The sequence below is a fragment of the Microbacterium barkeri genome, from assembly GCF_027921765.1.
GTDB lineage: Bacteria > Actinomycetota > Actinomycetes > Actinomycetales > Microbacteriaceae > Microbacterium > Microbacterium barkeri.
Genome location: NZ_BSEJ01000018.1, coordinates 1 through 56,291, shown reverse-complemented (window position 1 = coordinate 56,291; position 56,291 = coordinate 1). Strand labels below are relative to the sequence as shown.

Annotated in this window: 49 protein-coding genes, 1 tRNA gene and 1 other RNA gene (1 of these 51 running past the window's edge); 35 read left to right on the top strand and 16 right to left on the bottom strand. The window is 73.3% G+C overall.

Annotation, left to right across the window (positions count from 1 at the left end):
- Both dhaL and dhaK read right to left on the bottom strand, forming a co-directional pair.
- Positions 1-130, bottom strand: the start of a protein-coding gene (dhaL, locus tag PKE79_RS15090; RefSeq protein ID WP_271174529.1) for a dihydroxyacetone kinase subunit DhaL. The gene continues 503 nt to the left of window position 1, outside the view; the window shows 130 of its 633 coding nt (coding positions 1-130); it begins with the start codon at positions 128-130; its stop codon lies off the left edge, out of view.
- A gap of 4 nt (positions 131-134) precedes the next feature.
- Positions 135-1,121, bottom strand: a complete 987-nt coding sequence (dhaK, locus tag PKE79_RS15085; protein WP_271174528.1) for a dihydroxyacetone kinase subunit DhaK — start codon at positions 1,119-1,121, stop codon at positions 135-137.
- Positions 1,122-1,291: 170 nt separating this feature from the next.
- Between dhaK and PKE79_RS15080 the strand changes: the two genes are divergently transcribed.
- The 9 genes from PKE79_RS15080 to PKE79_RS15040 all read left to right on the top strand — a co-directional run bounded on the left by PKE79_RS15080 (position 1,292) and on the right by PKE79_RS15040 (position 12,210).
- Positions 1,292-1,744 (top strand): nitroreductase family deazaflavin-dependent oxidoreductase, encoded by a 453-nt coding sequence (locus PKE79_RS15080; protein ID WP_271174527.1) that lies wholly within the window; start codon positions 1,292-1,294, stop codon positions 1,742-1,744.
- 58 nt (positions 1,745-1,802) lie between these two features.
- Positions 1,803-3,107, top strand: a complete 1,305-nt coding sequence (locus PKE79_RS15075) for a cell division protein PerM (protein ID WP_271174526.1) — start codon at positions 1,803-1,805, stop codon at positions 3,105-3,107.
- 9 nt (positions 3,108-3,116) lie between these two features.
- Positions 3,117-3,707, top strand: a complete 591-nt coding sequence (gene purN / locus PKE79_RS15070) for a phosphoribosylglycinamide formyltransferase (protein WP_271174525.1) — start codon at positions 3,117-3,119, stop codon at positions 3,705-3,707.
- A gap of 31 nt (positions 3,708-3,738) precedes the next feature.
- Entirely contained in the window at positions 3,739-5,346 is a 1,608-nt protein-coding gene (gene purH, locus PKE79_RS15065) for a bifunctional phosphoribosylaminoimidazolecarboxamide formyltransferase/IMP cyclohydrolase (RefSeq protein ID WP_271174524.1), read from the top strand.
- 130 nt (positions 5,347-5,476) lie between these two features.
- Entirely contained in the window at positions 5,477-6,952 is a 1,476-nt protein-coding gene (locus tag PKE79_RS15060) for an AlkA N-terminal domain-containing protein (RefSeq protein ID WP_271174523.1), read from the top strand.
- The gene (locus PKE79_RS15055) at positions 6,949-7,491 is read left to right on the top strand and encodes a methylated-DNA--[protein]-cysteine S-methyltransferase (RefSeq protein WP_271174522.1); all 543 of its coding nucleotides are present in this window, start codon (positions 6,949-6,951) and stop codon (positions 7,489-7,491) included. Before PKE79_RS15060 ends, PKE79_RS15055 begins: the two co-directional genes overlap by 4 nt.
- Positions 7,492-7,524: 33 nt before the next feature.
- Positions 7,525-8,394: a sulfurtransferase gene (locus tag PKE79_RS15050; protein WP_271174521.1), complete on the top strand. Its 870-nt coding sequence runs from the start codon at positions 7,525-7,527 to the stop codon at positions 8,392-8,394.
- A 94-nt stretch (positions 8,395-8,488) separates the two neighbouring features.
- The gene (locus PKE79_RS15045) at positions 8,489-10,399 is read left to right on the top strand and encodes an ABC transporter ATP-binding protein (protein ID WP_271174520.1); all 1,911 of its coding nucleotides are present in this window, start codon (positions 8,489-8,491) and stop codon (positions 10,397-10,399) included.
- Positions 10,396-12,210 (top strand): ABC transporter ATP-binding protein, encoded by a 1,815-nt coding sequence (locus tag PKE79_RS15040; protein WP_271174519.1) that lies wholly within the window; start codon positions 10,396-10,398, stop codon positions 12,208-12,210. The genes PKE79_RS15045 and PKE79_RS15040 overlap by 4 nt, the downstream gene beginning before the upstream one ends.
- A gap of 183 nt (positions 12,211-12,393) precedes the next feature.
- On the opposite strand, the gene PKE79_RS15035 is transcribed toward PKE79_RS15040, so the two are convergent.
- The 3 genes from PKE79_RS15035 to PKE79_RS15025 form a co-directional block, all read right to left on the bottom strand.
- Positions 12,394-12,846 (bottom strand): GNAT family N-acetyltransferase, encoded by a 453-nt coding sequence (locus PKE79_RS15035; RefSeq protein ID WP_271174518.1) that lies wholly within the window; start codon positions 12,844-12,846, stop codon positions 12,394-12,396.
- A 20-nt stretch (positions 12,847-12,866) separates the two neighbouring features.
- Positions 12,867-14,345, bottom strand: a complete 1,479-nt coding sequence (locus tag PKE79_RS15030) for a L,D-transpeptidase family protein (protein WP_271174517.1) — start codon at positions 14,343-14,345, stop codon at positions 12,867-12,869.
- Between the two features lie 89 nt (positions 14,346-14,434).
- Entirely contained in the window at positions 14,435-15,862 is a 1,428-nt protein-coding gene (locus PKE79_RS15025) for a family 20 glycosylhydrolase (RefSeq protein WP_271174516.1), read from the bottom strand.
- Positions 15,863-15,983: 121 nt separating this feature from the next.
- Between PKE79_RS15025 and PKE79_RS15020 the strand changes: the two genes are divergently transcribed.
- Genes PKE79_RS15020 through PKE79_RS14990 form a run of 7 tightly spaced genes read left to right on the top strand, consistent with a single transcriptional unit; the run spans position 15,984 to position 22,663 of the window.
- On the top strand, positions 15,984-17,117 hold the full coding sequence (locus PKE79_RS15020; protein ID WP_271174515.1) for an ROK family transcriptional regulator: 1,134 nt from the start codon (positions 15,984-15,986) through the stop codon (positions 17,115-17,117).
- A 35-nt stretch (positions 17,118-17,152) separates the two neighbouring features.
- Positions 17,153-18,424 carry an extracellular solute-binding protein gene (locus PKE79_RS15015; protein WP_271174514.1) on the top strand — a complete coding sequence of 424 codons (1,272 nt, stop codon included), beginning with the start codon at positions 17,153-17,155 and terminating at the stop codon, positions 18,422-18,424.
- Between the two features lie 7 nt (positions 18,425-18,431).
- A complete protein-coding gene (locus tag PKE79_RS15010) occupies positions 18,432-19,397 on the top strand; it encodes a carbohydrate ABC transporter permease (protein WP_271174513.1) in 966 nt (321 codons plus the stop codon).
- Positions 19,394-20,248 (top strand): carbohydrate ABC transporter permease, encoded by an 855-nt coding sequence (locus PKE79_RS15005; protein ID WP_271174512.1) that lies wholly within the window; start codon positions 19,394-19,396, stop codon positions 20,246-20,248. The genes PKE79_RS15010 and PKE79_RS15005 overlap by 4 nt, the downstream gene beginning before the upstream one ends.
- On the top strand, positions 20,245-21,147 hold the full coding sequence (locus PKE79_RS15000) for an ROK family protein (RefSeq protein ID WP_309299978.1): 903 nt from the start codon (positions 20,245-20,247) through the stop codon (positions 21,145-21,147). Before PKE79_RS15005 ends, PKE79_RS15000 begins: the two co-directional genes overlap by 4 nt.
- Before the next feature lie 14 nt (positions 21,148-21,161).
- Complete coding sequence (locus PKE79_RS14995; protein ID WP_271174511.1) at positions 21,162-21,941, top strand: glucosamine-6-phosphate deaminase; 780 nt, start codon at positions 21,162-21,164, stop codon at positions 21,939-21,941.
- A gap of 2 nt (positions 21,942-21,943) precedes the next feature.
- The gene (locus PKE79_RS14990; RefSeq protein ID WP_271174510.1) at positions 21,944-22,663 is read left to right on the top strand and encodes a copper homeostasis protein CutC; all 720 of its coding nucleotides are present in this window, start codon (positions 21,944-21,946) and stop codon (positions 22,661-22,663) included.
- A gap of 14 nt (positions 22,664-22,677) precedes the next feature.
- On the opposite strand, the gene PKE79_RS14985 is transcribed toward PKE79_RS14990, so the two are convergent.
- Genes PKE79_RS14985 through PKE79_RS14970 form a run of 4 tightly spaced genes read right to left on the bottom strand, consistent with a single transcriptional unit; the run spans position 22,678 to position 25,137 of the window.
- A complete protein-coding gene (locus tag PKE79_RS14985; protein ID WP_271174509.1) occupies positions 22,678-24,039 on the bottom strand; it encodes an FAD-binding oxidoreductase in 1,362 nt (453 codons plus the stop codon).
- Positions 24,039-24,410 (bottom strand): YrdB family protein, encoded by a 372-nt coding sequence (locus PKE79_RS14980; protein WP_271174508.1) that lies wholly within the window; start codon positions 24,408-24,410, stop codon positions 24,039-24,041. The genes PKE79_RS14985 and PKE79_RS14980 overlap by 1 nt, the downstream gene beginning before the upstream one ends.
- A gap of 35 nt (positions 24,411-24,445) precedes the next feature.
- Positions 24,446-24,877 carry a hypothetical protein gene (locus PKE79_RS14975; protein ID WP_271174507.1) on the bottom strand — a complete coding sequence of 144 codons (432 nt, stop codon included), beginning with the start codon at positions 24,875-24,877 and terminating at the stop codon, positions 24,446-24,448.
- Positions 24,874-25,137: a hypothetical protein gene (locus PKE79_RS14970; RefSeq protein WP_271174506.1), complete on the bottom strand. Its 264-nt coding sequence runs from the start codon at positions 25,135-25,137 to the stop codon at positions 24,874-24,876. Before PKE79_RS14970 ends, PKE79_RS14975 begins: the two co-directional genes overlap by 4 nt.
- Positions 25,138-25,304: 167 nt before the next feature.
- On the opposite strand from PKE79_RS14970, the gene PKE79_RS14965 reads away from it, so the two are divergent.
- Positions 25,305-26,819, top strand: coding sequence for an FAD-dependent oxidoreductase (locus PKE79_RS14965; RefSeq protein WP_271174505.1), 1,515 nt, complete (start codon positions 25,305-25,307; stop codon positions 26,817-26,819).
- 72 nt (positions 26,820-26,891) lie between these two features.
- Entirely contained in the window at positions 26,892-28,367 is a 1,476-nt protein-coding gene (locus tag PKE79_RS14960) for an SPFH domain-containing protein (RefSeq protein WP_271174504.1), read from the top strand.
- A gap of 65 nt (positions 28,368-28,432) precedes the next feature.
- Here the strand turns inward: PKE79_RS14960 and PKE79_RS14955 are convergent, their stop codons facing one another.
- The gene (locus PKE79_RS14955) at positions 28,433-29,461 is read right to left on the bottom strand and encodes a fatty acid desaturase family protein (protein ID WP_374727742.1); all 1,029 of its coding nucleotides are present in this window, start codon (positions 29,459-29,461) and stop codon (positions 28,433-28,435) included.
- Positions 29,462-29,774: 313 nt separating this feature from the next.
- Between PKE79_RS14955 and PKE79_RS14950 the strand changes: the two genes are divergently transcribed.
- The 6 genes from PKE79_RS14950 to PKE79_RS14925 all read left to right on the top strand — a co-directional run bounded on the left by PKE79_RS14950 (position 29,775) and on the right by PKE79_RS14925 (position 35,215).
- Positions 29,775-31,457 (top strand): Na+/H+ antiporter, encoded by a 1,683-nt coding sequence (locus PKE79_RS14950; RefSeq protein WP_271174502.1) that lies wholly within the window; start codon positions 29,775-29,777, stop codon positions 31,455-31,457.
- Between the two features lie 89 nt (positions 31,458-31,546).
- Complete coding sequence (locus tag PKE79_RS14945; RefSeq protein ID WP_271174501.1) at positions 31,547-32,140, top strand: carboxymuconolactone decarboxylase family protein; 594 nt, start codon at positions 31,547-31,549, stop codon at positions 32,138-32,140.
- Positions 32,137-32,658, top strand: a complete 522-nt coding sequence (locus tag PKE79_RS14940) for an O-acetyl-ADP-ribose deacetylase (RefSeq protein ID WP_271174500.1) — start codon at positions 32,137-32,139, stop codon at positions 32,656-32,658. Before PKE79_RS14945 ends, PKE79_RS14940 begins: the two co-directional genes overlap by 4 nt.
- Before the next feature lie 156 nt (positions 32,659-32,814).
- A complete protein-coding gene (locus PKE79_RS14935; protein ID WP_271174499.1) occupies positions 32,815-33,792 on the top strand; it encodes a phosphodiesterase in 978 nt (325 codons plus the stop codon).
- 67 nt (positions 33,793-33,859) lie between these two features.
- Entirely contained in the window at positions 33,860-34,339 is a 480-nt protein-coding gene (locus PKE79_RS14930; protein WP_271174498.1) for a hypothetical protein, read from the top strand.
- Between the two features lie 102 nt (positions 34,340-34,441).
- Complete coding sequence (locus PKE79_RS14925; protein ID WP_271174497.1) at positions 34,442-35,215, top strand: alpha/beta fold hydrolase; 774 nt, start codon at positions 34,442-34,444, stop codon at positions 35,213-35,215.
- A 45-nt stretch (positions 35,216-35,260) separates the two neighbouring features.
- On the opposite strand, the gene PKE79_RS14920 is transcribed toward PKE79_RS14925, so the two are convergent.
- The gene (locus PKE79_RS14920) at positions 35,261-35,950 is read right to left on the bottom strand and encodes an AAA family ATPase (protein WP_374727741.1); all 690 of its coding nucleotides are present in this window, start codon (positions 35,948-35,950) and stop codon (positions 35,261-35,263) included.
- 201 nt (positions 35,951-36,151) lie between these two features.
- Between PKE79_RS14920 and PKE79_RS14915 the strand changes: the two genes are divergently transcribed.
- Positions 36,152-36,240 (top strand) — tRNA-Ser (locus tag PKE79_RS14915).
- Positions 36,241-36,294: 54 nt separating this feature from the next.
- On the opposite strand, the gene glgA is transcribed toward PKE79_RS14915, so the two are convergent.
- Entirely contained in the window at positions 36,295-37,482 is a 1,188-nt protein-coding gene (glgA, locus tag PKE79_RS14910; protein WP_271174496.1) for a glycogen synthase, read from the bottom strand.
- A gap of 111 nt (positions 37,483-37,593) precedes the next feature.
- Here glgA and glgC point away from each other — a divergent pair, with 111 nt between their 5' ends.
- Positions 37,594-38,832, top strand: coding sequence for a glucose-1-phosphate adenylyltransferase (glgC, locus tag PKE79_RS14905; RefSeq protein ID WP_271174495.1), 1,239 nt, complete (start codon positions 37,594-37,596; stop codon positions 38,830-38,832).
- Positions 38,833-38,844: 12 nt separating this feature from the next.
- Here glgC and PKE79_RS14900 read toward each other — a convergent pair whose 3' ends face one another.
- Genes PKE79_RS14900 through PKE79_RS14890 form a run of 3 tightly spaced genes read right to left on the bottom strand, consistent with a single transcriptional unit; the run spans position 38,845 to position 43,260 of the window.
- The gene (locus PKE79_RS14900; RefSeq protein ID WP_271174494.1) at positions 38,845-41,067 is read right to left on the bottom strand and encodes a transglutaminase TgpA family protein; all 2,223 of its coding nucleotides are present in this window, start codon (positions 41,065-41,067) and stop codon (positions 38,845-38,847) included.
- Positions 41,054-42,292, bottom strand: a complete 1,239-nt coding sequence (locus PKE79_RS14895; protein WP_271174493.1) for a DUF58 domain-containing protein — start codon at positions 42,290-42,292, stop codon at positions 41,054-41,056. Before PKE79_RS14895 ends, PKE79_RS14900 begins: the two co-directional genes overlap by 14 nt.
- Before the next feature lie 5 nt (positions 42,293-42,297).
- Positions 42,298-43,260 carry an AAA family ATPase gene (locus tag PKE79_RS14890; RefSeq protein ID WP_271174492.1) on the bottom strand — a complete coding sequence of 321 codons (963 nt, stop codon included), beginning with the start codon at positions 43,258-43,260 and terminating at the stop codon, positions 42,298-42,300.
- Between the two features lie 42 nt (positions 43,261-43,302).
- On the opposite strand from PKE79_RS14890, the gene ffs reads away from it, so the two are divergent.
- From ffs to PKE79_RS14860, 6 genes are all read left to right on the top strand, one after another.
- Positions 43,303-43,399, top strand: an RNA gene (gene ffs, locus PKE79_RS14885) — signal recognition particle sRNA small type.
- Between the two features lie 64 nt (positions 43,400-43,463).
- Positions 43,464-45,575: a phosphate acetyltransferase gene (gene pta / locus PKE79_RS14880; protein WP_271174491.1), complete on the top strand. Its 2,112-nt coding sequence runs from the start codon at positions 43,464-43,466 to the stop codon at positions 45,573-45,575.
- Complete coding sequence (locus PKE79_RS14875) at positions 45,572-46,807, top strand: acetate/propionate family kinase (RefSeq protein WP_271174490.1); 1,236 nt, start codon at positions 45,572-45,574, stop codon at positions 46,805-46,807. Before pta ends, PKE79_RS14875 begins: the two co-directional genes overlap by 4 nt.
- A gap of 57 nt (positions 46,808-46,864) precedes the next feature.
- Entirely contained in the window at positions 46,865-47,608 is a 744-nt protein-coding gene (locus PKE79_RS14870) for an HAD family hydrolase (RefSeq protein ID WP_271174543.1), read from the top strand.
- Positions 47,609-47,654: 46 nt separating this feature from the next.
- Positions 47,655-50,174 carry a glycoside hydrolase family 65 protein gene (locus PKE79_RS14865; RefSeq protein ID WP_271174489.1) on the top strand — a complete coding sequence of 840 codons (2,520 nt, stop codon included), beginning with the start codon at positions 47,655-47,657 and terminating at the stop codon, positions 50,172-50,174.
- A gap of 64 nt (positions 50,175-50,238) precedes the next feature.
- Entirely contained in the window at positions 50,239-50,943 is a 705-nt protein-coding gene (locus tag PKE79_RS14860) for a FadR/GntR family transcriptional regulator (RefSeq protein ID WP_271174488.1), read from the top strand.
- On the opposite strand, the gene PKE79_RS14855 is transcribed toward PKE79_RS14860, so the two are convergent.
- The gene (locus PKE79_RS14855; RefSeq protein ID WP_271174487.1) at positions 50,909-52,306 is read right to left on the bottom strand and encodes an aspartate ammonia-lyase; all 1,398 of its coding nucleotides are present in this window, start codon (positions 52,304-52,306) and stop codon (positions 50,909-50,911) included. The genes PKE79_RS14860 and PKE79_RS14855 overlap by 35 nt on opposite strands.
- Positions 52,307-52,399: 93 nt before the next feature.
- Between PKE79_RS14855 and PKE79_RS14850 the strand changes: the two genes are divergently transcribed.
- The 3 genes from PKE79_RS14850 to PKE79_RS14840 all read left to right on the top strand — a co-directional run.
- On the top strand, positions 52,400-53,962 hold the full coding sequence (locus PKE79_RS14850) for an amino acid permease (protein ID WP_374727740.1): 1,563 nt from the start codon (positions 52,400-52,402) through the stop codon (positions 53,960-53,962).
- Positions 53,959-54,948, top strand: coding sequence for an asparaginase domain-containing protein (locus PKE79_RS14845; protein WP_271174485.1), 990 nt, complete (start codon positions 53,959-53,961; stop codon positions 54,946-54,948). Before PKE79_RS14850 ends, PKE79_RS14845 begins: the two co-directional genes overlap by 4 nt.
- Positions 54,949-55,001: 53 nt before the next feature.
- The coding region (locus tag PKE79_RS14840; RefSeq protein ID WP_271174484.1) for a DNA polymerase III subunit gamma and tau at positions 55,002-56,291 on the top strand (1,290 nt) is incomplete at its 3' end.

The window sequence follows — 56,291 nt, the reverse complement described above, 5'->3', positions numbered from 1 at the left end:
GCGCCATGTTCGCACCGTGGTCGGCGTCGCCGATCGCGGAGTCGAGCGCCGTCAGCCGCTCCTGCTCGTCGGAGACGCGATCGCGGAAGAGCGCGACCCAGCGTCCGAGCGCTGCGATGTCGAACGCCATCCGATCACCGCCCCCAGCGCAGGCCGGGCGTCTCGACGGGCGCGTCCCACAGACGCAGCATCTCGTCGTCGGCGCGCAGGAGCGTGAGCGAGCACCCCGCCATGTCGAGCGACGTGATGTAGTCGCCCACGAGGGTGCGTGCGACGCGCACGCCGGCCTTCTCGAGCAGCTTCGCGACCTCGCCGTACATGAGGTAGAGCTCGAGAAGCGGGGAGCCGCCCATGCCGTTCAGCATCGCGATCACCGGCCCGCCCGCCGCGTCGAAGTCGTGGAGGATCGGGTCGACGAGCATCTCGGCGATCTCCGGTGCGGGCGCGACCTTCACGCGGCGTCGCCCGGGCTCGCCGTGGATGCCGATGCCGATCTCCATCTCGTCGTCGGGCAGGTCGAACGTGGGCTTGCCCGCCGCGGGCACCGTGCAGCTCGTGAGCGCCATGCCCATCGAGCGTCCCTGCGCCGACACCGCCTCCGCGATCCGCACGACCTCGTCGAGGGGCGCGCCCTCCTCGGCGGCAGCGCCCACGATCTTCTCGAGGAGCACCGTGAGGCCCACCCCGCGGCGCCCGGCCGTGTAGAGCGAGTCCTCCACCGCGACGTCGTCGTGCACGAGGACGGACGCGACCTCCGCCTCCGCGAGCTCGGCCGCCATCTCGAAGTTCATGACGTCGCCCGTGTAGTTCTTCACGATGTGCAGCACGCCCGCGCCGCGATCGACCGCGCTCGTGGCCGCCAGCACCTGGTCGGGGGTGGGGGAGGTGAACACCTCGCCCGCGCACGCCGCGTCGAGCATCCCGTAGCCGACGTAGCCGCCGTGCAGCGGCTCATGTCCCGATCCGCCGCCCGACACGAGCGCCACCTTGCCGGCGTCCTTGGGTGTCGCGCGGAGGACGACCCGGTTCTCGTGGTCCACGCGGAGCTGCGGCAGGGCCGCCTCCATGCCGACCAGGGCATCTGTGACGACCGCCGCGGTGTCGCCGATCAGCTTCTTCATCGCCTGCTCCTCCGAGCCCATCCGGACATCCCTGCTCCCTCGCGTCGATGCCAGCGCCAGCCGTGTACGCCTCACTATCGGCAGGACGATCGCGGGGTGTCAAGGGGAGGGGACGGATGTGCATGCGGATGGCCGGAGCCGATGGCCCGACGGGATCGTAGGCTCGGAGCATGCCGCTTCAGGGAGAGTACGCACCGAGCACATCCGAATGGGCACGTCAGCAGGCCGAGGCCTACGAGGCGTCGAACGGCGCCGAGGCCTCCGTCCTGCCGGGCACGTCCTGGCCGATCGTCGTCGTGACGAACGTCGGCGCCCGCAGCGAGAAGCTGCACAAGACGGCCCTCATGCGCGTCGAGCACGAGGGCGTCTACGCGCTCGTCGCCTCGAAGGGCGGGGCGCCGAAGCCGCCCGCGTGGTACTTCAACATCGCCGCGCACCCGCACGTCGAGCTGCAGGACGGCGCCGTGAAGCGCGACTACCTCGCGCGCGAGCTCGACGTCGACAGCGACGAGTACGCCCAGTGGTGGGAGCGCGCCGTCGCGGCGTACCCGCCGTACGCCGAGTACCAGGAGCGCACGGAGCGCCGGATCGCGGTCTTCGTCCTCGAGCCGATCGCGGCGTAGGGCGGCCCCGGCGCGGGTCCGGGGATCTCCCGGGGCCCGCGGGTAGGGTCGTGACGCCATGCATCGGATCCTCATCGCCCTGCTCGCCGCGTTCGACGCGCTCGTGGCGGCGCTGGTCGGCCTCGCCGTCGTCCTCGCGCCGCTGACGCTCCTGTGGACGTTCACGTTCGGCCTGACGGCCGACTGGGCGGGCCTGTGGCCGACGACGGCGCGGATCTGGCAGCTCGGCAACCTCGTCCCGCTGTCGCTCGCGTTCGACGAGGACGCCGTCGTGGCGCTCGGCCTGCCCGACGAGGCGGCCACCTTCACGCTCACCCTCGCTCCGCTCGCGTTCGCGGTCTTCGCGGCGTTCTTCGCGGCCCGCTCCGGCCGGCGCGCGGTCCGCTCGGGCGCCGGAGCGGTGGGCGTCCTCGCGGGCATCGCGATGACCGCGATCATCGCGGCGGTCGTCCTCGCGACCTCGGGGAGCGAGCTCGCACGCGTCGAGGCCTGGCAGGCTGTGCTCCTGCCGACCGCCGTCTACGCGGTCGGGGCGGTCGCCGGCGCGTGGGCCGAGGGTTGGAGCGAGGGCGACGGCGGCCTCGCGGACCTCGTGCACGAGCGGGTCGACGGGTGGTCGTCGAAGTGGCGCGAGGTCCCCACGCTCGCGGTGCGCGGCGGCGCCGTCGCCCTCGCTGCCGTCGTCGGCGCGGCCGCGCTCGCGGTCGTCGTCGCCGTGCTCGTCCGCGCGGACGCCGTCGTCGCCCTCTTCGAGCAGGCGCAGGTCGACGCGCTCGGCGCGACCGCCCTCGCGCTCGCGCAGGTCGCGTACCTGCCGACGCTCATCGGCTGGGGCGTGTCCTGGATCGCGGGGCCGGGCTTCGCGGTCGGCGCGGCGACCACGGTCTCCCCGGCCGGCACGCAGCTCGGCGTCGTGCCCGGCATCCCGATGCTCGGCCTCCTCCCGGAGCAGGGCTCGGGATGGCTGCTGCTCGTCGCGCTCCTGCCCGTCGCGGCGGGCGCGCTGGCCGGGTGGCACGTGCGCTCGGCGCTCGCGGCGGAGTGGGAGATCGAACGCCCCGAGGACGACGACCATCCCTCGCCGCACGAGCCCGTGTCGCCTCGGGTCGTGCTCGCGATCGCCATCGCCGCCATCGCGGGAGCCGGGGCGGCCGGCATCGCGGCACTCTCGTCGGGATCCATCGGCCCGGGGCGGCTCGCGACCGTCGGCCCCGATCCCGGTCCCGTCGCCCTCGCGGTGGGCCTCGAGGTGCTCGTCGGTGCGGCCATCCTGCTCCTCTCGCCCCGCCCGCACGGGCATGCCGCCGCGACAGCGGACGGGGCGGCCGCGCTCGCCGACGGGGACGAACTCGCGCGCCGGTAGACTGGCCGCGTGCTCTCGGTCGCCGTCCTCATCTCTGGCACCGGTTCGAACCTCCGCGCCCTCCTCGAAGCCGCGAGCGAACCCGGATTCCCCGCTCGGATCGTCGCCGTCGGCGCCGACCGCGACGCGGCGGGCCTCGCCCACGCCGAGGAGTTCGGCATCCCGACCTTCACGGTCCCGTATCGCGACCATCCGTCGCGCGAGGCCTGGGGCGCCGCGCTGGCCGAGGAGCTGCGCCGCATCGGCGCGGATCTCATCGTGCTGAGCGGCCTCATGCGTCTGCTGCCCTCCGCGCTCGTCGACGAGTTCGCCCCGCGCATGATCAACACGCACCCCGCTTTCCTCCCCGAGTTCCCGGGCGCGCACGGCGTGCGCGACGCGCTCGCCGCGGGCGTCGAGGAGACCGGGGCGAGCGTCATCATCGTCGACAACGGCGTGGACAGCGGGCCGATCCTCGCGCAGGAGCGCGTACCCGTGCTCCCGGGCGACGACGAGGCCGCGCTGCACGAGCGCATCAAGCCCGTCGAGCGCCGCCTGCTCATCGACGTCGTCCGCGGGATCGCCGCGGGCGAGATCGATCTCGAGAACCCCTCGCGCTGACCCGAACCCCGAACCCCGACAAGGAGTCCTCATGGCCGGCCCCCGCCACGACCACTCGCTCTACCGCGACCGCGATGTCGTCCCGATCCGGCGCGCGCTCGTGTCGGTCAGCGACAAGACCGACCTCCTGAAGCTCGCCGAGGCGCTCGCGGCCGCGGGCGTCGAGATCGTCTCGACGGGCTCGACCGCGTCGACCATCCGCGACGCGGGCTTCGACGTGACCGACGTCGCGAGCGTGACCGGCTTCCCCGAGTCGCTCGATGGACGCGTGAAGACGCTGCACCCGGGCGTGCACGCGGGCCTCCTCGCCGACCTCCGCCTCGAGCACCACGAGCAGCAGCTCGGCGATCTCGGCATCTCGCCGTTCGAGCTCGTCGTGGTGAACCTCTACCCGTTCGTGGAGACCGTCCGCTCGGGCGCCGCGGGCGACGACGTCGTCGAGCAGATCGACATCGGAGGGCCCGCGATGGTCCGCGCGTCGGCGAAGAACTTCGCGAACGTCGCGATCGTCGTCTCGCCGGAGTCGTACCCGGCGATCATCGACGCGGTCGCCGCGGGCGGCACGACGCTCGGCCAGCGCCGGGAGCTCGCGGCGCGCGCCTTCGCGCACACCGCCGGCTACGACGCCGCCGTGGCGGCATGGTTCGCCGAGGGCACGCTCGGCGAGGGCGCCGACCTGCCGGAGCACCTCACGATCAAGGCCGAGAAGCTCGGCGACCTGCGCTACGGCGAGAACTCCCACCAGCGCGCCGCCATCTACTCGCGCGTGGACGGCCACGGGATCGCGCAGGCGACGCAGCTCCAGGGCAAGGAGATGTCGTACAACAACTACGTCGACGCCGATGCCGCCCTCCGCGCCGCGTACGACTACGTGAACCCCGCGGTCGCAATCATCAAGCACGCGAACCCGTGCGGCATCGCGCTGTCGGCGCCGAACGCGCTCGACCCGATCGCGAGCGCCCACCTGCGCGCGCACGAGTGCGACCCGCTCTCGGCGTTCGGCGGCGTCATCGCCGCGAACCGACCGGTCACGCTCAAGATGGCCGAGAACCTCCGCGACATCTTCACGGAGGTCATCGTCGCGCCCGACTTCGAGCCCGCCGCGCTCGAGGTGTTCAAGACGAAGAAGAACCTGCGCCTCCTCAAGCTGCCCGCCGACTGGCGGCAGGAGACGATGGACGTGCGCCTCGTCTCGGGCGGCCTGCTCCTGCAGGACTCCGACCGGTTCCCCGACGACATCCAGTCCGTCGCGCAGAGCTGGCAGCTCGTGTCGGGCGAGCGCCCGTCCGACGAGGAGATGAGCGACTTCATCTTCGCGTGGAAGACGTGCCGCGCCGTGAAGTCGAACGCGATCGTGCTCGCCAAGGACGCCGCGACTGTCGGCGTGGGCATGGGCCAGGTCAACCGGGTGGACTCGTGCAAGCTCGCCGTCGAGCGCGCGGGCGGGCGCGCGGCGGGATCGATCGCCGCGTCGGACGCGTTCTTCCCGTTCTCGGACGGACCCGAGGTGCTCATCAACGCGGGTGTGCGCGCGATCATCCAGCCCGGAGGCTCGGTGCGCGACGACGAGACGATCGAGCTCGCCCGCGCCAACGGCGTGACGATGTTCTTCACCGGCGAGCGTCACTTCTTCCACTGACACGCGGCTTCCGGCCCTAGCGAGCCGACCTCGGCACCATCCCGAGGTCGGCTCGCGCCGTTCTCGCCGTCCCCACCGCCGTGTCCGAAAACCGCCAGCCCGCGCCCTCGGAGCGTGACAGGCTGGAGCCATGACGACGAGCATGACCTTCGACGAGCGGTACCGCGCGATCTCGTCGCGCGACACCCGCTTCGACGGCCAGTTCGTCACCGCCGTCCGCTCGACCGGGATCTACTGCCGGCCGAGCTGCCCCGCGCGGACGCCGAAGCCGGCGAACGTCACCTTCTTCGCGACGAGCGCCGCCGCGCACGAGGCCGGCTACCGCGCGTGCAAGCGCTGCCTCCCGGAGGCGGCGCCCGGATCGCCGGACTGGAATCTGCGGGGCGACGTCGTCGCCCGAGCGATGCGCCTCATCGCCGACGGGGTCGTCGAGCGCGAGGGCGTCACGGGCCTCGCGGGGCGGCTCGGGTACTCGTCGCGCCACCTGTCGCGGCTGCTCGCCGACGAGCTGGGCGCCGGCCCGCTCGCGCTCGCACGCGCCCAGCGCGCCCACACCGCGCGGCTGCTGCTCGTCGGCACCGATCTGCCGGCCGCCGACGTCGCCTTCTCCGCGGGGTTCGCGAGCGTGCGCCAGTTCAACGAGACCGTGCGCGAGGTGTTCGGGCTGACGCCGACCGAGCTGCGCGCGACGCGGCGCGGTCGCACGGCCTCGGCCGGCATCTCGCTCGCCCTGCCGGTCCGCGAGCCCTTCGACCACGCCGGGCTGTTCGCCTGGATGTCCGTGCGCGCGCTCCCCGGCGTCGAGGCCGGCGACGGGGCGTCGTTCGCGCGCACCGTGCGCCTGCCCGCCGGGGCCGGATGGTTCCGGCTGCGCCTCGACGGTCGTCTGCGGCTCGACGCGCAGCTGCAGAGCCTCGCGGACCTCGCGACGCTCGTCGCGCGCGTGCGGCGTCTGTTCGACCTCGACGCGGACCCGCTCGCGATCGACGCGGCGCTCGGCGCGCACCCCGAGCTCACGGGGCTCGTGGCGGCGACCCCGGGCATCCGCCTGCCCGGCGCCGCCGACCCGCACGAGATGCTCATCCGCGCGATGATCGGCCAGCAGATCTCCGTGTCGGCCGCGCGCACCCATCTCACGCGTCTCGTCGAGGCGCTCGGCGAGGACGTCGAGATCGCGGGGGAGCGGCGGCGTCTCTTCCCGCGGATGGCGACGATCGCGGAGCGCGGAGCCGACGTGCTCCGCGGCCCCGCGGCCCGCATCCGCGCGATCACCGAGGCGGCTGCCGCGCTCGCGTCGGGCGGCCTCGCCCTCAGCGCGGGCGATGACGCCCACGCCCAGCGGGAGCGCCTCCTCGCGCTGCGGGGCGTGGGGGAGTGGACGGCCGACTACGTGCGGATGCGCGTGCTCGGCGACTCCGACATCATCCTGCCCGGCGACGTCGCGCTCCGCGCGGGTGCGGCCGCCGCGGGACTGCCCGCCGCACCGCGCGAGCTCGTCGCGTGGGCGGCGCGCGTCGCGCCCTGGCGCTCCTACCTCTCGATGCACCTGTGGCGCGCGGCCCTCGCCGCGCAGCCCGCCCGATCCCGCAAGGAGACCCCGTCATGACCGCTCGCCTCCAGACCGTCGCGACGCCCGACGGCCCGTTCACCCTGATCGCCGACGCCGACGGCGCCGTGCTCGCCTCGGGCTGGACGCCGGACGCCTCGCTCGTGCTCGCGCGCATCCACCCGCGCCTGCGTCCCGCCGAGCTGCGCGAGGAGCCCACCGCGGCAGGCGACGCCGTCGCCGCGTACTACGAGGGCGACCTCGCGGCCATCCGCGCGGTGGCCGTGCGGCAGCAGGGCACCGTGCTCCAGCAGGCGGGCTGGGCGGCGCTGCGCGACATCGCGCCCGGGGAGCCGCTCACGTACACGGGCTTCGCCGCGGCGCTCGGCTCGCCGCGCGCCGTGCGGGCCGCCGCGTCGATCTGCGCGCGCAACGCCCCCGCGCTGTTCGTCCCGTGTCACCGGGTGCTCCGCGGCGACGGCTCCCTGGGCGGCTTCGCGTGGGGTGTTGACGTCAAGCGGTCACTCCTCGCGCGCGAGCGCGCGGGCGCGGCTGCGGGCGCACCCGCAGCCGATGTCGAAGCGTTACCCGTGCCGTGACGGGCGTCGGGGGCGCCGCGTAGCGTGGCGGTCATGGGCTCCGAGATCCTCATCACCCCCGACGAGCTGGCCGAGCTGACCGCGCGCGACGAGCGCGTCCGCATCCTCGATGTGCGCTGGCGCCTCGACCGGCCGGACGGTCGCCCCGAGTACCTCGAGGGGCACATCCCCGGCGCCGTCTACGTCGATCTCGAGAGCGAGCTGTCGGGGCACGGGGCGGCGTCGGACGGACGCCACCCTCTGCCCGACACCCCCGCGCTCGAGCGGGCCGCCCGACGCTGGGGGCTGGACGACGGCGACACGGTCGTCGTGTACGACGATCTCAAGTCGCTGTCCGCAGCGCGTGCGTGGTGGCTGCTGACCGACGCGGGCGTGCAGGACGTGCGGATCCTCGACGGCGCCCTGCGCGGGTGGGTCGCGTCGAGTCACGCGCTCGAGCGCGGCGACGTCGTGCCCGCTCCCGGCTCGATCACGCTCACGGCGGGGCGGCTGCCGCAGCTCTCGATCGATGCGGCCGCCGTGCTCGCGCGCGACGGCGTGCTCATCGACGTGCGCGCGCCCGAGCGCTACCGGGGCGAGGTCGAGCCGGTCGACCCGCGGGCCGGGCACGTGCCGGGCGCACGGAACCTGTTCGCGGGCGACGCGGTCGACGAGAGCGGGCGCCTCCTGCCTCCCGACGCGCTGCGCGCGCGGTTCGAGGCCGTCGGCGCGCGGCCCGATCAGCCCGTCGGCGTGTACTGCGGCTCGGGGGTCACGGCCTCGCACGCGTTCGTCGCGCTCACGGTCGCGGGCTTCGCACCGCGCCTCTTCGCGGGGTCCTGGAGCGCATGGAGCAACACTGCGCGCCCCGTCGCGATCGGTTCCGATCGATTTGGCGGGGAAGACGCGAAATCCCTTTCCTGAACGCCGAGGTGTGGATAGGCTGAAAGGCTGACCCCCGCTCGGGTGGTCGGAAAGCCATCTCCCGGCCCGCTCTCCCGCGGGCCCCTCGAGGATCATGTCTCGCCCCACCACATCTCCCCAGAATCCGTCGACCCTCCGCTCCCTCCTCCGTCTCCTCCCGTTCGCGAAGCCGGTTCTCCCGCGCCTCGTGCTCGGCGGGCTCAGCGCGCTCACCGCGGCGGTGCTGGCCCTGCTCATCCCGATCGTGCTCGAGTGGGTCGTCGGCGGCCCGATCGCCTCCGGCGTCGTCTCCGCGATCGCCTGGGGCGCCGCCGCCGTGCTCGCGCTCGGCCTCGCCGAGGCCGCGATGGTGTGGCTGCGCCGGTGGTTCATCCTCGGCCCGGCCACGAGCGTCGAGTACGACATCCGCACGCGCTTCTACAACCGCCTCCAGCGTCTCCCCGTCGAGTTCCACGACCGCTGGCAGGGCGGCCAGCTCCTGAGCCGCATGATGCAGGACATCGGCCTCATCCGACGCTGGATGGCGTTCGGCCTCGTCATGCTCGTCGTGAACGTCCTCACCATCCTCATCGGCGCCGTGCTGCTGTTCCAGTGGCACTGGGCGCTCGCGGTCGTGTTCATCGCGTCGGGTGTGCCGGTGTGGTACCAGGGGTTCCGGTTCGAGCAGACCTACGGCGTGCTCAGCCGGCAGAGCCAGGACCAGCAGGGCGACCTCGCCACGAGCGTCGAGGAGAGCGTGCACGGCATCCGCGTGCTCAAGGCCTTCGGCCGCGGGCCGCACGCCCTGCGCCGCTTCACGCGCCAGGCGGAGAACCTCCGCGAGACCGAGATGCGCAAGGCCGGGGCGATCGCGCGCATCGACTTCTGGCTCGTCGCGGCGCCCGAGCTCGCCTTCGCGATCTCGCTCGTGCTCGGCATCTGGCTGGCCTCGACGGATCAGATCTCGGTCTCGCAGCTGTTCGCGTACTTCGCGATGGCGACCGTGCTGCGCTGGCCGCTCGAGTCGATCGGCTTCCTCTTCTCGTTCCTCCTCGACGCGCGCACCGCGGCGGATCGCGTGTTCGAGGTGTTCGACGCGGTCGACACGATCGCCGATCCCGATGCGCCGACGACTCTCGCCGACCCCCAGGGCGCCCTCGTGTTCGAGGACGCGCACTTCCGCTACCAGGACGCGGGGGCCGACGAGCCCGACCTGCTGAACGGCATCGACCTCGCGCTGCGGCCGGGCGAGACCATGGCGCTCGTCGGGCTCACCGGCTCGGGGAAGACGACGCTCACAACGCTGCCGACGCGGCTCTACGACGTCACCGGCGGCCGGGTCACGCTCGACGGCGTCGATGTGCGCGACCTCTCGCTCGTCGAGCTGCGCACGCACATCGCGACCGCGTTCGAAGACGCGACGCTCTTCTCGGCATCGGTGCGCGAGAACGTCCTCCTCGGGCGCGACGACCTCGACATCCACTCGCCCGAGGCCGACCGCGTCCTCCAGGAGGCGCTCGACGTCGCGCAGGCGGAGTTCGTGGCGCACCTGCCAGAGGGGGCAGAGACGATGATCGGCGAGGAGGGCATGAGCCTGTCGGGCGGCCAGCGGCAGCGCCTCGCCCTTGCGCGCGCCGTCGCCGCGCGCCCGACCGTCATCGTCATGGACGACCCGCTGTCGGCGCTCGACGTCGACACGGAGGAGCGCGTCCAGGTGGGCCTGCGCCGTGTGCTCCAGGGCACGACGGCGCTCATCGTCGCGCACCGTCCGTCGACGGTCGCGCTCGCCGACCGCGTCGCCCTGCTCGAGGGCGGGCGCATCACGGCGGTCGGCGCCCACACCGAGCTCATGGCGACGTCCGCGCACTACCGCAGCGTCATCTCGAGCTTCGAGAAGGAGGACTCGGAGGACAGCGCGCGGCGCATGGATCCCGAGCACGGATTCGACGTCGTCACCGGCGCCATCCCGATCGTCGGGGGCGCCGCGGGCGAGCACGACCAGAACGACGAGGGGGCGCTCCGATGAGCAGCACGGTCCACGGCACAGCGGGAGAGGACCGCTCCGAGTTCACGCGCGAGGAGAACCGCGCGATCCGTCGGCGCTCGTGGCGGCTCCTCCTGTCGCTGCTCGCGCCGCTGAAGTGGCAGGTCGTGCTCGTCGCGTCCGTCGTCGTCGCGCAGACGGGAGTGCGCGTGCTCGGCCCGGCGCTCATCGGCCTCGGCATCGACAGCGCGCTGCCCGCCGTGCTGGACCGCGCCGACTGGGGCCCGGCGTGGTTCGTCGGCACGGCCTACATCGTCACGGCGCTCGGCGGGGCGGCGCTGCTCGCCTGGTACGACATGCTCGCCGCCCGGGTGACCCAGAACGTGCTGCTCGACCTGCGCACGCGGGTCTTCCGGCACACCCAGCGCCTGAGCCTCGAGTTCCACGAGACCTACACGTCGGGCCGCATCATCTCCCGGCAGACGAGCGACCTCGACACGATCCGCGAGCTGCTGAACGGCGGGCTCAACCAGCTCGTGCACGGCGTCCTCTACGGGGCGTTCACGTTCATCGCCCTCGCGCTCGTCGACTGGCGGTCGTCGCTCGTGCTCGTCGCGGCGTTCGTCCCGCTCGCGCTGCTCATGCGCTGGTTCTACGTGAACTCGCAGCGCGCGTACCGCGTCTCGCGGGTCGTCAGCGCGAAGCTCATCGTCAAGTTCGTCGAGACGATGACCGGCATCCGGGCCGGCAAGGCCTTCCGCACCGAGCCGCGCAACGAGGTGGAGTTCGGCGGCCTCGCGAAGGAGTACCGCGAGGTCAACATGCGCTCGATCCGCCTGTTCGGCACGTTCGAGCCCGGGCTCATGGCGATCTCGGCGTGCGCCATCGGCGCGGTCGTCCTGTGGGGCGGGGTGCGCGTGACGACCGGCGAGTTCACGGCGGGCCTGCTGCTGAGCGCGGTGCTCTACGTGCGCAACTTCTTCAGCCCGCTGCAGGAGGTCGCGATGTTCCTGAACTCGTTCCAGGCGGCATCCGCGGCGCTCGAGAAGGTCTCGGGCGTGCTGGAGGAGGAGCTGACGGTGCCCGACCCGGTGCGTCCGGTCCGACTCGAGGAGGCGCGGGGCCACCTCCGCTTCGACCGCGTGACGTTCGGCTACGCGAGCGGGCGGACCATCCTGCCCTCGTTCGACCTCGACATCCCCGCCGGCCAGACCGTCGCCCTCGTCGGGACGACCGGCGCCGGCAAGTCGACCCTCGCGAAGCTGCTGTCGCGCTTCTACGACCCGACCGCGGGCAGCGTGACGCTCGACGGGATCGACCTGCGCGAGCTCGACGGGCGCGACCTTCGCCGCGCGATCGTCATGGTGACGCAGGAGGCGTACCTCTTCAGCGGCACGGTCGCCGACAACATCGCGCTCGGGCGGCCCGACGCGACGCTCGACGAGATCAAGGAGGCGGCGCGGGCCGTGGGCGCCGACGCGTTCATCGAGACGCTCCCCGACGGCTACGACACCGACGTCAACAAGCGCGGCGGGCGCGTGTCGGCCGGGCAGCGCCAGCTCATCTCGTTCGCGCGCGCCTTCCTCGCCGACCCGGCCGTGCTCATCCTCGACGAGGCGACGGCGTCTCTCGACATCCCGTCGGAGCGGATGATCCAGGACGCGCTGCAGACGCTGCTCGCCGACCGGACGGCGATCATCATCGCGCACCGGCTGTCGACCGTCGCGATCGCCGATCGCGTGCTCGTCATGGAGCAGGGCCGCATCGTCGAGGACGACACCCCCGACGCCCTCATCGCCGGCACGGGCCGCTTCGCGCAGCTCCATGCCGCGTGGAAGGGCTCGCTCGTCTGACGCGGGTCTGCGCGAAAGGGAATCGCCCCGGACGGATGTCCGGGGCGATTCTCATGAGGAGGGCGACGGGGTCTCGATGGGGGAGGGGTATTCGAGGCCCCGCCGCCGGCCAGGTGTCGGCGCCGCGGCGGGTGACGCGGTGCTGAGGTTCTCGGGTTCGTCCGCGGCAGGGCCGCGGGGCGCCTAGAGGCGGATCTCTGCGATCACTTCACCGTACTCGGTCTCGCCCACGGGCGTGAAGCCGACACGGTGGAAGAACGCCTCGGGGCCGCCTTCGCCCGCCTCGTAGATCACGTTGAGGCGGTCGAACTCGCGCTTGCGGGCCTCGTCGAGGAGACCCTCGACCGCGAACCGCCCCACGCCGCGGCCCTGGTCGTCGGCGTCGACGTTGATGCGCCACAGCACCGACTGGAAGTACTCGGGCTTGGCGTCGCGGTCGAAGTTGGCGCTGACGAAGCCGACCACGTCGGAGTCGTCGAGCACCACGCGCTGCCAGGTCGTCTTCGGGTTGAGGACGGAGGCGGCGATGCCGTAGGAGACGGGCGCGAGGAACTGCTCCTGTCCCGGCTTGAGCGACAGGTTGTTCACCTGGACGATGGTGTCGGCCGAGAGCTCGACGAGGCGCAGTTCGGTCATATCGACAGGCTAGCGCGCAATCAGGCGTGCACCCACACCTCGGTGCCCGTCTGCGCGAAGTAGTACACGCGCTCGGCGGCGGCGATCGTCATGTTCACGCAGCCGTGGCTCATGTACGCGCCGGCGCCGAAGTTGCTGTGCCAGTAGGTGCCGTGGAAGCCCTGGTCGCCGTTGAAGTACGTGACCCAGGGGACGTCGGCCGTGCAGTAGTCGAAGCTCCCGCCGGGCACGTAGTTGCCCTCCGCGTCGCACGAGCCCATGTCCTGGATGGTGAGCTGCCCGTAGACCGTGAACCGGCCCTCCTGGGTGTCGTGCCCGGGCTTGCCCAGCGCGATCGCGTAGGTGTCGACGACCTTGTCGTTCTCGTAGAGGATGGTCGTCCCGGCGCTCTTGTCGACCTCGATCCAGCGGTGGAGGAGCGTCGTCTCGAACGGGATCTCCTTGACCGGCAGCTGGTACACGCCGTTGCCGCCGGCGAGCTGCTCGGCGAACTTCTCCGCGATGCCGTCGGTCGACTCGAGGCCCCAGCCGTTCTGGCCCTCCTGGATCGTGCGGAGGTGGTCTCCCGCGGAGTTCGTGACGATCTCCTCGTTCACGACCTCGCGGTTCACCTTCTCGGGCAGAGAGGCGACCGTCTCGGCGACGGCGGCCGCGACCGCCTGCTGGTCCACGGAGAGAGAGATCTCCTCGCCCTCGCTGCTCACCTGCACCCACGAGGCCGCCTGCGCGGGGTCGATGCCGACGACCTTCTCGTCCTCGACGTAGAAGCCCGCATCGTGGATGAGCCCGTTCAGGGCCTCGGCCTGGGCCTGCGCCTCGGCGGTCGTGATGTCGGCCTCGACCTCGCTGGCCTGCGCCTCGACCGAGACGTCGCCGCCCGCGCTGAGCGCGCGCGAGATGTCGGCCGCGAGCGCGTCCACGTCGATCCCGGAGCCCGCCTTCGCGTCCACGACCGAGTAGGTGCCGGCGCCCTCGTCGTACGTGACCTCGGCGTTCACGGGCGCGGTGAAGATGCCGGGGATCTCGGCCTCGACGGCCGCGAGCGCGGTGTCGACGTCGACGGCCACGTCGACCGGGACGGCGCCGGGGTTCCAGGCGCCCACGTTCCAGAGCGGATGGTCGCCGAACGCCTTCTCTGCGACCGCCTGCGCGTCGACGGAGGCGCCGAGCTCCGCGCCCGTGAAGGTCGCCTCGCCCGCCGCGGTCGTGATCGTGACCTCGGTGTCGGCGATGCCCGCGGCGATCGCCTCGCCGGCCGCGCCGGGGGTCTGCCAGCCGATGTCGGCGCCGGCGGCCTCGACCCCGGGGGCGATGAGGATGGCCGAGCACGCGCCCGCGCCCGCGAGCAGCAGGGCGGCGGGGATGCCGATCCAGAGGCCGAGGCGGCGCTTGCGCGGCTCGGGCTCCGCGGGCGCCCACTCGACGGGTGCGGCAGCGGCCGCGGCGGCGTCGCCGGCGTCGTCTGCCCCCGGTGCGGGCTTGGTCGCGAGATCGGTCATCTTCCTACCCCCAGATGCGCGCCGATGTGCACGGCGTGGTCCGAATCTTCATCGTAAGGGCGAGAACCCTACCTCAGGGCACATCGGAATCACGATGTGGGCACGATCGCGCCGACCCGGATACCGTCATCCTCCCAGCGACTCACCAGCTCCGCGAGGCGTGCGCGGTACGCCGGCCAGGTCCGCTCGGGATCGCGCGCCGTCGACCACGCGATCTCCGCGGCCGACGCGATGCGGGGGAAGACCAGCCGCTCGATGTCCTGCCGGTCGCGCACGGTCTCCGTCCACAGGGGCGCCTCCACGCCGCGGATGGCGCGGGCGGGCAGACCGGGCACGACATCGTCGGGCTCCCACCGGTACGAGCGCTCGATGCTCGTGGGGCCGTAGGCCCACGTGAGCCCGATCGGGGTGCGCTCGTCGTACTTCATGTCGAGATAGACCGCGTCGGCGGGCGAGAGGATGAGGCCGCCGCGGTCGGCGAAGGCGTGCGCCTTCGCGTCGTGTCCGTCCGTCGGCACGAGGAAGCCCCAGTACTGCCCGATCGCGTCGTCCGGAAGCGGAGCGCTCGCCGCCTCGTGCCACGCGATGGGCGTCTTGCCGGCGTCGGCGACGATGCGCGCCGCGCGCGCGGTGAGGGCCGCGTAGTCCTCCGGCGCCGTCCCGAGGGCCTCGTCTCCGCCGATGTGGACGAACGGGCCCGGCGTGATCGCGCAGAGCTCGCCGAGCACGTCGACGAGGAACGCGTCGACCTCGGCGTCGAGCGGCCGCAGGGAGGAGAACCCGACCGCGAGGCCCGTGTACGGGACGCCCGGCTCGGGGAGCGAGCCGCCGAGCCGACGCGTGGTCTCCCGGACCTCGTCGCTCACGACGGGCGGCGCCATGAGCTCGGGATGCGCGAGCCCGACCGCGTGGGTGTGTCCGGGGAGGTCGATCTCGGGCACGACCGTCACGTGGCATGCTGCGGCGTGGGCGAGGATCGCCTGCCAGTCGTCTTGCGTGTAGAACCCGCCCGCGTCGCCTCCCGTCGCGGTCGCGGAGCCGCGTGCGACGAGGTCGGGCCGTGACCGCAGGGCGATCCGCCATCCCTGATCGTCGGTCAGATGGAGGTGGAGGTGGTTGAGCTTCAGCTCGGCGAGCCGGTCGATGAACCAGGCGACGGTCGGCACGGGATGGAAGTGACGCGCGACATCGAGCATGGCTCCGCGGTAGGGGAAGCGCGGGGCGTCCTCGATCTCGACGGCGCGGATGACCCAGCTCCCCGTGTCGTCGCACTCGACGAGCTGGGCGAGCGTGGCCGCGGCGTAGGCGGCGCCCGCCGCGTCGCTCGAGCGCACGGCGATGCCGTCCGCGTCGACGCGGAGCGCGTAGCCCTCCCGCGGGATGGTCGGATCGTCGGCGTGCCGGATGGCGGAGCGCGCGCGGTCGATCGCCTCGTCCCGCGTCCGAGCCGCGAGCTGCAGGGCAGACCCGGGGCCCGGCGTCACACGTCGCGGCCAGGGGATGAGCGGGAGCGGCATGAGGGGACGGTAGCAGGGAGCCGCGCTCCCGTGTGTGTGGCGTAACGAATATGTAAACTTCCCTGCGTAAATCGATCGCAGGGCTTGCGCCGCGTCGTATTCGTAAATACAACTTACAAATATGAGCGAGCCGCAGACCGTCCCCGCACCGCGCCGCGCCGTCCGCGCGAAGGTGCTGCCCGAGCACGCGCGGGCGCACAACCGCGCGCTCGTCCTGCAGGCGCTCTTCCACGAGGGGGCGATGAGCCGCGCGGATCTCGCGCGCGCCACGGGCCTCACGCGCGTCACGACGTCCGACCTCGCGGGTGAGCTCATCGGCGAGGGCGTCGTCGTCGAGCAGGGCGTGCAGACGCGGACGGGCCCCGGCAAGCCGGCCACGCTCGTCGACATCGACCGCGAGGGCCTGCAGATCGTCGCGATCGACCTCTCCGCCGCGGACGAGTACCGCGGGGCCCTCCTCGACCTCACGGGCGCCGTCGTCGCGCGCGCCGCCGTGCCGCGACCGGCCGACGGCGAGGCCGACGCCGCGCGCGCGACCGTGCTCGAGCTCGCGTCGGCGGTGGCGCGCGAGGCGACCTCCCGCCTTCTCGGCGTCGGCGTGGGCGCCCCGGGCGTCATCACGTCGGACGGCGTCGTGCTGACGGCGCCGAACGTCGGCTGGGCGGGCATGCCCCTGCGCGCGCTGCTCGGCGAGGAGCTCGGCATCCCCGTCGTCGTCGCGAACGACGCGAACGCCGCCGCGCTCGCCGAGTACACCCTCGGCGGCGCGAGCGACGACCTCATGCTCGTGCGGATCGGCCGCGGTGTCGGCTCGGGGCTGCTCGTGCGCGGCGAGCTGACGCGCGGGAGCCGGGACGCCGCCGGCGAGATCGGGCACGTCACGGTGGGCACCGACGGCGGCCCGCGCTGCGCATGCGGACGCGACGGCTGCCTCGAGGCGTGGCTCGCCGTGCCGGCGCTGCAGGCCCGCATCGCCGAGGGCGACCGCGACAGCGTGCTCCGGGACGCGGGGGAGCGGCTCGGCATCGCGCTCGCGCCCGTCGTCGGCACCCTCGACATCGACGACATCGTCCTGTCGGGGCCGGCCGACCTCCTCGACGGCCCGCTGCGCGACGCGGCGGTCGAGACCCTGCGCGCGCGCACGCTCGAGCCCTTCACGACGCACGCGCGCGTGCGCCTGTCCGCCCAGGGCGACGACGTCGTGCTGCGCGGCGCCTTCGCCATGGTCCTGGATGCCCGACTCGGCATCCGCTGACCCCCACCCCACCCATCCGAGTGAAGGAAACCCCCATGAACAGGAAGCTCATCGGCGCGAGCGCCGTCCTCGGCGCTCTCGCCCTCGCGGGCTGCTCCGGCAATGCCGCCGGCGGCGACGCGGCCGGCGGCGGCGCAGCCGACGGCGCGGAGCTGCGCGTCTGGCTCGTCGGCGAGGACACGCCCCAGGAGGCGCGCGACTATCTCGTCGAGACGTTCGAGGCCGAGAACGAGGGCGCGACCCTCGTCATCGAGGAGCAGCAGTGGACCGGCATCGTCGACCTGCTGACCACCGCGATGTCGGGCTCCGACAGCCCCGACATCGTCGAGATGGGCAACACGCAGGCCGCGGCGTTCACGTCGGCCGGCGCGTTCGCCGATCTCACCGACATGTACGAGGAGCTCGGCGGCGACGACCTGCTGCCCGGCTTCGTCGAGGCCGGCTCGTTCGACGGCGCGTTCTACGCGGCGCCGTACTACTCGGGCTCGCGCGTCGTCTTCTACAACACGGCCATGTTCGAGGAGGCGGGCATCGAGGTGCCGACCACGCTCGACGAGTACGTCGCGGCGGCCGAGCGGCTCGCCGAGACGACGGGCGTCTCGGGCGTCTGGTACCCCGGCAAGGACTGGTACAACGCGCTCCCGTTCATCTGGGAGAACGGCGGCGAGATCGCCGTGCTCGAGGGGGAGCAGTGGGACGCGCAGCTCTCGAGCCCCGAGTCCATCGCGGGCCTCGAGCAGGTGCAGGCGCTCATGGCGACCTCGCAGGCGCCGAAGGACGGCGACGAGACCGACGCCTGGGTGCCGTTCCGCGAGGAGCAGGCCGCCATGCTGTCGGCGCCGAGCTGGGCCTACTGGTCGATCGTGGCCGACGAGGATCAGGCGGAGACGGCGCTCGCGGACTCCCTCGGCTCGTTCGCGCTGCCCGGCAAGGACGGCGGAGCGGCCCAGGTCTTCGCTGGCGGGTCGAACATCGCGATCCCCGCGGCCTCCGACAACCAGGAGCTCGCGAAGGGCGCGCTGCGGATCATGCTCAGCGAGGAGTACCAGTCGATCCTCGCGGAGGCGGGCCTCGTGCCGGCTCTGCAGTCCCTCGGGGGCGATGTCGCGGCCGCGACGCCCGAGCTCGCCGCCGTGATCGCGGAGGCCGCGGCGAACGCGAAGCTCACCCCGGCCTCGCCCAAGTGGGCCGACGTCGAGGCCGCGCAGCTGCTGCAGGACTTCTTCGTCCAGATCGCGAGCGGCGGCGACATCCCGTCGCTCGCGGAGGAGCTCGACGCCGACATCGAGGCCATCCTCAACGGCTGACCCGCACATGGCCACCCTCACCGCGCCGCGCGCGCACGACCTCGCGCCGCCGCCGTCGCCCCCGCGACGGCGGCGCCGCGAGACGTTCCTGCGCGGACCCGCCCTGCTGCTCGTGCCCGCCGGCGCCGTCATCGCGGCGCTCACGGCCTGGCCGCTCGTCCAGCTCATCGTCATGTCGTTCCAGGAGTTCGGGCGCGCGCAGATCTTCGGCGCACCGCCCGAGTTCGTGGGGCTGGACAACTACGTCCGCGTGCTCTCCGACCCCGGATTCTGGGCCGTCCTCGCCCGGAGCGTCGCCTTCTGCGCGGTCAACGTCGTCCTCACGATGGTGCTCGGGGTCGGCGTCGCCCTGCTCATGACGCGCCTCGGCCGCTTCCTGAAGGGGCTCGTCTCGATCGGCCTGCTCCTCGCCTGGGCGATGCCGCCGATCTCGGCGACGACGGTGTGGGGATGGATCTTCGACACCCGCGCGGGCCTCGTGAACCACGTCCTCACGGCGCTCACGCCGCTGGACATGCGAGGGCACTCGTGGCTCATCGAGCCGATCGGGTTCTTCTTCGTCGCGACCGTCATCGTGACGTGGATGGCCGTGCCCTTCGTCGCGTTCACGACGTTCGCCGCGCTCACCCAGGTGCCGGGCGAGGTGCTCGAGGCTGCGAGCCTCGACGGGGCCACGGGCGCGCAGCGGTTCCGCCTCGTCACGGTCCCGTACATCCGCAGCGTGCTCGTCGTGCTGCTCATCCTGCAGGTGATCTGGGACATGCGCGTGTTCACCCAGATCTACGCGCTGCAGACGATCGGCGGCCTCCGCGCGGAGACCGACACGATCGGCGTCTACATCTACGCGACCGCGACGGCCGGCGGCGATCAGGGTGCGGCCGGGGCGATCTCGGTCATCCTCGTCGTCTTCATGATGGCGGTCGCGGGGTACTACGTCGTCGCGACCCTGCGCGAGGAGGAGTCGAGAGCATGAGCAGCCGCCCCCGCTCGCGCGTCGCCCGCGCGGGCCTGAACGCCCTCGCGGTCGTCGTGTTCCTCGCGAGCGCGTTCCCCGTGTACTGGATGGTGAACTCGGCGCTGCTGCCGAACGCCGTCGTGACCTCGTCCGAGCCGCACTGGTGGCCCGACCGGTTCACGCTCGCGAACTTCGTCGAGGTCGTCACGGAGCCCAGCGGCAGCATCGCCTTCCTCCCCGCGCTCGCGATGAGCGTCGGCGTGACGCTCGCGGCCGTCGTCTTCGCGCTCCTGTTCGCGTTCCTCGCGGCCCTCGCGCTCAGCCGATTCCGCTTCCGCAGCCGACGCGCCCTCATCGTCGCGGTGCTCGCGATCCAGATGATCCCCGCAGAGGCGCTCATCATCTCGACCTACCGCGTGCTCGACGGATGGCAGCTGCTCAACTCGGCCGTGGGGCTCGCGCTCGTCTACATCGCGATGGTCCTGCCGTTCACGATCTGGACCCTCCGCGGGTTCGTGAACGGCGTGCCGATCGAGCTCGAGGAGGCCGCGCGCGTCGACGGCTGCACGCGGATGGGCGCCTTCTGGCGGGTGACCTTCCCGCTGCTCGGTCCCGGCCTCGCCGCGACGGGAGTTTTCGCCTTCATCCAGGCATGGAACGAGTTCGTCTACGCCCTCGTCATCATGACGCGCCCCGAGGCGCGCACGCTGCCCGTGTGGCTGCGCGCCTTCGTGCAGGCCACCAAGGAGACCGACTGGGCCGCCATCATGGCGGGCTCGACCCTGTGCGCGATCCCCGTGGTCGTCTTCTTCCTCATCGTGCAGGGGCGGATGGCCCAGGGCATGGTCGCGGGGGCGGTCAAGGGATGACCGGGGTGCGGATCGGTCTCGACGTGGGCGGGTCGAAGACCGACGCCGTGGCGGTCGCCGCGGGCGGCTCGATCCTCGCGCGCCGGCGCAGCGCGACCGAGCGCGGCGACGTCGGCGTGGTCGACTCGATCGTCGCGGCCGTGGAGGCCGTGTCGACTCGGGCCGGGTCCTTGTCGATCACCTCGATCGGGATCGGCATCCCCGGTCAGACCGACGGGCGGACCGTGCGGCACGCCGTGAACCTCGACGTCCGGGAGCTGCGCCTCGCCGACGCGGTGGAGGCACGGTGCGGGGTTCCGGTGGCGGTCGAGAACGACGTCAAGGCCGCCGCTCTCGGCGCGCATGCGCTCGCGCCCGTCGCCGGCCCGCTCGCGCTGCTCAACCTCGGCACCGGCATCGCCGCGGGCGTCGTCGTCGACGGCCGCCTCTGGCGCGGCGCGGGCGGCGCGGCCGGCGAGATCGGCCACGTGCCGATCGATCCGGCCGGCCCCGTGTGCGCGTGCGGGCAGACCGGCTGCATCGAGGCGCTCGCGGGCGGCCGCGCGCTCGCCGCCCGCTGGGCGCGGCCCGGAGCGTTCCCCGTCCGCGACCTGCTCGATGCCGCCGACGAGGGCCATCCGCTCGCGCTGCGTCTGCGGGCGGACTTCGTGCGCGGCGCCGCCGCGGCCATCCGCCTGCTCGCGCTCGCGGTCGACCCGCGCCGCATCGTGCTCGCGGGCGGACTCGCGGCGCTCGGCGACCGGGTGGCCGACATCGTGTCGGAGGAGCTGCGGCGGTCGTCGGCCGCATCGGGCTTCCTCCGCTCCCTGCACCTGGGTGAGAGGATCGAGGTGCTGCCGGCAGGGTCGCCGGCCGCGGCGCTCGGCGCCTCGCTCATCGACGCCCCCGTCCCCGTCTGAGAGAAGGTCACCGCATGGCCGAAGTCATCATCGTCCCCGACGCCCCCGCGGGCGGCGCCATCGTCGCCGACGAGATCGCGCGACTCATCCGCCGGCGGCCCGACGCCGTGCTCGGTCTCGCGACCGGATCGACGCCGCTGCCCGTCTACGAGGCGCTCCGCACGCGCCTGTCGGGCGTCGACGTCTCGCAGGTGCGCGGCTTCGCCCTCGACGAGTACGTCGGCATCGACCCGGCCCACCCCGAGTCGTACCGGTCGGTGATCTCGCGCGAGGTCGTCGAGCCGCTCGGGTTCGACCCCGCGCGGATCCGCACGCCGGACGGGTCGCTCGAGGGCATCGAGCACGCGGGCGACGCCTACGAGGCGGCGATCGAGGAGGCCGGGGGCGTCGACCTGCAGATCCTCGGCATCGGCACCGACGGCCATATCGGGTTCAACGAGCCGGGATCGTCGTTCGCGTCGCGGACGCGCGTGAAGACCCTCACACGGCAGACGCGCGAGGACAACGCGCGGTTCTTCGACTCGATCGACGACGTCCCCATGCACTGCATCACGCAGGGGCTCGGCACGATCCTGCGGGCGCGCCACCTCGTGCTCCTCGCGTTCGGCGCGGGCAAGGCGGAGGCGGTCGCGGGCGCCGTCGAGGGACCCGTCAGCGCCTCGCTGCCGGGGTCGGCGATCCAGCTCCACCCGCACGTCACGGTCGTCGTCGACGAGGCGGCGGCGTCGCGGCTGCGCGACGCCGACTACTACCGCTACGCGTGGGACAACAAGCCCGACTGGCAGGGCATCTGACGATGACGGCGTTCGAGCTCGCGGTGCAGGACGCTGCGGGCGTGACGGTCGCGGCGCACGTGAGGGCCGACCGCATCGAGCTCGCGACCGCGCTCGCGCTGGGCGGGCTCACGCCGTCCGCCGGGCTCATCGAGCTCGCGGTCGCGTCGGGCATTCCCGTGCACGTCCTCGTCCGTCCGCGCGCGGGCGGCTTCGCCTATGACGCCGACGACCGCGCCCTCATGACGGCGGACGTGCGCGCGGCGATCCGAGCGGGCGCCGCGGGCGTCGTCGTCGGGGGCCTCGTGCAGGGCCGCGTCGACGCCGACCTCGTGCGGGCGGCGCGCGACGCGGCCGAGGGCAGGGAGGTGACGTTCCACCGCGCGTTCGATGCGCTCGGCGACAGGGCGCGCGCCGTGGACGAGCTCGCCGAGCTCGGCGTCACCCGCGTGCTCACGTCGGGAGGCGCGTCGCGCGCCGCGGACGCCCTCGACGAGCTCCGCGCGCTCGTGCGCCGCGCGGACGGCGCCATCCAGATCATGGCGGGCGGCGGTGTCGATGCCGGCAACGCGGCGGACGTCGCGGCGACGGGCGTCGACGCGGTCCATGCGTCCGCCAAGCGCGCCGTCGTCGACGCCGTGCCGGTCGCTCTGGGATCCGGCGCGGGCGCGGGCGCCGTCGCCTACGAGACCGCCGACGAGAGCGCTGCCCTGGCCATCCGCTCAGCCCTCGGCCGGGTCTGACCGGCCGAGCGGGATCACGGCGCGAAGACCTTGCCGGGGTTGAGGATCCCGCGCGGGTCGAACACCCGGGCGATGTCGCGCTGCAGGCGCCACTGGTCGTCGCCGAGCTCATCGGCGAGCCAGCGGCGCTTGAGGAGACCCACGCCGTGCTCGCCCGTGAGCGTGCCGCCCAGGCGCAGAGCCGAGCGGAAGAGATCGTCGGCGGCGGCCCACACGTGCGCGGGGACCTCGTCGCCGTCGAAGACGAAGTTCGGATGCAGGTTCCCGTCGCCCGCGTGCGCCACCGTGGGGACCACGACGCCGTGTTCGCGCTCGACGCGGGCGATCTCGTCGAACATCTCGGGCAGACGGCTGCGCGGCACCGAGACGTCCTCGATGAGCGAGGTGCCGAGGGCCGCCATCGCGGGGTGCATCGCGCGGCGGAAGGCGAGGAGGCGCTCGCCCTCGTCGGCGTCGTCGGTCATCGCGACCTCGCCGCCCGCGTCGCGCAGCACGCGCGCGATCGCCTCGGCCTCCGCGCGGGCGCCCGGGCCATCCGTCTGGATCGTGAGCTGCGCCGAGCCCGGCGCCGCCTCGGCGACCCGCAGCAGCGCGCTGATCGCGGCGACCGCGGCGGCGTCGAGGAGCTCCATGATCGCCGGCTGCGCGCCGGCCGCGGTGACCGCGGCAGACGCCCGCGCGGCGGCGCGCACGGACGGGAAGAACGCCGAGAGCGTGCACACGTCGCCGGGCACGAGGCGGCGCAGCTTGAGCGTCGCCCCCACCACGACGCCGAGCGTGCCCTCCGACCCGATGAGGAGCGACGTGAGGTCGTAGCCCGTCACGCCCTTCACGCTGCGGTGCCCGGTGCGGATGAGCCGACCGTCGGCGAGGACGACGTCGAGGCCCAGGACCGCGTCCCGGACGACGCCGTACTTCGCGCAGAGCAGGCCGCCCGCACCCGTGGCGATGTTGCCCCCGACGGTCGAGATCGCGCGGCTCGCCGGGTCAGGCGCCCACCACAGCCCGTGCGGGGCGAGCGCCGCGCCGAGATCGTCGTTCAGGATGCCGGGCTCGACCACGGCGAGCAGATCGTTGGGGGAGATCTCGAGGATCCGGGTCATCCGCCGCACGGACAGGGCGATCTCGCCCGGCCCCGCGTTCGCGGCACCCGCGAGACCGGTGCCGGCGCCGCGCGTGACGACGGGCGTGCGGGTCTCGTGCGCGATGCGCAGCACCGTCTGCACGTCGGCGACGGACTCGGCGTGCACGACCGCGAGCGGCGGGCCGTCGGAGCGGAAGCCCGAGCGGTCGGCGCGCGCCTCCTCGAGGGACGCGGCGTGCGTGTCGACCCGCTCGCCGAGGGCGTCCTGCAGCCGGGCGAGCGCGTCGGCCATCACAGCTCGCGGCGGTTGTGGAGGAGGCCGATCACGACCGCGGCCACGCCGAACGCGATGCCGCCCCACGCGAGGCCGAGATCCCACAGCGCGATGGTCGCCGCGAGGAAGACCGCGAGCTCGACGACCGCGCGCACGAAGGGGTGCACGGCGAACACGGCCTTGGGCGAGACGAACAGGGCCCAGACGAGGATCGCGAGCGCGGGAGCCGCGATGCCGACCACGATGCTCCACGGGAACGCCCACGCGACGAACCCCCAGACCGCGAGGGCCGCGATCGCCAGCAGCTCCGAGAGGAAGCGGAGCGCGTCGAGGACCGTGATGCGGCGCGGCGAGACGCCGGGGGTCGCGGGGGCAGCGGAGTCGGGCATGGACTCCAGTCTAGAACCGCCCGCGCCCGCGGCTCTCAGGCGTCGGCGCCGGGCTCGGCGCCCTCGATCGTCGTGTCGGGCTCGCCGGAGACGGCCTCGCGGATGAGACCGTCGAACTGCTCGTCCCCCAGCTCGATTCCCGCGTCGTCGAGGCGCCGGCGGAGCATCCGCCGCAGCTCCTCCTCCGACGCGCGGCCGGTCGCGAGGTCGCCCTGCACCTGCACGAGGATGCCGCGCACGCGCTCGTCGGAGGTCGTGTCGTGCGTGTCCTCGCGCGGCTCGGTCTGCAGGCCCCTGTCGTCCTCGGGGCCCGCGGGCCCGACACCCGCGATGTCGTTCTGGTCGCCCTCCTCGGGCGACGCGGGCGCCGTGCCCTCGACGTCGACGAGGTCGGCGGCCCCGCTGTCGGCACCGCCGCGCCCCGCCGGCACCTCGTGCGCCGCGCGGTCGTGCTGCTCGGAGGTCATCGGATGCCCTCCTCGTCGTCCGCGATGAAGACATCCTCTTCGCCCAGGTACCCGTCGTCGACCTCGCGCTCGTCGTCCGGGAGCACGGGATGATCGGCCGCGGTCTCGGGCAGCGGTCCTCGGTCGTCCGCGAGGTCGGCCGGGTCGCGGTCGTCCTCGAGCGCATCGAGGTCCGCATCCGCCGGGACCTCGTGCCGCGTGGGCGCCGGCTCGATGGGCCGGGTCTGGATGTCGGGGTCGGTTCCTTCGACGTGAGCCATGTCGTCCTCCTCGCTCGGTGTCTCCAGAGTGCCGCGCGGCGCGTCCGCCCGCCAGGGGTTGACAGCGTCTCGGCCCTGGCCGATAGGGCGCGTGCCGGAGGGTGTCAACCCGCTGGCCCTCTCGCGCGCACACAGGGCAGGGTGGGGTCATCGAGAGAGGACACCCGATGACGCCCGTCGCGCCCGAGCCGCTGTGGATCCGCACCGGTCCGCCCATCCCCGTCGACCGCGAGCACGTGCTCCACCCGGACGTCGTCGTGGCAGGTGCGGGGCTGACCGGACTCGCGACCGCGGTGGCGCTCGCGCGCGCCGGTCGGCGCGTCGCGGTGTGCGAGGCGCGCACGGTCGGCGCCGTCGCGACGGGCAACACGACCGCGAAGCTGTCGCTCCTGCAGGGCTCGGTGTACGGAGAGATCCGCGCGCACGCCGGCGTCGAGGCGCTGCGCGCCTACGCCGCCGCTCAGCGCGCGGGAGCGGACTGGCTGCGTGCGATCGCGGAGTCCGTCGACGGCGCCCTGCGCGACGAGCCGGCGTTCACCTTCTCGACCACCGACGAGGGCGATGCGGCGCTCGAGCGGGAGGCCGAGGCGCTCGAGGCCTCTGGCGTCGACGCGGTCTGGGGGCCCACCGAGCAGACCGGCCTGCCCTTCGCCGTCTCGCGCGCGCTGCGCATGGAGGGGCAGGCGGCCCTGCACCCGCGCCGCGTCCTCGCGGCGCTCGCGGCCGAGCTGCGCAGCCGCGGCGGCACGATCGTCGAGGGATGCCGCGTCACGGGCCTCGAGGACGCTCCCGACGGCGTGGGCGTCGCCACGACACGCGGCGTGCTCGCCGCGGCCCACCTCGTCGTCGCGACGGGGTCGCCCGCGATCGACCGCGCCGGGTTCTTCGCGCGGCTCGAGCCGTCGCGCTCGGTCGTCGGCGCCTATGCCGTGGACGGCCCGCTGCCGGAGGGCATGCACCTCTCGGTCGACCCGCAGGCCCGATCGCTGCGCACCGCCGACGACGGCGCGGGCGGGCGCCTCCTGCTCGTCGGCGGGGGCGGGTTCCGCACCGGCCGCGGCGACGCGGGCGCCATGCTCGCCGACATCGACGCGTGGACCGCCGAGGCCTTCCCCGGGGCCCGCCGCGTCACGTGGTGGGCGGCGCAGGACTACCGCACGATCACCCGGCTGCCCTTCGCGGGCGCCGAGCCCGGAACGGACGGGCGGGTCCTCACAGCGACCGGATACGACAAGTGGGGCATGGCGAACGGGGCGGCGTGCGCGCTCGCGATGGCGGGCGAGATCCTCGGCGAGCGCCCGAGCTGGGTCGACGGGCTGCGCTCGCCGCAGGTGGGCGTGCGGGACGCCGCGACGGCGGTCGGCGCGAACGCGCGCGTGACGAAGGAGATGGCGAGCGGATGGACGAAGGCGCTCGTGAGCCGCGATGCCGAACCGCCCGCGGAGGGCGAGGGGCGCGTGGAGACCCGGGGCGCGCATCCCGTCGCGGTCTCGCGCGTGGACGGGCGACTGTGCGCGGTCTCCGGCGTCTGCACCCACCTCGGCGGCATCCTGCAGTGGAACCCGGCCGAGCGCTCGTGGGACTGCCCGCTGCACGCATCGCGCTTCGATCCCGAGGGCCGCGTGCTCGAGGGCCCCGCGACGCAGGACCTCGCCCGGATGGACGACGCGCCGGCTCGATAGGGTGGCCCCGAGACCGTCCGCGTCCGACGCGCCCGCACCCGGCGCGCCGCGGTCGGCCGAAGGGGGTAGTGCATGGACGGAATCGTCGACACGGCCGGGAGCATCGGCATCGTCGTCGCCGTCGTGATCGTGGTCGTCGTCCTCGCGGTGGCGGCGCTCATCGGAACGCTCGTGCTGCGCGCGTGGTACAAGGTCGCGCGCGCCGACGAGGCGCTCATCATCGTCGGCAAGAAGCAGAAGGCGAAGGACGGCACCTCGTCGAACGTCGCGGTGATCCGCGGCGGCGGCGCGATCGTCAACCCGATCACGCAGCGTGCGGAGACGCTCTCGCTGCGGGCGCGGCAGATCATGGTCAAGCCGACCGCGCAGTCGATCCAGGGCGTGACGGTCGACGTCACGGGAGTCGCGCTCGTGAAGATCGGCTCCACGCCGGAGGCGATCGCGAGCGCCGCCGAGCGCTTCGTCTCGCAGGACGACGCGATCGAGGTCTTCACGACCGAGCAGCTCGAGGGCGCTCTGCGCGGCGTCGTCGCGACGCTCACGGTCGAGCAGCTCATGCGCGACCGCCAGGAGCTGTCCGACCAGATCGCGACGCTCATCAAGAGCGACCTGGAGGACCAGGGCCTCGTGCTCGACAGCTTCCAGATCCAGGGCATCACCGACCAGAACGGCTACATCGACGCCCTGGGCGCCGAGGAGGTCTCCAAGGTCAAGCGCCAGGCGGAGATCGCCCGGATCAACGCCGAGCGCGAGATCAAGGCGCGCGAGATCGCGACGAGCGAGGAGACGCTCGTCGAGCAGACTGCGTTCGACCGCAACACCGCGTCGGCCGCGGCGGAGGTCGGCCAGGCGCGCGCCGAGGCCGAGCAGGCGGAGGCCCTCGCGCGGGCGAAGGCTCAGCAGGGCGTCCTCATGCAGGAGGCCGAGAACAAGCAGGCCGAGCTCGACGCCGACGTCAAGCGCGTCGCCGACGCGGCGCTCTACGAGCGGCAGAAGCGGGCCGACGCCGACGCGTACGCGCGCGTCAAGGAGGCGGAGGCCGAGGCTCTGATCGCCGAGCAGGAGGCGCGGGCCATCCGGATCAAGGCCGAGGCCGACGCCGAGGCCGTCCGCCTCGAGGGCGACGCGCGGGCGGCGGCCATCGAGGCCGAAGCGGCGGCGCTCGCGAAGAACCAGGACGCGTTCCTCGCCCAGCGCGCGCTCGACGCGCTCGTGCCGATGATGACGGAGTTCGCGAAGGGCTACGCGAACGTCGGCTCCGTCACGGTGCTCTCGGGCGGCGGTGCGGATGGCGCGAGCGCGCACCTCGCGGGGGAGACGGCGGCCGGCATGCGGTCGATGTTCGACAGCGTCCGCGCGGCGACCGGCGTCGACCTGTCGGCCGTCATCCAGGGACACGCGGTCGGACGCGGGATGGCCGCGGGCCAGCGCGCCGACGACGCCGCGTCGGCTGAGCCCGCTGCGGCGCCCGCCGCGGAGCACACGGCCGCGTCGGCGACGTCGCCGGAGGCGGGAGGCGCCTCCGCGCCATCCGACGCTCCCGCCTGACCCGCTCATCGGACAGCAGAGGGGCCCGTCACCGCGGTGACGGGCCCCTCTGCTGTCCGGGCGGCTCAGGCGCGCCGGTACTGCGACGCCATGGGGCAGTCGAAGGGGTCGCGCGCGGCCAGGCCCACGCGGTTGAGGTAGGCGATGACGATGCCGTACGAGCGCAGCAGGCTCGTCTCGGTGTACGGCACGTCGTTCGTCGCGCAGAAGTCGCGGACGATCTCGCGCGCCTTGGCGAGGTGGGGGCGCGGCATGCTCGGGAAGAGGTGGTGCTCGACCTGGTAGTTGAGCCCGCCCATGAGCCAGGTGGCCCACCATCCGCCCGCGATGTTGCGCGAGGTGCGGACCTGCTTCGAGAAGAAGTCGAGCTTCGCATCGGGCGCGATGACCGGCATCCCCTTGTGGTTCGGCGCGAAGGACGCGCCCATGTACACGCCGAAGACCGCGAGCTGCACGCCGAGGAAGGCGAAGGCCATGCCCACCGGGAGCAGGAGGAAGAGCAGCGTCAGGAGGAGCGCGAAGCGCAGCGCGATGATGCCGAGCTCGGTCCAGCGTCCCTTGACCGGGCCGCGAGACAGCAGGTGCTTCAGGCTCAGGTAGTGCAGATTGACGCCCTCGAGCGTGAGGAGCGGGAAGAACAGCCAGCCCTGCCGCTGCGTGATGAGGCGGCGCAGGCCCCTCGCCCCGGCGGCGTCCTCCTCGACGAACGAGATCGTGTCGATCTCGATGTCGGGGTCCTTGCCGACGCGGTTCGGGTTCGCGTGGTGACGGCTGTGCTTGGCGTCCCACCAGGCGTAGCTCATGCCGATGCTGCCGGCGAGGATGCGGGCGAGGCGGTCGTTCGCGGGGCCGCTCGCGAGGATCTGGCGGTGCGCGGCCTCGTGCGCGAGGAACGCCACCTGCGTGAAGATGACGCCGAGCGCGCCCGCGATGAGCAGCTGGAACCAGCTGTCGCCGAGGAGCAGGAAACCGGCGATCGCGCCGCCGAGGGCGACGAGGATCCCGGCGCCGACGAGGGCGTAGAAGACGCGGGCGCGGCGCAGCAGCCCCGTCTCGCGCACGACCTGCGACACCTTCGTGTACGCCTTGGCCATCGGAGGGAACGTCTCTGTTCCGGAGTAGGTCTGGCGCACAGCGCCGAGACGGGAGGCCACGGGTGCGGTCTGGGTGAGGGAGATGGACTTCTCCTGTCGTGTCGGCAGCCGTTCGGCTCCTGGAGCCAAGGGCGGATGCCGATCGCTGGTCTCAGGCTAGCCCTCGCCGTATGCGGCGTCGCGCATACGGAGGGACGTGCCAGGGGATGCGCCGGAGATGCCCAGGGGGCGGTCCGCCGGAATGCGCGGGCGCCGCGCGTCGTTGCGCACGTCATCCCCTCGGCGTGGGCCGCGCCAGGGAGAGAGGACACCGATGGACGGACTCGAGATCACCGTGCTCCTGGGCGCCGCCGTGCTCGTCGGAGCGCTGGTCGCTCCGCGGCTGCGCGTCGCGGTTCCCCTGCTGCTGCTCGCGTTCGGACTCGTGCTGGGGTTCGTGCCCGAGCTGCGCGAGGTGCAGCTGCCGCCCGAGACGGTGCTCCTGCTCTTCCTGCCGGTCATGCTCTTCTGGGAGAGCCTCACGACCTCGCTCAGGGCCATCCGGCGCGACCTGCGCGGCATCGTGCTGATGAGCACGCTCCTCGTCGTCGCGACCGCGTTCGCGGTCGCGGGCGCCGCGCACCTGATGGGCCTGCCGTGGGAGATCGCGCTCATCCTCGGCGCCGCGGTCGCCCCTCCCGACGCGACGGCGGTCGCCGCGCTCGGGCGGACCCTGCCGCACCGGAACTTCATGGTGCTGAAGGCCGAGAGCCTCACGAACGACGGCACCGCCCTCGTCATCTCGTCGGTCGCCGTCGGCGTCGCGATCGGTGGCCAGTACACGCCGTGGACCATCACGGGCCTCGTCGTGCTGTCGTACGCGGGCGGGGTCGTGGCCGGCCTCGCGGTGGCCGGCGTCGCCTACCTGCTCATGCGCCGCCTGCGCGACGCGCTGACGATCAACATCGCGCTCCTCCTCACGCCGTTCGCGGCGTTCCTCGTCGCCGAGCTCGTCCACGCGTCGGGCGTGCTCGCGGTCGTCGTGGCGGGGCTCATCGCGGCCTGGGTCGCGCCGCGCACGACGACAGCCGCGTCACGACGCCAGACCGAGGCCGCGTGGCCGCTCGGGACGTTCCTCCTCAATGGCGCGCTGTTCGTGCTCATCGGGCTCGAGGTGCAGCACGTCGCGCACACGATCGACGCGCGCGAGGTCGGCCGGCTTCTGGGCGTCACGGTCGTCGTGTGGCTCGTGACGCTCGTCGTCCGGTTCGCGTTCCAGATGACCACGGTCACGATGATCCGCCTGCTCGATCGCCGTCCGTCGCAGCGCGAGCGGCGGATGAGCCATCGCGCGCGGGTGGTGAGCACGGTCGCGGGCTTCCGGGGCGCCGTCTCGCTCGCGATCGCGCTGTCCGTTCCGCTCGCGACCGCGGACGGCTCCGCGCTCACGGGGCGCGAGGACATCGTGTTCGTCACGGCGGGCGTCATCGTGCTCACCCTCCTCGTGCAGGGGCCGCTCCTCCCCGTCGTCGTGCGCTGGGCGCGCCTTCCGGAGGACCGGGCGAGCGACGAGGAGTACGAGCTCGCGCAGCGGGCCATCACGGGTGCGGCGCTCGCGTCGCTCGACGAGCTCGCGGCCGCGCACGCGGTGAGCGACGAGGTGCGCGACCGCATCCGCGACGACGTCTCGGAGACGCTCGAGCTCGCGAACGCGCAACGTCAGGCGCGTGAGCAGGAGCGCGTCGACCGCGAGGTGGCCGTGCTCGAGGGGATGCTCGGCCCGTCCGACGACGCCGAGCGCGCCGCCGAGGCTGCGGCGATCGAGGTGCTCACGATGTCGCCGATCACGCGGCACGAGGAGCACACGCGTCTCCGGCTCGCGCTGCTCGCGCGCAAGCGGGAGGTGCTCTACGGTCTCCGGGCCGACGGCTCGGTCGACGACGGCGTCGTGAACCGCATCCAGGCGCGGCTCGACCTCGAGGAGCTGCGGCTCACGGGCATCGAGCCCGTCGCCTGACCCCGGTCGCGCCATCGAGAGCTGATCCCCTCGACGCGGAGGCGATGCGGGAGCATCCTGGTCGCATCCGACGCAGTCAGGAGGCGGGCATGATCATCTCGACGCCCCATGAGGACGACCCCGACCCGCAGGTCGCGGCCATGTACGCGCACGACCTCGAGGCGGACGGCCTCGTGTTCAGCCATACCCGCGCGATGGCGGTGAACCCCGCGGCGCACGCGGCGTTCGAGGCGCTCGTGCGCGCCGTCGTCCCGTCGATCGGGCTCCGCGTCTACGAGCTCGCGACCCTCGCCGGAGCTGCCGCGATCGGGTCGGTGCACTGCCTCCTCGCGCACGGCAGGAAGACGCTCGACGCAGGCCTCCTCGACGAGGACGGGCTCGCGCTCGTGCTCCGCGATCCCGAGGCCGCGGGCCTCGACGAGCGCGACGTCGCCGTGATGGCGTTCGCGGCGCGTCTCTCGCAGGACGCGGCCTCGATGACGGACGACGACTCGGCGCGGCTGCGGGCCGTCGGCTTCTCCGACCGGCAGATCGTCGACATCGCGCTCGCCGCAGGGGCGCGCAACCTCTTCAGCCGCACGCTCCAGGCGCTCGCGGTGCCGATCGAGGACGTGCCGCGGCTGAGCCCGCAGCTGTCGCAGGCCCTGCGCGAGGCCGCCGAGAGACGCGGGGCCGCCGCATGACGGCCATCACCGCCGTTCTGGGCGACATCACGGAGCAGGAGGTGGACGTCGTCGTCAACGCGGCGAGCAGGGCGATGCGCGGAGGCGGCGGTGTCGACGGCGCCATCCACCGCGCGGGCGGCCCCGAGATCCTCCGCGCATGCATCGCGCGGTTCCCGCGCGGGCTCGCGACGGGCGACGCGGGGTGGACGACCGCCGGTCGCCTGCCTGCGCGGTGGGTCGTGCACACCGTCGGCCCGAACCACGCGGCGGGCGAGCGCGACCGCACGCTCCTGGAATCCTGCTATCGGCGAGCGCTCGCGGTCGCGGACGAGCTCGGTGCGCGCAGCGTCGCCTTCCCGCTCATCAGCGCGGGCGTCTACGGATGGCCTCGGGACGATGCGATCGCGGCTGCCGTGGAGACGATCGCGGCGTCGCGCACGCGGGCGGAGGAGGTGCGCATCGTCGCGCGCGATGCGGAGACGCACGCGCGGGTCGCCGCGGCGATCGAGACGCTCGGCCGGCCTCCGCGCGGCTGAGCGCGCGGTTCGGCCGTTCGCCGGGCGGCGACGCCCCGTTCACCGGCGCGTCGCCGCCGCGCCAGCCGGACGACATCCCGAGGGGGCACCCTGCGGGCGAGGCGGAGCCGGCCCCGAGAGCCCTGCCGGCGCCCGCCGCCGACGAGAGGGAACCGCGTGCCCATCCGCCAGTCCGAGCATCCGCTGCCCGATCACTTCCTCGTCCACATCTCGGACACGCATCTCGTCATGCCGGGGGAGCGCCTGTGCGGCGTCGCCGAGGCGAGCGAGCGCCTGCGCGAGCTGCTCGGCTCGCTGGCCGGGACGGGCATCCGCCCCGAGGCGCTCGTGTTCACGGGCGATCTGGCCGACCGGGGCGAGCCCGAGGCGTACGCCGAGCTGCGCGACATCGTGGAGCGCGCGGCCGCGGAGATGGACGCGCGGATCGTGTGGGTCATGGGCAATCACGACGATCGCGCGACGCTGCGGCGCACGCTCCTCGACGCCGCGCCGACGACCGAGCCGCTGGACCGCGTCGAGTGGCTCGGCGGGCTGCGGCTCGTCGTCCTGGACTCGACCGTGCCGGGGCACGCGCACGGCGAGCTCGAGCCGGGACAGCTCGCCTGGCTGGCCGACGTGCTCGCGACGCCCGCGCCCGAGGGGACGATCCTCGCGATGCACCACCCGCCCGTCCCGTGTCTGCAGGACCTCGCCGTCACGGTCGAGCTGCGCGACCAGGCGGCCCTCGCCGACGTCCTGCGCGGCACGGATGTGCGGGCCATCCTCGCGGGCCACCTGCACTACAGCACGACCGCGGGGTTCGAGGGCATCCCCGTGTCGGTCGCCTCGTCGACCTGCTACACGCAGGACCTCTTCACGCCCGGTCGCGGGACGCGCGGAAGGGATGCGGCGCAGAGCGTCAACTTCGTCCACGTCTACGAGCGCACGGTGATGCACACGGTGGTGCCGGCCGCCGGCGCGGCGACGGTGGGGCGCTTCGTCGACGAGGCGGCGACCGCGCGCCGCCTCGAGGAGGAGGGCGTGGTGATCCCGCCGTCCGCGAACCCGAACGCGCCCGAGTGGGCGCGGCGCGCCATCCCGTCGCCGGTCGGGAGCGAGCCCGCGGCGGCGCTCCCGCTGCCCGTGGCCCGGTGACGCGACACGCGTTCCTGTCGAGCGCCCGGCGCGGGTACCGTCGAAGGGTGGGGAGAAGGAGCGCATCGTGAGCCAATCGCCGGAGACCAGCGTGGACCAGGGCCGGGAGGGGCGCGCGAAGCGGTACGCGACGCTCGACGAGGCCTTCCAGAAGCACGGCACGCCTCCCGAGAACCAGGCGGTCATCCGCCGCATCGTGGACGGCTCCGACGTCACGGGCTTCGTCGGGTACCGCACGTACTTCAAGATCGAGCGCCGCGGCAGCGCCGCACTCGAGGTGCACGCGGGCTACACGAACGGCTTCCGATCTGAGTCCGACGCCGCCCGCCTCGCGGGCGACCTCGAGCGCTGGCCGAGCCGCCGCTTCCACGGCTCGTGGGGTGTCACGCACCCTGTGACGCACGCCGTGCGCGTCGCGCCGGCGCGCTCGAGCGCGCCGCGCCGCGAGACGGTCCGCAAGCCCGTCGTGCCCGAGCGCGTGGCCGACGTCTGCCCGACCTGCTTCATGGAGATGCCGCTCACGGGCGTCTGCCCGAACTGCGGCTGAGGCGGACCACTTGCCGCTTCCGGCCGCTTGACGGCGGCGGATGGCGGCCGTTCGCGACCAGGACCGGTTCCGGATGTCGGCGGTGCATGGTTCGCTGGGGTCATGGACACGGTCACCTCCGCAGACGGCACCCCCATCGCGTTCCGCACCCTCGGCGACGGGCCCACGGTCGTCATCGTCAACGGCGCGCTCTCGACCGCGGCGGACGCCTCGGGCCTCGCCGAGGCGCTCGCGGCCTCCGGCCTGCGGGCCGTCACCTGGGACCGACGCGCGCGCGGTGACAGTGGCGACGCACGCGACTCCGCCCCCGAGCGCGAGAGCGAGGACCTCGCGGCCGTGATCGAGGCCGAGGGCGGCGACGCCGCGGTGCTGGGGCACTCGTCGGGGGCCGTGCTCGCGCTTTTCGCGGCGTCGCTGGGGGTGCCCATCCGCCGGCTGTTCCTCTCAGAGCCCCCGCTCCACGCAGGAGAGCCGGCGCCGCACGACCTCCCCGATCGCCTCCAGGCGCTCGTCGACGACGGCGCCCTCGAGGACGCGGTCGCGACATTCCAGGTCGAGGGCGTCGGGCTTCCGCGCGAGATGGTCGAGGGGATGCGGGCGCGGGGCGCACTCACGCTCCTTGCGCCGCTCGCGCAGTCGACCGTCTACGACGCGCGGCTCGTCCGGGACGCGGGAGGGCCGACCGCCGCGATGCTCGAGGTCGGGCAGCCGATCGTGATCCTGCGCGGGGAGCAGACGTTCCCCGTGCTCGTCGAGGCGGCCGACCGCCTCGCGGCCGCGCGCCCCGACGCCGAGCTCGTCGTGGTGCCGGAGTCCGTCATGCACCGCCCCGATCCCGCGGCGACCGCGCGCATCGTCGCCGAGCGGATGGGCTGACCGCCCCCCCGCGCCCGGCTCAGCCGCCCGCGACGGTTGACGCGTTCACTCCAGGTGACGCAGGAACCGGCCGGGGGAGTCGAGGAATGATCGCCACGTCCGCACGAGGTCGAGGTCGTCGTACGCGCATCGACGGATGCCCCACGAGCCGAGCTCGAGCAGGTCGGCTCCGGGGAATGCGGCGAGCACCGGCGAGTGCGTCGAGAGGACGATCTGCGAGCCGTCTGCGACGAGTTCGCGCAGCAGCCCGAGAAGCGCGAGGCAGCCAGAGACGGAGAGAGCGGATTCCGGCTCGTCGAGCACCCACAGCCCGCGGATGCGCAGGCGCTCGGAGACCAGGTCGAGGAACGACTCGCCGTGGCTGCGCTCGTGAAGCGGGGCGCCCATCCCGATGTCCTCGAGGTACGTGTAGAACCCGTGCATGGTCTCCGCCCGCAGGAAGAAGCCCTTCCTCGGCGCACCGGCCCCGCGCACGAGCTGCAGGTGGTCGCCGAGGTCGGACTCCGACGCGCGCGTGGCGTGCTGGGCGCCGCTCGAGCCTCCCTCTGCGTTGAGGCCGTATGCCGTGGCGAGAGCCTCGACCAGGGTCGACTTGCCGACGCCGTTCTCGCCCGTGAGCACCGTCACGGCGCCGAGGTCCAGTCCCTCCTCGAGCACCTGCCGGACGGGAACGAGCGTAGCGGGCCAGCGCCGCAGATCGGCGGGCGCGAGCGGGTGCGCCTCGATTCTGCGCACGGGGAGGGCCCGGCGGGAGAGAGGGGGCGCATCCACACGGCGACCCTAGCCTGCCCCGCGCCCCGCTCCGGACACGCGGCATGTCTCACTTGTGCAGCCTTACGGGCCGCGATTGCCTGCAAATTCGAGACATGCGAGGGAGCGGCCTCCCGAGGGGGCTCGGCAGGAGAGGCGCGGGCTCGCGTGATAAGGTCTTCCTCTGGAAGCGTGTCCGAGAGGCCTAAGGAGCTTGGCTGGAATCCAAGTATGCGGGGTAACTCGCATCGCAGGTTCAAATCCTGTCGCTTCCGCAGAAGAGGCCCCGTCCGGTTCGCCGGACGGGGCCTCTGACATGTCAGCGGGAGCTACACGCCGCGGACGTCGGCGTACAGCGCGCGGGTGCGGTCGGCGATCGCGGTCCACGAGAACTCGCGCTCGGCGCGCTCGCGCCCTGCGGCCCCCAGCGCACGCGCGCGATCGGGGTCGGACACCATCTCGGTGAGCGCCGCGGCGAGGTCGCCGACGAAGCGCTCGGGGTCGATCGGGGTGCCCGTTCCGTCGTCCACCTGCTCGATCGGGACGATCGCTCCCGTCACGCCGTCCGCGACGACCTCGGGGATGCCGCCGGTGCCCGTGCCGACGACCGGCGCACCGCAGGCCATGGCCTCGAGGTTCACGATGCCGAGCGGCTCGTACACCGAGGGGCAGACGAACGTCGTGGCCGCGCTCAGCAGGGCGCACAGCTCGGGGCGGGGCAGGTGGCGGTCGATCCAGACGACGCCGTCGCGCTCGGCGCGCAGCTCGGCGACGAGGCCCTCGACCTCGGCCATGATCTCGGCCGTGTCGGGAGCGCCCGCGCACAGCACGAGCTGCACCTCGGGCGGCAGAGCGCGCGCCGCGCGGAGCAGGTACGGCAGCCCCTTCTGCCGCGTGATGCGGCCGACGAACACGATCGAGGGGCGGTCGGGGTCGACGCCCAGGGCGCGCACGGTGTCGGGGTCGTCGACGCGCTGCCAGCCGTCGAGGTCGATGCCGTTGTAGACGACCTTCACGCGCTCGGGCTCGAGCTCGGGGTACACCCGCAGCAGGTCGCGGCGCATGCCCTCGCTGACCGCGACGACCGCGTCGGCCGACGTGAGGGCCTCGCGCTCGATCCAGCTCGACAGGCGATAGCCGCCGCCGAGCTGCTCGGCCTTCCACGGGCGCAGCGGCTCGAGGCTGTGGGCGGTGACCACGTGCGGGATGCCGTGGAGCATCTTCGCGACGTGTCCGGCGAAGTTCGCGTACCAGGTATGCGAGTGGACGAGGTCGGCGCCCTCGACATCGCGGGCGATGAGGAGGTCGGTGCCCATGGTCCGCAGGGCGCCGTTCGCGCCCGAGAGCTCGGCGGGCGTCCCGTACGAGAAGACGCCCTCCTCGTCGCGCGGAGCGCCGAACGCGCGCACGACGACGTCGAGATCTCGGCGGAGCGCTCTGACGAGCTCGGCGACGTGCACGCCGGCACCGCCGTACACCTCGGGCGGGTACTCGCGGGAGAGGAGATCGACTCGCATGCAGTCAACCTAGCGCCGCTGGGGGCCGCGCGGGGAACAGGTCGAGAATTGCACATTTCTCCCCGCGATTCGAGCCTGCCTTTCTCCTCCGGTTCTCACTAGGGTGAGGCCATGTCCAAGTACTTCGGCATCGTGCTCGCAGGCGGAGAAGGCAAGCGGCTCATGCCGCTCACGGAGGACCGGGCGAAACCGGCCGTGCCCTTCGGCGGACAGTACCGCCTCATCGACTTCGCGCTGTCGAACCTCATCAACTCGGGGCTGCGGCAGATCGTCGTGCTCACGCAGTACAAGTCGCACAGCCTCGACCGCCACATCTCGCAGCTGTGGCGCATGAACGGCCTGCTCGGCTCCTACATCGCGTCCGTGCCCGCGCAGCAGCGGCTCGGGAAGCGCTGGTACCAGGGCTCGGCCGACGCGATCCTGCAGAGCCTCAACCTCGTGTACGACGAGCGCCCGGACTACATCGTCGTGGTCGGCGCCGACCACGTCTACCGGATGGACTTCGACCAGATGATCGAGGCGCACATCGCCTCGGGCGCCGAGGCGACCGTCGCGGCCATCCGCCAGCCGATCTCGCTCGCCGACCAGTTCGGCGTCATCGACATCGACCCCGAGAACCCGAGCCGCATCCGCGAGTTCCTCGAGAAGCCGTCGAACCCGCAGGGCCTGCCCGACTCGCCGCGCGAGGTGCTCGCCTCGATGGGCAACTACGTCTTCACGGCCGAGGCGCTCATCGAGGAGGTGCTGCGCGACGGCGAGCGCGCCGACTCGAAGCACGACATGGGCGGCGACATCATCCCCGCCTTCGTCAAGCGCGGCACGGCCGGCGTGTACGACATGAAGCAGAACACCGTGCCGGGCGCCTCGGCGCGCGACCGCTACTACTGGCGCGACGTGGGGACGATCGACTCGTACTTCGAGGCGCACCAGGACCTCATCTCGGTGCTCCCGGTGTTCAACCTCTACAACCAGGAGTGGCCGATCTTCACGCAGCAGGTGAACCTGCCGCCGGCGAAGTTCACGCGCGACGCCCGGGGCACGCTGAGCACCGTGATCGACTCGATCGTCGCGGGCGGCACCGTGATCTCGGGCGCGCACATCGAGCGCAGCGTGCTCGGCTCGGGCGGCATCGTCGAGTCGGGCGCGCACGTGAGCGACTCGATCGTGTTCGAGAACGCGCGGATCAAGCCGGGGGCGACCGTCCGCCGCGCGATCCTCGACAAGAACGTCGTCGTCGAGGCGGGCGCGTCGATCGGTCTCTCGCGCGAGGCGGATGCCGCGCGCGGCTTCGCGATCACGCCGAGCGGCATCACCCTCGTCGGAAAGGGCGCGACGGTCACCGCGTCCTGACGGCGCGAGCGCTCAGAGCGCGTCCTCCACACGAGGGCGCACGACGAGCGATCGCGGCAGCGCGCTCGCGCGCGCCCGCTCAGCCGCGCCCGGCAGGAGCGCGCGCCGGATGCGGCGCAGGGCGGCCGCGGCGGTCTCGGCCGGGAGCTCGTCGGATGCCCGCGCATACGACGCACGCTCGACCGCGCCCACGAGCAGCGCGACATCCGCCTCGGGAGCTCCGCACTGCGTCACGAGGCGCCGGCCGAGCGCCCGGGGCGACTCGCTCGCGCGCACGTCGACGCCCGCGTCGATCGCGGTGTCGACGAGCTCGAGCCACACGGCGCGCGACCGGGCCGCTCCCGAGGCGTTCAGTCGCCGCGACCGCCGCGCGCTCCGCACGACGAAGGGGAGCGCGACGACGAGCAGAGCGAGGATGGCGATGCCGATCGCGCCGAGGGCGCCGCGCGGATCCCACGCGGCGACCTCGGCGCCGTCCGCGCCGCCCGCACCCGGATCCGCCGAGGGGCGCGCGCTCGCGGTCGGCGTGGGCGCGTCGCTCGGGCGCTCGTCCTCCTCGACCGGCGTCTGACCGCCGTCGCTCGTCTGCGGAAGGAAGTTCGTGGGCACGCCCAGGGAGGCCGTGGGCTCGAACGGCACCCAGCCGATGCCCTCGAGATGCGCCTCGGGCCACGCGTGGAGCTGCGCGCTCGTGACCGAGTACGTCACCGACCCGTCGTCCGCCGGCGGGCCCGTCGCCGTTCCCGGCAGGTAGCCGACCACGACGCGCGTGGGGATCCCGAGGGTGCGCGCCATGACGGCGAACGACGACGCGAAGTGCACGCAGTAGCCCGCGCGCACCTCGAGGAAGTCGGCGATCGCGTCGACCCCCGAGCCGTCGAAGCCCTCCGCGACGGGCGCCTCGAGCGAGTACCGGAACGCGCCTCCGCGGAACCAGCCCTGCAGGGCGCGCAGGGCGTCGTAGGGGGTCTGCGCGTCGGCCGTCACCTCGGCAGCGAGCTCGCCGATCACGGCCGGCAGCTCGGGCAGTGCGAGCGCCTGCTCCGGCGCCTCGCCGATCGCCGCGGCCTGCGCCTGCTCCCGCGTCGGGTCGGGCCGCTCCCACGTCACCGTGTACTCGGCGCCGAGGGAGGACGCCGAGTTCGTCACGAGCGTGCGGTTCGCGGTGAGCATCGACCACGCGTCGTCGACGCCCTCGAGCTCGACGGCCGCGTACGGCACCGGCAGGTAGCCGCCGGTGAGCCGCGTGATGTCGACGGACGCCGTGCCGCGCTCGCGCTCGACCGCGATCTCCTCGACCGGCGGAAGCCCGCCCCCGACGGCGGTGAGCGCGCCGGTGTCGGGCGTCCACACCTCCCCGTCGAAGGACGACAGGGTCGCGACGCGCAGGTACGGAGCCGCGCCGGCCGCCGTCCTGACCTGCAGCACCTCGGTCTGGGCGGGCTGGCGCAGGCTGGCGCCGAGATCGAGGTCGGCGTCGATCGTCGTCGTGGGGCCGAAGCCGGATCCGGGGCGCGCGACGGGCTGCGGGAGCAGGGGCGGGATGGCCATGGCGGCGACGACCGCGACAGTGCCGACGATCGCGGCGACGACGGACGCGGATGCCGTGTGCCCGACGCCCGTCCGCGGATCGCGCGCGCGGGTGTCGGCGCGCAGCATGAGGAGGATCGACACCGCGAGCGGAACGAAGAAGACCGCCTCCACGCGCTGCGGCACGACGAGCGACGGGATGAGCGACACCGTGACGAACCCCACCGCCGCGAGGAGGGGAAGCCGTGCGGTGAGGGCGACGTGCGACATGGCGATCGCGAGGAGGCCGACCGCGACCGTGATCACCCACGCGAGTCCGCTCGACGGCCGCAGCGGCGCGACGCCGTGGAGCACCTCATCCCACACGGCGCCGAGGAGCGCCTCGACCGCGCGCGGCGTCTGCGGGGAGGGGACGACGAGGTACCGCGGCACCGAGGCGGGCAGGAGGATCATCGCGCACGCGATCCATACGGCCGCCTCGGCGAGGAACGCCCAGGCGCGGTGCCGCGTGCGGCGGACCGCGTAGCCGGCGGCGCACACGACCGCGACCGTGAACACCGTCTGGGGGAGCCAGATCGGGACGACGACCCGCGTCAGCGGGAGGGCGGACGCGAGGACGGCGATCGCCGTCCACAGGGCGAGCACGGGGTCGGCGGGACGACCGCGGCGCTCGGCCGCGCGCGCCCGCAGCTCAGCGGCGTCCATATCGCGCCCCCGGGTTCACGGCGCGCTGCCATGCGTCCTCGACGTCCGCCTCGAGCGCGACAGAGCGCCATCCGGCGCGACGGGCCTCGTCGAGCGCGTCGCGCTGCGGGGCGGATGCGAAGAGGAGGGGGAGCGCGCCGCGATGCGCCGTGCGGGCGAGCACCGCGGCGTCGGATGGCTCGAGGCGCCCCGCGATGAGCACGAGCGGCCCCGTGGTCACGCCCGCGAGCACCTCGTCGAGGCGCGGCAGGGTGTCGGCGGAGCGCGTCCCGACCGTCGTGAAGGCGCGCAGGAGCTCGGCGCGCTCGTCGCCCTGGGCCGCGCCGCGCTGGCCGAGCGACGCGAGCGGCGCGCCGTCGCCGTCGATGACCCGGACGATGTAGCCGTCGGCCGCGAGGCGCCACGCGGCCGACACGCACAGCGAGACCGCGGCCTCGAACGCGCTGTCGCCGCCGGGCGACGCGGCGGAGGGCGACCAGCGCGACGTGCCCCGGTCGAGCACGACGACTGCCTGCGGCGACGCCTCCTGCTCCTCCTCCCGCACCATGAACTCCCCGAGGCGCGCGGAGGCGCGCCAGTGGATGCGGCGCATCGAGTCCCCTGGAGCGTACGGGCGGGGGATGAGGTTGTCGCTGCCCTGGCCGCGCCGCTCGGCGCTCGCGAGCGCGACGCCCGAGTCGCCCGCGAGGCGGGGCAGGGGCGAGAGCGGGACGATGCGCGGCGTCACGGTGACGGGCGTCATCCCGCCCAGACGTCGCGTGCGGCGCGCGATGCCGAACGGGTCGTGCTCGACGACCGTGAGCGGCCCGAGGGTCCACGCGCCCCGGCGGACTCCCGTGACCGCGTACGTCAGCTCGAGCGCTCCGGACGCGCCGCGGCTCGGCAGGAGCGACGCGGGCAGCGCGCCGGTCGCATCGCCCGCGAAGCCGCCCGGCAGCTCGTCGGCCCACGTCCCGCCCGGCGTGGGCAGCGGAGAGCGCCCCGAGATCCGCAGCGCGACCGTGCTCTCCTCGCCGACCGCGACGGTCTCGGGGCGGAGCGTGCGGATCACGCGCTCGGGGCTCCGGCGCAGGTACAGCGAGAGCGCGCACGCCGCCACGAGCGCGAAGAGGAGCATCGCGTACGCGAGAGCCTCTGTCGAGCCCACCGCGTGCGCCGCGACGAAGAGCGCGGCGCCGAGAGCGAGCGCCCCGGCGCCGCGCACGGTGAGCGGGTGGCGGCGCATCGCGCTCAGCGCGCCGTCGCGAGCGGGACCCGGACGGCGTGCACGATGCGCTCGAGGATCGCGGGGATCGCGTCCGCCTCGCCGCGGTGCGCGGCGGCCGCGCGCGTCGGGATGAGACGGTGCGCGAACACGGGCGTGAGCAGGGCCATGAGGTCGTCCGGGATGACGTAGTCGCGCCCGTCGAGCGCGGCGCGCACCTTGGCCGCGCGGACCAGCTGGATGGTCGCCCGCGGGCTCGCGCCCAGACGGAGGTCGGGATGGCGGCGCGTGGCCTGCGCGAGCGCGACCGCGTACTGCTCGACGACGGGCGCGACGTGCACGGCGCGCGCCCACGCGATGAGCGCCGCGACCGTCTCGACGTCGACGACCGCCGTGAGCGCGTCGAGCGGATTCGCGGTGTCGCGCTGGCGCAGCATGAGCGCCTCGGCCTCGGCGTCCGGGTAGCCCATCGAGATGCGCATCATGAAGCGGTCGCGCTGGGCCTCGGGGAGCGCGTACGTGCCCTCCATCTCGAGCGGGTTCTGGGTCGCGACGACGAGGAACGGGCGGGGCAGCCGGTGGGTCCGCCCATCGACCGTGACCTGCGCCTCCTCCATCGCCTCGAGCAGGGCCGACTGCGTCTTGGGGGAGGAGCGGTTGATCTCGTCGGCGATGACGACGTTGGCGAACACGGCGCCCGATTTGAACTCGAACTCGCGGCTGACCGGGTCGAAGACCGACACGCCCGTGACGTCGCTGGGCAGGAGATCCGGCGTGAACTGGATCCGTCGCACGCTCGCCGCGATCGAGGCGGCGAGGGCGCGCGCGAGCTGCGTCTTGCCGACGCCCGGCACGTCCTCGATGAGCAGGTGACCCTCGGCCAGGAGCGAGATGAGGGCGCTGTCCACGGCCTCGGGCTTGCCGTCGATCACGCTCGAGATCGCGCGCGCGATCCCGTTCGCCGCCTCGAGGAATCTCTCGGCCGTCATGGTCTCTGGCACAGGCCACCTCGCATTCGGGGTTAGACTATCTGCAGCTCTCCGCGTGGCGGCATCCAGGCCAACTCCCCCAGGACGGAAACGTAGCAAGGGTAACCGGGCTCTGTCGGGTGCGCGGAGAGCCTTTTCATGCCCAGGCGGGAATCCGCCCGTCGTCCTGCCGCGTCGAAGGTGTTCGACCTAGGGTGGATGACGTGGCGAGAAGCATCTACATCACGTCGGCCGAGGGGCATTCCGGCAAGTCCACGGTGGCGCTCGGCGTCCTGGATGCGCTGAGCAGGGCGACCCCGCGCGTGGGGGTCTTCCGTCCGATCGCCCGGTCGTCCGCCGAGCGCGACTACGTCCTCGAGATGCTGCTCGACCACGACGGCGTCGACCTCGCGTACGAGGAGTGCGTCGCGGTCACCTACGACGACGTCCGCGCCGACCCCGACGCCGCGCTCGCGCGGATCGTCGAGCGCTTCAAGGCCGTCGAGGCGAAGTGCGACGCGGTCGTCGTCCTCGGGAGCGACTACACCGACGTCGGCAGCCCCGCGGAGCTCGCCTACAACGCGCGCGTCGCGGTGAACCTCGGCACGCCCGTTCTGCTCGTCCTCGGCGGACGCGCGCAGCAGGGCCACACCGAGCAGCTCGGCACGACGTCGCCGCGCACGCCAGAGGAGGTCGCGCAGATCGCCGAGCTCGCGGTGTCGGAGCTCGTGCGCGAGCGCGCCGAGCTGCTCGCGACGATCGTGAACAGGGCCGACGGCGCCCGCCGGGACGAGATCCTCGCAGCGGTCGGCGCGGTCACCCCGTCGGCTCCGGTCTGGGCGATCCCCGAGGACCGGATGCTCGTGGCCCCGTCGATGGGCGATGTGCTGCGCGCGGTCGACGGCCGGCTCGTGAACGGAGACGAGGCGCTGCTCACGCGCGAGGCGCTCGGCGTGGTCATCGCCGCGATGTCGATGGAGAACGTGCTCCCGCGGCTCACCGAGGGCGCCTGCCTCATCGTGCCCGGCGACCGGAGCGAGGTCCTCCTCGCGGCGCTCCTCGCGAACGCCTCGGGCACGTTCCCGTCGATCGCGGGGATCATCCTCAACGGGCCCTTCGAGGTGCCGGAGGCCGTGTCGCGCCTGCTCGAGGGCCTCGGCTCGCGCCTTCCCGTCATCCGAGCGGACGGCGACACCTACACCACCGCCGTGCGGGTCATGAGCGCCCGCGGGCGCCTCGCCGCAGGCTCGCCCCAGCGCTACAACCTCGCGCTGTCGCTGTTCGAGAGCAGCGTCGACGTCGAGGAGCTCACCCGCGTGCTCGGGGTCGCGCGGGCGACCGTCGTCACGCCGCTCATGTTCGAGTACACCCTGCTCGAGCGGGCCCGCGCCGACCGCCGCCACATCGTCCTGCCCGAGGGCGACGACGACCGCGTGCTGCGCGCGGCGGGCATCCTGCTCCAGCGCGGCGTGGCGGAGCTCACGATCCTCGGCGAGCCGTTCGAGGTCCGCGCCCGCGCGATCGAGCTCGGCGTGGACATCCGCGAGGCGCACGTCCTGAGCCCGTTCGATCCCGTGCACGTGCACAAGTTCGCGACCGAGTACGCGCGGCTGCGGGCGCACAAGGGCGTGACCTACGAGCGCGCGGCCGACACCGTCACCGACGTCAGCTACTTCGGCACGATGATGGTGCACATGGGGCTCGCCGACGGCATGGTCTCGGGCGCCGCGCACACGACGGCCCACACCATCCGCCCGGCATTCGAGGTCATCAAGACCGAGCCCGGCGTCTCGGTGGTCTCGAGCGTCTTCCTCATGGCGCTCGCCGACCGGGTGCTCGTCTACGGCGACTGCGCGGTGATCCCCGATCCGACGAGCGAGCAGCTCGCCGACATCGCGATCACCTCGGCGCAGACCGCGCGCCAGTTCGGCGTCGAGCCGCGCGTCGCGATGCTGTCGTACTCGACGGGGGAGTCGGGCACGGGCGCGGATGTCGACAAGGTGCGCGAGGCGACGCGGCTCGCGCGCGAGCGCGCGCCCGAGCTGCCGATCGAGGGCCCGATCCAGTATGACGCGGCGGCCGACGCCGCGGTCGCGAAGGCGAAGCTCCCGGGCTCGGAGGTCGCCGGGCGCGCGACGGTCTTCGTCTTCCCCGACCTCAACACGGGCAACAACACCTACAAGGCCGTGCAGCGGTCGGCGGGCGCCGTCGCGATCGGGCCGGTCCTGCAGGGCCTGAACAAGCCGATCAACGACCTGTCGCGCGGCGCGCTCGTCGAGGACATCGTCAACACCGTCGCGATCACGGCCATCCAGGCGCAGGGGGAGCAGCGATGACCGGGCGGAGCGTCCTCGTCGTCAACAGCGGGTCGTCGTCGTTCAAGTACCAGCTCATCGACATGGCCGCCGAGCGGGTGCTCGCCTCGGGGCTCGTCGAGCGGATCGGGCAGGCGCAGGGCGCGGCAGCCCACACGGTCCGCTTCGCGGCCGGCCCCGGAGAGCCCGCGCCGGCGATCGCCGACGAGACGCACCGCCGTGAGACGGAGATCCCCGACCACACCGCCGGGTTCCGTGTGATGCTCGACGCGTTCGCCGCGCACGGCCCCGCGCTCGACGCCGACGCGCTCGCCGCCGTCGGGCACCGCGTCGTGCACGGCGGCGCGCGGTTCTTCGAGCCGACCGTCGTGAACGACCTCGTCGAGATCAACATCGACGAGCTCTCGGTGCTCGCCCCGCTGCACAACCCCGGCGCGCTGCAGGGCATCCGCGCCGCGCGCGCGGCGTTCCCGCACGTGCCGCACGTCGCGGTGTTCGACACGGCGTTCCACCAGACCCTTCCGCCCGCCGCGTACACCTACGCGATCGACCGCGAGATCGCGCAGGCGCATCGCGTCCGCCGCTACGGGTTCCACGGCACGAGCCACAAGTACGTCTCGGAGGCGGCGGCGCGCCATCTCGGACGACCGCTCGCGGAGCTGCGCCAGATCGTGTTCCACCTCGGCAACGGCGCGTCCGTCACCGCCGTCGACGGCGGCCGGTCGGTCGAGACCTCGATGGGCATGACGCCGCTCGAGGGCCTCGTGATGGGCACCCGGTCGGGCGACATCGACCCGGCGGTGCTCTTCCAGCTCGCGCGCAGGGCCGACCTGACGATCGCCGACCTCGACCGGCTCCTCAACACGCGAAGCGGTCTCAAGGGCCTCGCCGGGGTCTCGGACATGCGCGACGTGCAGGAGCGCAGGGCGGCGGGAGACGAGGCAGCCCAGCTCGCGTTCGACGTGTACGTCCACCGGCTCCGCGCGTACGCGGGCGCGTATCTCGCGCAGCTCGGCGGGGTCGACGTCATCTCGTTCACGGCCGGAGTGGGGGAGAACTCCCCGGATGTCCGCGCCGCGGCGCTCGCCACGCTCGGGTTCGCGGGGGTGGAGATCGACGCGGCGCGGAACGCCGCGGCTGCGCGCGGCGAGATCGCGGTCATCTCGACCGACGCGTCGCGCGTCACCGTGCTCGTCGTGCCGACCGACGAGGAGCTCGAGATCGCCCGCCAGTCCCTCGCCGCGGCGAGCTGACCGCCACTACGCTGGGGTGAACCGGCCATCCCGCGCGACGGAGGATCTGTGACCTCTCTGCCCGACTCGCCCCTTCCCGACCTGAGACGCTACGACGCCGTGCTGTTCGACCTCGACGGCGTGCTCACGCCGACGGCCGAGGTGCACATGCACGCGTGGCGGGCGATGTTCGAGGAGCTCTTCGCCCAGTGGGGCATCGAGCCCGCCTACACCGACGACGACTACTTCGCGCACCTCGACGGCAAGAAGCGCTACGACGGCGTCGCCGCCCTGCTGCGCAGCCGCGACGTCGAGATCCCGTGGGGCGACCCGTCCGACGATCCCTCGCTCGACACCGTGTGCGGCATCGGCAACCGCAAGAACGCCGTGTTCTCGCGCGTGCTCGCGGACGAGGGGATCGCGCCGTACCCGGGCTCGCTGGCCCTCCTCGACGCGCTCGCGGCGGTGGGAGCGCGCGTGGGCGTGGTCTCGAGCTCGAAGAACGCGAAGGACGTGCTGACCGCCGCCGGCATCCTCGACCGGTTCCCCGTGATCGTCGACGGCGCGGTGGCCGAGCGCGACGGACTGCCGTCGAAGCCCGCGCCCGACATGTTCCTCGCGGGCGCCCGCCAGCTCGGCGCCGCCCCCGCCCGCTGCGCGGCCGTCGAGGACGCCCTCAGCGGGGTCGCATCGGCGGCCGCCGGCGGGTTCGCCCTCATCGTCGGCGTCGACCGCGGCGCCGGGGCGGCCACCCTCTCGGCCGCGGGCGCGCACGTCGTCGTGTCCGACCTCGCCGAGCTCGTCGGCCCGGCCACCCGCTGACCTCCGCCCTCCGTCCATCCGGCACCCGACCATCCGGAGCACACGCATGATCGATCGCGACCGCTTTCCCGTCGACCCCTGGCGCCTCGTCGAGACCCGCTACTCCGAGGAGGACGCGGGTGTCACCGAGACCCTGTTCGCCGTCGGGAACGGCTTCCTCGGGCTGCGCGGGAACTACCCCGAGGGCCGCCACGCGCACGAGCACGGCACGTTCATCAACGGCTTCCACGAGACGTGGCCGATCCGTCACGCCGAGAGCGCCTACGGCTTCGCCGAGGTGGGGCAGACGATCGTCAACGTGCCCGACCCGAAGGTCATGCGCGTCTACGTCGACGACGAGCCCCTCTCGCTCGACCTCGCGGACGTGCGCGAGTACGAGCGCTCGCTCGACTTCCGCGACGGGGTCCTGCGGCGCCGTCTGCTGTGGGTCACGCCGTCGGGCAAGGAGGTGCTCCTCGAGTCGGAGCGCCTCGTGCCGTTCGAGGACCGGCACCTCGCGATCGAGCGGATGACCGTCACGGTCCGCAACGCGGACGCTCCGGTCGTCATCAACTGCCAGCTCATCAACCGGCAGGACGGGCAGGACGTGTACGGGGGCCACCCGCACGCGCCGGGCGCGACCGTCGACCCGCGCCGCGCCGAGCGCATCGAAGCGGAGCGCGTGCTCATGCCGCAGGAGCACTGGCAGGACGGCACGCGCACCGCGCTGTCGTATCGCACGGCGTCTTCCGGCATGTCGCTCGCGGTCGTCGCCGACCACGTCATCGAGACCGAGAACCCGCACGTGCACCGCGCGCTCATCGAGCCCGACATCGCGAAGAACGTCTTCCGCGTCGAGGCGAAGGCCGGCGTGCCCGTGACCGTCACCAAGACGATCAGCTACCACACGTCGCGCAGCGTGCCGACGGGCGAGCTCATCGACCGCTGCCGGCGCACGCTCGACCGCGTGCTCGCGGCGGGCGCGGCCTCGGTCTTCGAGGCGCAGCGTCGCTGGATGACGGGGTTCTGGGACCGGTCGGATGTCCGCATCGTCGGCCACGACGACCTGCAGCAGGCGACGCGCTGGTGCCTCATCCAGCTCGCCATGGCGGCGGCGCGCGCGGACGGATGGGGCGTGCCGGCCAAGGGCGTCACCGGCTCGGGCTACAGCGGCCACTACTTCTGGGACACGGAGATCTACATCCTCCCGTTCCTCGCGTACACGACGCCGCTCTGGGCGCGCAACGCCATGCGCATGCGCACGAAGATGCTCCCCGCGGCGCGTCGACGCGCCGCGAAGATGAGCGAGGCGGGCGCCCTCTACCCGTGGCGCACGATCAACGGCGAGGAGGCGTCGGCCTACTACGCGGCCGGCACCGCGCAGTACCACATCAACGCCGACATCGCCTTCGCGCTCGTGCGCTACGTCCGCGCGACGGGCGACGTCGACTTCATGGCGCGCGAGGGCGCGGATGTCCTCGTCGAGACCGCGCGGATGTGGACGACGCTCGGGTTCTGGCGGCAGAACGAGGGCGAGGAGAGCTTCCACATCCACGGCGTGACGGGGCCCGACGAGTACACGACCGTCGTCAACGACAACCTCTTCACGAACGTGATGGCCCGCTTCAACCTCCGTGCCGCGGCGCGGGTCGTCCGCACGATGGCCGAGAAGTCCGGGCGCGCGTACCGCGACCTCGTCGACCGCGTGCAGCTCGATCCGGGCGAGCCGGAGGCCTGGGAGCGCGCGGCCGACGCGATGTACATCCCGTACAACGAGAAGCTCGGCATCAACCCGCAGGACTCCCTGTTCCTCGAGCGCGAGGTGTGGGACCTCGAGCACACTCCGCGCGAGCAGCGCCCGCTGCTGCTGCACTTCCATCCGCTCGTCATCTACCGGTTCCAGGTGCTCAAGCAGGCGGACGTCGTGCTCGCCCTCTACCTGCAGGGCAACCACTTCACCGACGAGGAGAAGCTCGCCGACTTCGAGTACTACGACCCGCTCACGACGGGCGATTCGACGCTGTCGGCCGTCGTGCAGTCGATCCTCGCGGCCGAGGTCGGGTACCAGGACCTCGCGCTCGAGTACTTCGAGCACGCGCTGTTCGTCGACCTCGCCAACATGCACGGCAACACGTCCGACGGCGTGCACGTGGCGTCGGCGGGCGGCGTGTGGACGGCGCTCGTGGCGGGCTTCGGCGGCATGCGCGACCACGACGGCGAGCTCAGCTTCGACCCGCGCCTCCCGCGCGACTGGCCCGAGCTGCAGTACGCCCTCGCGTGGCAGGGCTCGCAGCTGGACGTCTCGATCCGGCGCGACGAGATGCGGGTGTCGGTCCGCTCGGGCGACCCCGTGACGTTCACGGTGCGCGGCGTGTCCCACACCGCGAGCGCGTCCGCGCCGGCCATCGTGCCGCTCGCCGATCAGGGGCCCGTGCGCCCCGGGCGCCCGACCATGCGCAAGTACTCGTCGATGCACCGCGAGGACGGCTCGCAGCTCGAGCCGACCCTGCCGCCGGTCACCACGGCCATCCCGATCGTGGCCGACGACCTCGTGGAGCGCTCGACCGACCCGCGCACGCTCGATTGAGCGTCGTCCGCGCCCGGCCGCGCACGGTTTGACTTTGCGCGGCCGGGCGCAGACAGTGGAGGGCATGCCCGACGAATGGACCTCGCGCCCCGCGCCCGTCGTGCGCCGCAGCGTCGCGGAGTCCGTGATCGAGGACCTGCGCGGCGCGATCACCTCGGGGGCGCTCGCGGTCGGCACGCGACTGCCGTCGGAGGCGCTGCTCGCGGAGCGGTACGCCGTGAGCCGGCCGGTCATCCGCGAGGCGCTGCGCTCGCTGCAGACCCTCGGGCTCACCCAGACGCGCACCGGCAGCGGCACGTACGTGACGGCGGACCGGATCGATCCGGCCACCGTGTACGGCGAGTTCTCCGCGCGCGACCTCATGGAGGCGCGCCCGCACATCGAGGTCCCCGCGGCGGGGCTCGCCGCCGAGCGCCGGACGGACGAGCAGCGCGACGAGCTCACCGCCCTGTGCGACGCGATGGACGGGTGCGACGACCCCCAGGAGTGGGTCGCGCTGGACACCCGCTTCCACTCCCTCGTCGCGCAGGCGTCGGGGAACGCGGTCTTCGCGAAGGCCGTCTCCGACATCCGCGATGCCCTCTCGCGTCAGTCGCAGGTCGTGAACCTCGTCGCGTCGCGCCAGGAGCCCTCCGGTCGCGAGCACCGGCGGATCGCCGAGGCGATCGCGGTCGGCTCGCCCATCGAGGCCCGCGAGGCCATGCGCGCGCACCTCGGCGAGGTCGAGCGCGTCGTCATCCCCCTGACACGACCAGCCGCTCGGGGCTGAGCGCGGCGCGCACCTCGTCGGGCGTGAGCAGCCCGCGCTCGAGCGCGACATCCGGAACGGATCGGCCCGTCCGCAGCGCCTCCTGCGCGATCTCGGTGGCCATCCGGTAGCCGAGCAGCGGGTTGAGCGCGGTCGCGAGGCCGATCGACGACGCGACGCGCTCCGCCATGATCTCGGGGTGCGCCTCGATGCCGTCGACGCAGCGGTCGGCCAGGAGCCGGCACGCCGCCGTGAGATGCGCGAAGCTCTGCGAGAGGGCGCGCGCGATCACCGGCTCGAAGGCGTTGAGCTGCAGCTGGCCCGCCTCCGCGGCGAGCGTCACGGCGAGGTCGTCGGCGATCACGGTGTACGCCACCTGCGTGACCATCTCGGGGATGACCGGATTCACCTTGCCGGGCATGATGCTCGAGCCGGCCTGCACGGCGGGCAGCGAGATCTCGCCGAGCCCCGCGCGCGGACCGGACGACAGCAGGCGCAGGTCGTTGCACGTCTTGGAGAGCTTGATCGCGATGCGCTTGAGCACCCCGGAGACGTGCACGAACGCGCCGGGATCCTGCGTCGCCTCGACGAGGTCGGCGGCGGTGACGAACGGGCGCCCCGTGAGCTCGGCGAGGTGCGCGCAGGCGCGGGCGGCGTAGCCTGCGGGGGCGTTGAGGCCCGTGCCGATCGCGGTGGCGCCCAGGTTCACCTCGAGCAGGAGCGCGGCCGACTCCCGCAGCCGCGCCCTGTCCTCGCCGAGCATGACGGCGAACGCCCCGAACTCCTGCCCGAGGGTCATGGGCACCGCGTCCTGCAGCTGCGTGCGGCCGACCTTGAGATGCGCGGCGAACTGCGCGGCCTTCCGCGCGAACGCCGCCTCGAGGTGCGCCATCGCCGCCTCGAGCTCGTCGACCGCCTCCGTGAGCGCCGCGTTGATCGCGGTGGGGTAGACGTCGTTGGTCGACTGGCTCATGTTGACGTGGTCGTTGGGGTGCAGACGCGCGTAGTCGCCCTTCTCGTGCCCGAGCAGCTCGAGCGCGCGGTTGGCGATGACCTCGTTCGCATTCATGTTCGTCGACGTGCCGGCTCCGCCCTGGATGAGGTCGACGACGAACTGGTCGTGGAGAGCGCCCGCGCGGATCTCCGCGCACGCGGCCGTGATCGCGTCGCACCGGGCGGCGTCGAGCAGGCCGAGATCGCGGTTGGCGAGCGCCGCGGCCTGCTTGACGGCCGCGAGCCCGCGCACGAGGAACGGGAATCGTCCGATCGGCGTGCCCGTGACGGGGAAGTTGGCGACCGCCCGGGCCGTGTGGACGCCCCAGTAGGCGTCTGCCGGGACCTCGAGGTCGCCGAGGAGGTCGTGCTCGCTGCGCGTCTTCGTCATCACTGCTCTCTTCCTTGAGGCGGAACGTGCCTGTAAAGCTACCAGACAGATTTTCGGACTTCCGACTTGACATCTCACGGCTCGCGTGGTCGGATGTCGCAAGCTGTTTGGCAGCTAGCCAGATTCCGCGGCAACGTCGCCGCCCGACCGAAGGCAGACACCGTGTCGACCCAGACCCCCGATTCCGCCCCCTCGTCGCTCCCCGACGAGCAGTCCGGATTCCGCAAGGCGCTCCGTCCCCGCCAGATCCAGATGATCGCCATCGGCGGCGCGATCGGCACCGGCCTGTTCATGGGAGCCGGCGGCCGGCTCGAGAGCGCCGGTCCGGCCCTCGTCGTCGTGTACGCCGTCTGCGCGTTCTTCGCGTTCCTCGTGCTGCGTGCCCTCGGCGAGCTCATCGTGCACCGTCCGTCGAGCGGCTCCTTCGTGTCGTACGCGCGCGAGTTCTACGGCGAGAAGATGGCGTTCTTCGCCGGCTGGATGTACTGGCTGAACTGGGCGATGACCTCGGTCGCCGACGTCACGGCCGTCGCCCTCTACATGAACTTCTTCAAGCAGTACGTCGCGTGGCTCGCGGCGATCGACCAGTGGGTGTTCGCGCTCGTGGCGCTTGTGCTCGTGCTCGGCATGAACCTGCTGTCCGTGAAGGTGTTCGGCGAGCTCGAGTTCTGGTTCGCGCTCGTGAAGGTGCTCGCGCTCGTCGCGTTCCTCGTCGTCGGCGTCTTCTTCGTCGTGACCGGCACGCCGGTCGACGGCGTCGCGCCGGGGTTCCACCTCATCGCCGACAACGGCGGCGTCTTCCCGAACGGCGTGCTCGCCGCCTTCATCGTCATCCAGGGCGTCGTCTTCGCATACGCCTCGATCGAGCTCGTCGGCACCGCCGCGGGGGAGACCCAGGATGCCCGCACCGTCATGCCGAAGGCCATCCGCACGGTGGTGTTCCGCCTCGTCGTCTTCTACGTGGGCTCGGTGCTCCTGTTCACGCTGCTCATGCCGACCACGTCGTACGCCGCGGGCGAGAGCCCGTTCGTGACGTTCTTCGGCGCGATCGGCGTCGAGGGCGCGGACATCATCATGAACCTCGTCGTGCTCACGGCGGTGCTCTCGTCGCTCAACGCCGGTCTCTACTCGACCGGGCGCATCCTCCACTCGATGGCGGTCTCGGGCTCGGCTCCCGCCGCGCTCGCCCGCATGAACCGCGCGGGCGTGCCCTACATGGGGATCGCCGTCACGGCCGTCGTCACCGCGATCGGGGTGGCGCTCAACGCGGTCGTGCCCGAGCAGGCGTTCGAGATCGCGCTCAACGTCTCGGCGCTCGGAATCATCAGCGCGTGGGCGGTCATCGTCCTCTGCCAGCTGAAGCTGCGCAGCCTCGCCGAGCGCGGCGCGCTCGAGCGCCCCGCGTTCCGGATGCCCGGCGCCCCCTACACGGGCTACGCGACGCTCGTCTTCCTCGGCGCCGTCGTCGTGCTCATGGCCCTCGACTATCCGATCGGCAGCGCCACGGTCGCGTCGCTCGTCCTCATCGTGCCGGCGCTCATCGCGGGCTGGTTCCTCTCGCGCGACCGCATCCGGGCGCTCACGGCCGAGCGGACGGGCACGCTCGCCGCGCTCGCGCACCGCGCGACCGCGACCCGCTCGGGACGGGCCGAGTGACGCCCGCCCCGGCCGTCGTCGTTGTCGCGACGGGCGGCACCATCGCGAGCCGCCCGTCAGCCGAGGGCGGCACGGCGCCCGCGCTCGGCGGCGACGCCATCACGGCGTCGGCCGGGGCGTCAGCGCCCGTCCGCGTGGTCGATCTGATGGCGGAGGACTCGGCCGCGCTCGACCTCGCGCGCATGCAGGAGATCGCCGACGCCGTGGCCGACGCGCTCGCCGACCCGCACACGACGGGTGTCGTCGTGCTCCACGGCACCGACTCGCTCGAGGAGACCGCGCTTCTCGTCGGCCTGCAGTGCGGAGCCGACCCGCGTCCGATCGTGCTGACCGGCGCGCAGTTCCTGCCCGACGATCCGCGGTCGGATGGCCCGGCGAACGTCGCGGCGGCCCTCGCGATCGCGTCGGGCGAGGCGGCCGCGCCGCGCCACCCTGCGACGGGCGGCGCCGTCATCGTGTTCGGCGGGCGCGTCCTCCCCGCGTGGGGCGCGTCTAAGGCGCGCACCGACGACGCCGATGCCTTCCGACGGAGCGGCGACGCCTCCGGGGCGCCCGTTCTCGCGGCGCCCGCTCTCGCGGCGCCCGCTCTCGCGACGGCCCGACGCGCGCACGACGGCGTCGCGCGTGTCCGCGTCGATGTCGTCGCGGTCGTCCCCGGCGGAGACGACCTGCACCTGCGCGCGAGCGCGGCGGCCGGCGCACGGGCCGTGGTGCTCGAGGCGCTCGGCTCGGGGAACGCGTCGCCGGCCATCGTCGAGGGCGTGCGCCGCTGCGTCGATCAGGGCGTGCGCGTCGCGGTCACGAGCCGTGTGCCGGAGGGGGCGCTCGCCGCGACCTACGGCGGGGGAGGCGGCGGTCACGACCTCGTCGTCGCGGGGGCCGCGATGGCGCGCACGCTCCGTGCGGGCCAGGCGCGCATCCTCCTCGCCGAGCTGCTCGCGCGCGGCATGGCCGACGACGCGATCGCGGCCGCCCTCGCGGCGTGAGCGCCGATCGAGGGTCACAGCGCGATGTCGGCGGGGAGCCGTAGGCTGGATCCGTGACCACCGCCTTGTATCGCCGCTACCGGCCGGAGACCTTCGGGGAGATGATCGGCCAGGCGCAGGTCACGGATCCGCTCATGACCGCGCTGCGCGGCGATCGCATCGGGCACGCGTACCTCTTCTCGGGGCCCCGCGGCTGCGGCAAGACGACCTCGGCGCGCATCCTCGCGCGCTGCCTCAACTGCGCAGAGGGTCCGACCGACACGCCGTGCGGCCGCTGCGACAGCTGCGTCGAGCTCTCGCGGACGGGCGGCGGCTCGCTCGACGTCGTCGAGATCGACGCCGCGAGCCACAACGGCGTCGACGACGCGCGCGACCTCCGTGAGCGAGCGATCTTCGCCCCCGCACGCGACCGGTTCAAGATCTTCATCCTCGACGAGGCCCATATGGTCACGCCGCAGGGCTTCAACGCGCTGCTCAAGCTCGTCGAGGAGCCGCCCGCGCACGTGAAGTTCATCTTCGCGACCACCGAGCCCGACAAGGTGATCGGCACCATCCGCTCGCGCACGCATCACTACCCCTTCCGGCTGGTGCCGCCGGCCGCGATGCTCGCGTACGTCGAGAAGCTGTGCGCCGAGGAGGGCGTGGCAGTGGCGCAGGGGGTGCTGCCCCTCGTCGTGCGCGCGGGCGGAGGCTCTCCCCGTGACACGCTGTCGATCCTCGATCAGCTGATCGCGGGGTCCGAGAACGACAGCGTGACCTACGAGCGCGCGGTCGCGCTGCTGGGCTACACGCATGCCGAGCTCCTCGACGAGGTCGTCGACGCGTTCGCGCTGGCCGACGCGGGCTCCGCGTTCGGCGCGGTCGACCGCGTCGTGCAGACGGGGCAGGACCCCCGCCGCTTCGTGGACGACCTGCTCGAGCGGCTTCGCGACCTCATCGTGATCGCGGCCACGGGCGCCGGCGCGTCCGCCGTGCTGCGCGGCATCCCGTCCGATGAGCTCGAGCGCATGGGGCAGCAGGCCGAGCGCTTCGGCGCGGAGCGCCTCTCGCGCACCGCCGACATCGTGAGCGCCGCCCTCGACGGCATGACCGGCGCGACGTCGCCTCGCCTCCAGCTCGAGCTCATGATCGCGCGCGTCCTCACACACGGTGCGGCCGCGGCTCCGGCCGGGGGCGCGCCCGCGGCCGGTTCCTCGCGTGGTCCGGCGGGGCCTGCGGCTGGGGCCGCGGGGCCGGCGGCGGGGACGCCCGCTGCGGCTGCGGCACCTGCTGCGGCGGCGGCCGTGGCACCTGCGGCGGCGGCTGCACCGGCGGCACCTGCGGCGGGACCGGCGGCACCGGCG

What these genes read in the sequence shown, in the direction of transcription:
- dhaK (WP_271174528.1), bottom strand. Translation starts at nt 1,121, where the DNA reads ATGAAGAAGCTGATCGGCGACACCGCGGCGGTCGTCACAGATGCCCTG.
- PKE79_RS15080 (WP_271174527.1), top strand. Translation starts at nt 1,292, where the DNA reads ATGCCGCTTCAGGGAGAGTACGCACCGAGCACATCCGAATGGGCACGT.
- PKE79_RS15075 (WP_271174526.1), top strand. Translation starts at nt 1,803, where the DNA reads ATGCATCGGATCCTCATCGCCCTGCTCGCCGCGTTCGACGCGCTCGTG.
- purH (WP_271174524.1), top strand. Translation starts at nt 3,739, where the DNA reads ATGGCCGGCCCCCGCCACGACCACTCGCTCTACCGCGACCGCGATGTC.
- PKE79_RS15060 (WP_271174523.1), top strand. Translation starts at nt 5,477, where the DNA reads ATGACGACGAGCATGACCTTCGACGAGCGGTACCGCGCGATCTCGTCG.
- PKE79_RS15055 (WP_271174522.1), top strand. Translation starts at nt 6,949, where the DNA reads ATGACCGCTCGCCTCCAGACCGTCGCGACGCCCGACGGCCCGTTCACC.
- PKE79_RS15050 (WP_271174521.1), top strand. Translation starts at nt 7,525, where the DNA reads ATGGGCTCCGAGATCCTCATCACCCCCGACGAGCTGGCCGAGCTGACC.
- PKE79_RS15045 (WP_271174520.1), top strand. Translation starts at nt 8,489, where the DNA reads ATGTCTCGCCCCACCACATCTCCCCAGAATCCGTCGACCCTCCGCTCC.
- PKE79_RS15040 (WP_271174519.1), top strand. Translation starts at nt 10,396, where the DNA reads ATGAGCAGCACGGTCCACGGCACAGCGGGAGAGGACCGCTCCGAGTTC.
- PKE79_RS15035 (WP_271174518.1), bottom strand. Translation starts at nt 12,846, where the DNA reads ATGACCGAACTGCGCCTCGTCGAGCTCTCGGCCGACACCATCGTCCAG.
- PKE79_RS15030 (WP_271174517.1), bottom strand. Translation starts at nt 14,345, where the DNA reads ATGACCGATCTCGCGACCAAGCCCGCACCGGGGGCAGACGACGCCGGC.
- PKE79_RS15025 (WP_271174516.1), bottom strand. Translation starts at nt 15,862, where the DNA reads ATGCCGCTCCCGCTCATCCCCTGGCCGCGACGTGTGACGCCGGGCCCC.
- PKE79_RS15020 (WP_271174515.1), top strand. Translation starts at nt 15,984, where the DNA reads ATGAGCGAGCCGCAGACCGTCCCCGCACCGCGCCGCGCCGTCCGCGCG.
- PKE79_RS15015 (WP_271174514.1), top strand. Translation starts at nt 17,153, where the DNA reads ATGAACAGGAAGCTCATCGGCGCGAGCGCCGTCCTCGGCGCTCTCGCC.
- PKE79_RS15010 (WP_271174513.1), top strand. Translation starts at nt 18,432, where the DNA reads ATGGCCACCCTCACCGCGCCGCGCGCGCACGACCTCGCGCCGCCGCCG.
- PKE79_RS15005 (WP_271174512.1), top strand. Translation starts at nt 19,394, where the DNA reads ATGAGCAGCCGCCCCCGCTCGCGCGTCGCCCGCGCGGGCCTGAACGCC.
- PKE79_RS15000 (WP_309299978.1), top strand. Translation starts at nt 20,245, where the DNA reads ATGACCGGGGTGCGGATCGGTCTCGACGTGGGCGGGTCGAAGACCGAC.
- PKE79_RS14995 (WP_271174511.1), top strand. Translation starts at nt 21,162, where the DNA reads ATGGCCGAAGTCATCATCGTCCCCGACGCCCCCGCGGGCGGCGCCATC.
- PKE79_RS14990 (WP_271174510.1), top strand. Translation starts at nt 21,944, where the DNA reads ATGACGGCGTTCGAGCTCGCGGTGCAGGACGCTGCGGGCGTGACGGTC.
- PKE79_RS14985 (WP_271174509.1), bottom strand. Translation starts at nt 24,039, where the DNA reads ATGGCCGACGCGCTCGCCCGGCTGCAGGACGCCCTCGGCGAGCGGGTC.
- PKE79_RS14980 (WP_271174508.1), bottom strand. Translation starts at nt 24,410, where the DNA reads ATGCCCGACTCCGCTGCCCCCGCGACCCCCGGCGTCTCGCCGCGCCGC.
- PKE79_RS14975 (WP_271174507.1), bottom strand. Translation starts at nt 24,877, where the DNA reads ATGACCTCCGAGCAGCACGACCGCGCGGCGCACGAGGTGCCGGCGGGG.
- PKE79_RS14970 (WP_271174506.1), bottom strand. Translation starts at nt 25,137, where the DNA reads ATGGCTCACGTCGAAGGAACCGACCCCGACATCCAGACCCGGCCCATC.
- PKE79_RS14965 (WP_271174505.1), top strand. Translation starts at nt 25,305, where the DNA reads ATGACGCCCGTCGCGCCCGAGCCGCTGTGGATCCGCACCGGTCCGCCC.
- PKE79_RS14960 (WP_271174504.1), top strand. Translation starts at nt 26,892, where the DNA reads ATGGACGGAATCGTCGACACGGCCGGGAGCATCGGCATCGTCGTCGCC.
- PKE79_RS14955 (WP_374727742.1), bottom strand. Translation starts at nt 29,461, where the DNA reads ATGGCCAAGGCGTACACGAAGGTGTCGCAGGTCGTGCGCGAGACGGGG.
- PKE79_RS14950 (WP_271174502.1), top strand. Translation starts at nt 29,775, where the DNA reads ATGGACGGACTCGAGATCACCGTGCTCCTGGGCGCCGCCGTGCTCGTC.
- PKE79_RS14945 (WP_271174501.1), top strand. Translation starts at nt 31,547, where the DNA reads ATGATCATCTCGACGCCCCATGAGGACGACCCCGACCCGCAGGTCGCG.
- PKE79_RS14940 (WP_271174500.1), top strand. Translation starts at nt 32,137, where the DNA reads ATGACGGCCATCACCGCCGTTCTGGGCGACATCACGGAGCAGGAGGTG.
- PKE79_RS14925 (WP_271174497.1), top strand. Translation starts at nt 34,442, where the DNA reads ATGGACACGGTCACCTCCGCAGACGGCACCCCCATCGCGTTCCGCACC.
- glgA (WP_271174496.1), bottom strand. Translation starts at nt 37,482, where the DNA reads ATGCGAGTCGATCTCCTCTCCCGCGAGTACCCGCCCGAGGTGTACGGC.
- glgC (WP_271174495.1), top strand. Translation starts at nt 37,594, where the DNA reads ATGTCCAAGTACTTCGGCATCGTGCTCGCAGGCGGAGAAGGCAAGCGG.
- PKE79_RS14900 (WP_271174494.1), bottom strand. Translation starts at nt 41,067, where the DNA reads ATGGACGCCGCTGAGCTGCGGGCGCGCGCGGCCGAGCGCCGCGGTCGT.
- PKE79_RS14895 (WP_271174493.1), bottom strand. Translation starts at nt 42,292, where the DNA reads ATGCGCCGCCACCCGCTCACCGTGCGCGGCGCCGGGGCGCTCGCTCTC.
- PKE79_RS14890 (WP_271174492.1), bottom strand. Translation starts at nt 43,260, where the DNA reads ATGACGGCCGAGAGATTCCTCGAGGCGGCGAACGGGATCGCGCGCGCG.
- PKE79_RS14875 (WP_271174490.1), top strand. Translation starts at nt 45,572, where the DNA reads ATGACCGGGCGGAGCGTCCTCGTCGTCAACAGCGGGTCGTCGTCGTTC.
- PKE79_RS14865 (WP_271174489.1), top strand. Translation starts at nt 47,655, where the DNA reads ATGATCGATCGCGACCGCTTTCCCGTCGACCCCTGGCGCCTCGTCGAG.
- PKE79_RS14860 (WP_271174488.1), top strand. Translation starts at nt 50,239, where the DNA reads ATGCCCGACGAATGGACCTCGCGCCCCGCGCCCGTCGTGCGCCGCAGC.
- PKE79_RS14855 (WP_271174487.1), bottom strand. Translation starts at nt 52,306, where the DNA reads ATGACGAAGACGCGCAGCGAGCACGACCTCCTCGGCGACCTCGAGGTC.
- PKE79_RS14850 (WP_374727740.1), top strand. Translation starts at nt 52,400, where the DNA reads ATGTCGCAAGCTGTTTGGCAGCTAGCCAGATTCCGCGGCAACGTCGCC.